General features: G+C 65.0%; 52 protein-coding genes and 2 tRNA genes (1 of these 54 running past the window's edge). 37 read left to right on the forward strand and 17 right to left on the reverse strand.

Translation table 11 applies throughout. The features are described from left to right. Positions 1–299: 299 nt before the first annotated feature. Complete coding sequence (locus ACN8ZM_RS06665; RefSeq protein ID WP_089450241.1) at positions 300–632, forward strand: YnfA family protein; 333 nt, start codon at positions 300–302, stop codon at positions 630–632. Positions 633–659: 27 nt separating this feature from the next. Here the strand turns inward: ACN8ZM_RS06665 and dnaQ are convergent, their stop codons facing one another. From dnaQ to ACN8ZM_RS06680, 3 genes are read right to left on the reverse strand one after another with little or no spacing between them, the layout of a single operon-like run. Beyond that, complete coding sequence (gene dnaQ / locus ACN8ZM_RS06670) at positions 660–1,394, reverse strand: DNA polymerase III subunit epsilon (protein ID WP_043182263.1); 735 nt, start codon at positions 1,392–1,394, stop codon at positions 660–662. 37 nt (positions 1,395–1,431) lie between these two features. Then, positions 1,432–1,875, reverse strand: coding sequence for a ribonuclease HI (gene rnhA, locus ACN8ZM_RS06675; protein ID WP_039347704.1), 444 nt, complete (start codon positions 1,873–1,875; stop codon positions 1,432–1,434). Next, a complete protein-coding gene (locus tag ACN8ZM_RS06680; RefSeq protein ID WP_043182267.1) occupies positions 1,872–2,684 on the reverse strand; it encodes a class I SAM-dependent methyltransferase in 813 nt (270 codons plus the stop codon). The genes rnhA and ACN8ZM_RS06680 overlap by 4 nt, the downstream gene beginning before the upstream one ends. 18 nt (positions 2,685–2,702) lie before the next feature. On the opposite strand from ACN8ZM_RS06680, the gene gloB reads away from it, so the two are divergent. The 8 genes from gloB (at position 2,703) to ACN8ZM_RS06720 (ending at position 13,175) form a co-directional block, all read left to right on the forward strand. Further along, positions 2,703–3,509: a hydroxyacylglutathione hydrolase gene (gene gloB / locus ACN8ZM_RS06685; protein ID WP_205822306.1), complete on the forward strand. Its 807-nt coding sequence runs from the start codon at positions 2,703–2,705 to the stop codon at positions 3,507–3,509. A 151-nt stretch (positions 3,510–3,660) separates the two neighbouring features. After that, a complete protein-coding gene (locus ACN8ZM_RS06690; RefSeq protein WP_043182269.1) occupies positions 3,661–5,220 on the forward strand; it encodes a transglycosylase SLT domain-containing protein in 1,560 nt (519 codons plus the stop codon). Between the two features lie 157 nt (positions 5,221–5,377). Further along, positions 5,378–6,595, forward strand: coding sequence for an MFS transporter (locus tag ACN8ZM_RS06695; RefSeq protein WP_205822305.1), 1,218 nt, complete (start codon positions 5,378–5,380; stop codon positions 6,593–6,595). 365 nt (positions 6,596–6,960) lie between these two features. Further along, entirely contained in the window at positions 6,961–8,106 is a 1,146-nt protein-coding gene (carA, locus tag ACN8ZM_RS06700; RefSeq protein ID WP_043182271.1) for a glutamine-hydrolyzing carbamoyl-phosphate synthase small subunit, read from the forward strand. 37 nt (positions 8,107–8,143) lie between these two features. Further along, positions 8,144–8,803 (forward strand): leucine efflux protein LeuE, encoded by a 660-nt coding sequence (gene leuE / locus ACN8ZM_RS06705; RefSeq protein WP_089450244.1) that lies wholly within the window; start codon positions 8,144–8,146, stop codon positions 8,801–8,803. Positions 8,804–8,852: 49 nt separating this feature from the next. Next, a complete protein-coding gene (gene carB / locus ACN8ZM_RS06710; RefSeq protein WP_043182275.1) occupies positions 8,853–12,107 on the forward strand; it encodes a carbamoyl-phosphate synthase large subunit in 3,255 nt (1,084 codons plus the stop codon). Between the two features lie 118 nt (positions 12,108–12,225). Continuing rightward, positions 12,226–12,702: a transcription elongation factor GreA gene (greA, locus tag ACN8ZM_RS06715; RefSeq protein ID WP_043182276.1), complete on the forward strand. Its 477-nt coding sequence runs from the start codon at positions 12,226–12,228 to the stop codon at positions 12,700–12,702. Between the two features lie 14 nt (positions 12,703–12,716). Beyond that, positions 12,717–13,175 (forward strand): DUF4149 domain-containing protein, encoded by a 459-nt coding sequence (locus tag ACN8ZM_RS06720; RefSeq protein ID WP_021163361.1) that lies wholly within the window; start codon positions 12,717–12,719, stop codon positions 13,173–13,175. Positions 13,176–13,253: 78 nt separating this feature from the next. On the opposite strand, the gene ACN8ZM_RS06725 is transcribed toward ACN8ZM_RS06720, so the two are convergent. Beyond that, complete coding sequence (locus ACN8ZM_RS06725; protein WP_420210816.1) at positions 13,254–13,781, reverse strand: YhbY family RNA-binding protein; 528 nt, start codon at positions 13,779–13,781, stop codon at positions 13,254–13,256. 193 nt (positions 13,782–13,974) lie between these two features. Between ACN8ZM_RS06725 and ACN8ZM_RS06730 the strand changes: the two genes are divergently transcribed. The 11 genes from ACN8ZM_RS06730 to phoR all read left to right on the forward strand — a co-directional run bounded on the left by ACN8ZM_RS06730 (position 13,975) and on the right by phoR (position 26,221). After that, positions 13,975–14,637, forward strand: coding sequence for an RlmE family RNA methyltransferase (locus ACN8ZM_RS06730; protein WP_043182280.1), 663 nt, complete (start codon positions 13,975–13,977; stop codon positions 14,635–14,637). Between the two features lie 166 nt (positions 14,638–14,803). Then, the gene (ftsH, locus tag ACN8ZM_RS06735; protein ID WP_043182282.1) at positions 14,804–16,702 is read left to right on the forward strand and encodes an ATP-dependent zinc metalloprotease FtsH; all 1,899 of its coding nucleotides are present in this window, start codon (positions 14,804–14,806) and stop codon (positions 16,700–16,702) included. Between the two features lie 36 nt (positions 16,703–16,738). Further along, positions 16,739–17,680 (forward strand): dihydropteroate synthase, encoded by a 942-nt coding sequence (gene folP / locus ACN8ZM_RS06740; protein ID WP_420210817.1) that lies wholly within the window; start codon positions 16,739–16,741, stop codon positions 17,678–17,680. A gap of 27 nt (positions 17,681–17,707) precedes the next feature. Then, entirely contained in the window at positions 17,708–19,063 is a 1,356-nt protein-coding gene (gene glmM / locus ACN8ZM_RS06745) for a phosphoglucosamine mutase (protein ID WP_420210818.1), read from the forward strand. 454 nt (positions 19,064–19,517) lie between these two features. After that, positions 19,518–20,552, forward strand: coding sequence for a phosphate ABC transporter substrate-binding protein PstS (gene pstS, locus ACN8ZM_RS06750; RefSeq protein WP_043182286.1), 1,035 nt, complete (start codon positions 19,518–19,520; stop codon positions 20,550–20,552). Positions 20,553–20,646: 94 nt separating this feature from the next. Next, the gene (pstC, locus tag ACN8ZM_RS06755) at positions 20,647–21,633 is read left to right on the forward strand and encodes a phosphate ABC transporter permease PstC (protein WP_205822302.1); all 987 of its coding nucleotides are present in this window, start codon (positions 20,647–20,649) and stop codon (positions 21,631–21,633) included. Beyond that, entirely contained in the window at positions 21,630–22,523 is an 894-nt protein-coding gene (gene pstA, locus ACN8ZM_RS06760) for a phosphate ABC transporter permease PstA (protein ID WP_043182290.1), read from the forward strand. Before pstC ends, pstA begins: the two co-directional genes overlap by 4 nt. A 15-nt stretch (positions 22,524–22,538) precedes the next feature. After that, positions 22,539–23,387 carry a phosphate ABC transporter ATP-binding protein PstB gene (pstB, locus tag ACN8ZM_RS06765; protein ID WP_420210819.1) on the forward strand — a complete coding sequence of 283 codons (849 nt, stop codon included), beginning with the start codon at positions 22,539–22,541 and terminating at the stop codon, positions 23,385–23,387. Positions 23,388–23,405: 18 nt separating this feature from the next. Further along, on the forward strand, positions 23,406–24,110 hold the full coding sequence (gene phoU, locus ACN8ZM_RS06770; protein WP_089450249.1) for a phosphate signaling complex protein PhoU: 705 nt from the start codon (positions 23,406–23,408) through the stop codon (positions 24,108–24,110). A 32-nt stretch (positions 24,111–24,142) separates the two neighbouring features. Continuing rightward, positions 24,143–24,844 carry a phosphate regulon transcriptional regulator PhoB gene (gene phoB, locus ACN8ZM_RS06775; protein ID WP_043182296.1) on the forward strand — a complete coding sequence of 234 codons (702 nt, stop codon included), beginning with the start codon at positions 24,143–24,145 and terminating at the stop codon, positions 24,842–24,844. Positions 24,845–24,901: 57 nt separating this feature from the next. Then, positions 24,902–26,221: a phosphate regulon sensor histidine kinase PhoR gene (gene phoR, locus ACN8ZM_RS06780; RefSeq protein WP_043182298.1), complete on the forward strand. Its 1,320-nt coding sequence runs from the start codon at positions 24,902–24,904 to the stop codon at positions 26,219–26,221. A 126-nt stretch (positions 26,222–26,347) separates the two neighbouring features. Here the strand turns inward: phoR and ppk1 are convergent, their stop codons facing one another. After that, on the reverse strand, positions 26,348–28,411 hold the full coding sequence (gene ppk1 / locus ACN8ZM_RS06785) for a polyphosphate kinase 1 (protein ID WP_175023999.1): 2,064 nt from the start codon (positions 28,409–28,411) through the stop codon (positions 26,348–26,350). Positions 28,412–28,690: 279 nt separating this feature from the next. On the opposite strand from ppk1, the gene ppx reads away from it, so the two are divergent. After that, on the forward strand, positions 28,691–30,205 hold the full coding sequence (gene ppx, locus ACN8ZM_RS06790; RefSeq protein ID WP_043182302.1) for an exopolyphosphatase: 1,515 nt from the start codon (positions 28,691–28,693) through the stop codon (positions 30,203–30,205). 86 nt (positions 30,206–30,291) lie between these two features. Here ppx and ACN8ZM_RS06795 read toward each other — a convergent pair whose 3' ends face one another. Then, entirely contained in the window at positions 30,292–30,726 is a 435-nt protein-coding gene (locus ACN8ZM_RS06795) for a hypothetical protein (RefSeq protein WP_205822299.1), read from the reverse strand. Positions 30,727–30,916: 190 nt separating this feature from the next. Here ACN8ZM_RS06795 and ACN8ZM_RS06800 point away from each other — a divergent pair, with 190 nt between their 5' ends. Next, on the forward strand, positions 30,917–31,339 hold the full coding sequence (locus ACN8ZM_RS06800) for a hypothetical protein (protein WP_420210820.1): 423 nt from the start codon (positions 30,917–30,919) through the stop codon (positions 31,337–31,339). Positions 31,340–31,494: 155 nt separating this feature from the next. On the opposite strand, the gene ACN8ZM_RS06805 is transcribed toward ACN8ZM_RS06800, so the two are convergent. After that, positions 31,495–31,571: transfer RNA gene (locus ACN8ZM_RS06805), tRNA-Pro, on the reverse strand. Positions 31,572–31,731: 160 nt separating this feature from the next. Here ACN8ZM_RS06805 and sixA point away from each other — a divergent pair. Together sixA and ACN8ZM_RS06815 are read left to right on the forward strand one after the other, a co-directional pair. Continuing rightward, positions 31,732–32,193 carry a phosphohistidine phosphatase SixA gene (gene sixA / locus ACN8ZM_RS06810; protein ID WP_043182305.1) on the forward strand — a complete coding sequence of 154 codons (462 nt, stop codon included), beginning with the start codon at positions 31,732–31,734 and terminating at the stop codon, positions 32,191–32,193. Between the two features lie 170 nt (positions 32,194–32,363). Further along, positions 32,364–33,170, forward strand: coding sequence for a GNAT family N-acetyltransferase (locus ACN8ZM_RS06815; RefSeq protein ID WP_011351620.1), 807 nt, complete (start codon positions 32,364–32,366; stop codon positions 33,168–33,170). Between the two features lie 200 nt (positions 33,171–33,370). Here ACN8ZM_RS06815 and ACN8ZM_RS06820 read toward each other — a convergent pair whose 3' ends face one another. Continuing rightward, positions 33,371–33,541 carry a hypothetical protein gene (locus ACN8ZM_RS06820; RefSeq protein ID WP_175023996.1) on the reverse strand — a complete coding sequence of 57 codons (171 nt, stop codon included), beginning with the start codon at positions 33,539–33,541 and terminating at the stop codon, positions 33,371–33,373. Positions 33,542–33,677: 136 nt separating this feature from the next. Between ACN8ZM_RS06820 and ACN8ZM_RS06825 the strand changes: the two genes are divergently transcribed. Continuing rightward, a complete protein-coding gene (locus ACN8ZM_RS06825) occupies positions 33,678–33,854 on the forward strand; it encodes a hypothetical protein (RefSeq protein ID WP_196249781.1) in 177 nt (58 codons plus the stop codon). A 19-nt stretch (positions 33,855–33,873) separates the two neighbouring features. Here ACN8ZM_RS06825 and ACN8ZM_RS06830 read toward each other — a convergent pair whose 3' ends face one another. The 3 genes from ACN8ZM_RS06830 to ACN8ZM_RS06840 all read right to left on the reverse strand — a co-directional run bounded on the left by ACN8ZM_RS06830 (position 33,874) and on the right by ACN8ZM_RS06840 (position 37,283). Continuing rightward, on the reverse strand, positions 33,874–35,244 hold the full coding sequence (locus tag ACN8ZM_RS06830) for an MATE family efflux transporter (protein ID WP_420210821.1): 1,371 nt from the start codon (positions 35,242–35,244) through the stop codon (positions 33,874–33,876). A 10-nt stretch (positions 35,245–35,254) separates the two neighbouring features. Then, positions 35,255–35,578: a DUF2288 domain-containing protein gene (locus tag ACN8ZM_RS06835; RefSeq protein ID WP_043182308.1), complete on the reverse strand. Its 324-nt coding sequence runs from the start codon at positions 35,576–35,578 to the stop codon at positions 35,255–35,257. A gap of 76 nt (positions 35,579–35,654) precedes the next feature. Then, on the reverse strand, positions 35,655–37,283 hold the full coding sequence (locus ACN8ZM_RS06840) for an acyl-CoA synthetase (RefSeq protein WP_420210822.1): 1,629 nt from the start codon (positions 37,281–37,283) through the stop codon (positions 35,655–35,657). Between the two features lie 139 nt (positions 37,284–37,422). Here ACN8ZM_RS06840 and ACN8ZM_RS06845 point away from each other — a divergent pair, with 139 nt between their 5' ends. Next, a complete protein-coding gene (locus ACN8ZM_RS06845; RefSeq protein ID WP_155291875.1) occupies positions 37,423–37,578 on the forward strand; it encodes a hypothetical protein in 156 nt (51 codons plus the stop codon). 71 nt (positions 37,579–37,649) lie between these two features. Here the strand turns inward: ACN8ZM_RS06845 and ACN8ZM_RS06850 are convergent, their stop codons facing one another. Next, positions 37,650–38,351 carry a peptidoglycan DD-metalloendopeptidase family protein gene (locus ACN8ZM_RS06850; protein WP_420210823.1) on the reverse strand — a complete coding sequence of 234 codons (702 nt, stop codon included), beginning with the start codon at positions 38,349–38,351 and terminating at the stop codon, positions 37,650–37,652. 152 nt (positions 38,352–38,503) lie between these two features. Next, complete coding sequence (locus ACN8ZM_RS06855) at positions 38,504–39,415, reverse strand: aldose epimerase (RefSeq protein WP_420210824.1); 912 nt, start codon at positions 39,413–39,415, stop codon at positions 38,504–38,506. A 480-nt stretch (positions 39,416–39,895) separates the two neighbouring features. Between ACN8ZM_RS06855 and ACN8ZM_RS06860 the strand changes: the two genes are divergently transcribed. The 3 genes from ACN8ZM_RS06860 (at position 39,896) to ACN8ZM_RS06870 (ending at position 41,976) form a co-directional block, all read left to right on the forward strand. Continuing rightward, a complete protein-coding gene (locus ACN8ZM_RS06860; protein ID WP_043182315.1) occupies positions 39,896–40,726 on the forward strand; it encodes an undecaprenyl-diphosphate phosphatase in 831 nt (276 codons plus the stop codon). A 168-nt stretch (positions 40,727–40,894) separates the two neighbouring features. After that, positions 40,895–40,971, forward strand: a tRNA-Arg gene (locus ACN8ZM_RS06865). A gap of 237 nt (positions 40,972–41,208) precedes the next feature. After that, entirely contained in the window at positions 41,209–41,976 is a 768-nt protein-coding gene (locus ACN8ZM_RS06870) for a hypothetical protein (RefSeq protein WP_420210825.1), read from the forward strand. Between the two features lie 185 nt (positions 41,977–42,161). On the opposite strand, the gene ACN8ZM_RS06875 is transcribed toward ACN8ZM_RS06870, so the two are convergent. Further along, entirely contained in the window at positions 42,162–42,878 is a 717-nt protein-coding gene (locus tag ACN8ZM_RS06875; RefSeq protein WP_420210826.1) for a DUF4145 domain-containing protein, read from the reverse strand. Positions 42,879–43,337: 459 nt separating this feature from the next. Between ACN8ZM_RS06875 and ACN8ZM_RS06880 the strand changes: the two genes are divergently transcribed. Continuing rightward, positions 43,338–43,676, forward strand: a complete 339-nt coding sequence (locus ACN8ZM_RS06880; protein ID WP_420210827.1) for a hypothetical protein — start codon at positions 43,338–43,340, stop codon at positions 43,674–43,676. A gap of 276 nt (positions 43,677–43,952) precedes the next feature. Here the strand turns inward: ACN8ZM_RS06880 and ACN8ZM_RS06885 are convergent, their stop codons facing one another. Next, positions 43,953–44,390 carry a hypothetical protein gene (locus ACN8ZM_RS06885; protein WP_420210828.1) on the reverse strand — a complete coding sequence of 146 codons (438 nt, stop codon included), beginning with the start codon at positions 44,388–44,390 and terminating at the stop codon, positions 43,953–43,955. Positions 44,391–44,394: 4 nt separating this feature from the next. Here ACN8ZM_RS06885 and ACN8ZM_RS06890 point away from each other — a divergent pair, with 4 nt between their 5' ends. The 3 genes from ACN8ZM_RS06890 to ACN8ZM_RS06900 all read left to right on the forward strand — a co-directional run bounded on the left by ACN8ZM_RS06890 (position 44,395) and on the right by ACN8ZM_RS06900 (position 46,433). Continuing rightward, the gene (locus ACN8ZM_RS06890) at positions 44,395–44,670 is read left to right on the forward strand and encodes a hypothetical protein (RefSeq protein ID WP_420210829.1); all 276 of its coding nucleotides are present in this window, start codon (positions 44,395–44,397) and stop codon (positions 44,668–44,670) included. 78 nt (positions 44,671–44,748) lie between these two features. Next, positions 44,749–45,741 (forward strand): hypothetical protein, encoded by a 993-nt coding sequence (locus ACN8ZM_RS06895; protein ID WP_420210830.1) that lies wholly within the window; start codon positions 44,749–44,751, stop codon positions 45,739–45,741. 152 nt (positions 45,742–45,893) lie between these two features. Continuing rightward, positions 45,894–46,433 carry an HNH endonuclease gene (locus ACN8ZM_RS06900; protein WP_420210831.1) on the forward strand — a complete coding sequence of 180 codons (540 nt, stop codon included), beginning with the start codon at positions 45,894–45,896 and terminating at the stop codon, positions 46,431–46,433. 187 nt (positions 46,434–46,620) lie between these two features. Here ACN8ZM_RS06900 and glmS read toward each other — a convergent pair whose 3' ends face one another. Together glmS and ACN8ZM_RS06910 are read right to left on the reverse strand one after the other, a co-directional pair. Beyond that, positions 46,621–48,438 carry a glutamine--fructose-6-phosphate transaminase (isomerizing) gene (glmS, locus tag ACN8ZM_RS06905; protein ID WP_420210832.1) on the reverse strand — a complete coding sequence of 606 codons (1,818 nt, stop codon included), beginning with the start codon at positions 48,436–48,438 and terminating at the stop codon, positions 46,621–46,623. A 49-nt stretch (positions 48,439–48,487) separates the two neighbouring features. Continuing rightward, on the reverse strand, positions 48,488–49,576 hold the full coding sequence (locus ACN8ZM_RS06910; protein WP_043182335.1) for a hypothetical protein: 1,089 nt from the start codon (positions 49,574–49,576) through the stop codon (positions 48,488–48,490). Between the two features lie 1,333 nt (positions 49,577–50,909). On the opposite strand from ACN8ZM_RS06910, the gene wecB reads away from it, so the two are divergent. From wecB to ACN8ZM_RS06930, 4 genes are all read left to right on the forward strand, one after another. Then, positions 50,910–52,127: a non-hydrolyzing UDP-N-acetylglucosamine 2-epimerase gene (wecB, locus tag ACN8ZM_RS06915; protein ID WP_043182337.1), complete on the forward strand. Its 1,218-nt coding sequence runs from the start codon at positions 50,910–50,912 to the stop codon at positions 52,125–52,127. An 841-nt stretch (positions 52,128–52,968) separates the two neighbouring features. Beyond that, the gene (locus tag ACN8ZM_RS06920) at positions 52,969–53,430 is read left to right on the forward strand and encodes a (2Fe-2S)-binding protein (RefSeq protein WP_089450262.1); all 462 of its coding nucleotides are present in this window, start codon (positions 52,969–52,971) and stop codon (positions 53,428–53,430) included. Beyond that, positions 53,427–55,751, forward strand: coding sequence for a molybdopterin cofactor-binding domain-containing protein (locus ACN8ZM_RS06925; RefSeq protein WP_420210833.1), 2,325 nt, complete (start codon positions 53,427–53,429; stop codon positions 55,749–55,751). The genes ACN8ZM_RS06920 and ACN8ZM_RS06925 overlap by 4 nt, the downstream gene beginning before the upstream one ends. Positions 55,752–55,819: 68 nt before the next feature. Further along, positions 55,820–56,394: the 5' portion of a class II aldolase/adducin family protein gene (locus ACN8ZM_RS06930; protein ID WP_420210834.1), read on the forward strand. The gene runs 193 nt beyond the window's last position; only the first 575 of its 768 coding nucleotides appear in the window; its start codon is at positions 55,820–55,822; its stop codon lies off the right edge, out of view.

A 56,394-nucleotide genomic window follows, 5' to 3' on the forward strand; every position in this document is an offset into this window, starting at 1 on the left:
AGCGCCCCGAAGGGGCAACGAAACGAGAAAAGCGGGCCTGTCGGGCGGGCTTTCCTGTGGATGCAATTTCGGTCGAAGGGCCGGCCCGCAACACGCGGACGGACTTCTCTCGAAATCGAATAGACAGAGATTGAATGTTGAAACAGGCGACATGATAGCACGATGACGGATGATCGTGCAAATTGCCGGGAAACGCCCGTCTGGCGGGGGATCCGGCTGGGGCGGCTCGGGTATGATCGGCGGCGCGCGGCGGGGCCGTGCAGCCCCTGGTGACGGGGGCCGAATTCACGAGGAACCGGATGACCGAACTGATGAGGATCGCGGCGCTGTTCGCCGCCACCGCGCTGGCCGAAATCGTCGGCTGTTACCTGCCATGGCTCGTGCTGAAGGCGGGCCGACCGGTGTGGCTGCTGGTGCCGGCCGCGCTGTCGCTCGCGCTGTTCGCGTGGCTGCTGACGCTGCACCCGAGTGCGGCGGGGCGTACCTATGCCGCGTACGGCGGCGTGTATATCGCGGTGGCGCTGGTCTGGCTGCGGGTGGTCGACGGCGTCGCGCTGACCCGCTGGGACGTGGCCGGCGCGGCGCTCGCGCTCGGCGGCATGGCGGTCATCGCGCTGCAGCCGCGCGCGTGAGCGCGGCCGCGGCGCGTGCCGTGTGGGTCAGGCCGTTTCGGCGGCGCCCGCGTCGGCGGACTTGCGCCATATGCAGGTACCCTTGACCGACTTGTCGAGTTCGTCGAGTTGTGTCTGGTGCGCGGCGAGCTCGTCGTCGCTGGCCGCCACCACCGGCAGGTCGAGCGACGCCAGCGCGACACGCTGACCGTTGCCGGCGCCGCCGTGGGCCGCTTCGTCGTCGAGCATGTCGATCACGAGGCTGTCCTGGCCGCGCGTCATCGCGAGGTACACCTCGGCGAGCAGCTCCGAGTCGAGCAGTGCGCCGTGCAGCGTACGGTGCGCATTGCTGATGCCGAAGCGGTCGCACAGCGCGTCGAGCGAGTTGCGCTTGCCAGGGAACATCTGCTTGGCCTGCACCAGCGTGTCGATCACGCCGCCGCACTGCTCGGTGAACGGCGGCAGGTCGAGCCGCGCGAATTCGGCGTCGAGAAAGCCAAGGTCGAACGGCGCGTTGTGGATGATCAGCTCGGCGTCCTTCACGAAGTCGCGGATCTGGTCGGCGACTTCCGCGAATTTCGGCTTGTCGCTGAGGAATTCGGTCGTGAGCCCGTGCACCGCCAGCGCGCCCGGATCGCTGTCGCGCTCGGGGTTCACGTAGAAGTGCAGGTTGTTGCCGGTGAGCCGCCGGTTCAGCAGCTCGACGCAGCCGATTTCGATGAGGCGGTCGCCCGTGCGGGCGTTCAGGCCGGTGGTTTCGGTATCGAGAATGATCTGGCGCATGTCGGGAAAAACGTAAAAAACAGGGGGCGGCCTGCGTTCAGGCCGTGAGCGATTCGACGCCGCGATTCGCGAGCGCATCCGCGCGCTCGTTTTCGGGATGGCCCGCGTGGCCCTTGACCCAGCGCCACTCGACCTCGTGCTGCGCGACGAGCGCGTCGAGCCGCTTCCACAGGTCGGCGTTCTTCACGGGCGTCTTCGCCGCGGTGACCCAGCCTTTCTTCTTCCAGCCGTGGATCCACTCGCTGATGCCTTTCTGCACGTATTGCGAATCGGTATGCACGATCACCTGGCATGGCCGCTTCAGCGCTTCGAGCGCGGCGATCACGCCCATCAGCTCCATGCGGTTGTTGGTCGTGTTCGGCTCGCCGCCGAACAGCTCCTTCTCCTTGTCGCCGTAGCGCATCAGTGCGCCCCAGCCGCCGGGGCCGGGGTTGCCCTTGCAGGCGCCGTCGGTATAGATGTCGATGGTATCGGTAGTCATGAATGTTCTTGATGAGTGGTCGGGGAGGCCGCCGGCGTCAGGCCCGGTGCGAGCACGGGCTTCTTCATCCGGATCTGGCCGACGAGGCGCATGCCGCGCACGCGCTTGACGGCCGTCACCATGTAGACGGCGCCGAAGATCGGCCACCAGCGGTCGCCGGCGGCTTCCATGAAGCCGTAGCGGGCCAGCCACTTGTCGGTGACGAGCGGCGGCCGGTAGCAGCCGAAGCGGCCGCGTTCGAGATCGAAGCCGAGCAGCTTGATCCAGTCCTTGAGCCGGATGAATGCGATCTGGTCGCGCGTGGCCGGCACGAACGGACGGTTCGCCATGCGCCCGAACGATTGCCGCATGCCCCACAGGCTGAGCGAATTGAACCCGGTGATCACGAGCTGGCCTTCCGGCATCAGCACGCGCTCGGCCTCGCGCAGCAGGCGGTGCGGGTCGGACGTGAATTCCAGCGTGTGCGGCATCACGATCAGGTCGACGCTCTGCGACTCGAACGGCAGGTCGAGCAGGTCGCACCAGGTCGTGCTGCGGTCGGCGGGCGCGTGCTCGGGCGCATGCGCTTCGCGCGCCCACGGATACTGGTACGGCGCGCTCGCGCCGCTCGCCGGATCGAGCACGAGGCCGCGATACGGCATGCGGTTCTCGCGCAGCGCGTCGAGCTGCGGCAGGCCGAGCTGCAGCGCGTGGAACCCGAACACGTCGGACACGATCCGGTCGAGCTGCGCCTGCTCCCAGTCCAGCACGTAGCGGCCGGGCGGTGAGTCGGTCCAGGCGGGCCAGTCTATAATTTGACGGTCAGACATAACGATGATTGCGCGCCCATGAACGAGCTGGAATACGTGCCGGTTCCGGCATTCGATGACAACTATATCTGGCTCGTCTCGGACGGCCGCGATGCGATCGCCGTCGATCCGGGTGAAGCCGCGCCGGTGCGCCGGGTTCTTGCCGAACGAGGCTGGCGGTTGACCGCTATTTTACTCACGCACCACCACGCCGACCACGTCGGCGGTGTCGCGGCGCTGCGCGATAGCCAACCGGACGATGTGCCGCTGCCCGTTTACGGCCCGGCCGCCGAGGCGATCGGCGTGGTCACGCAGCCGCTCGAAGGCGGCGCGCGCGTGACGCTCGACGCGCCCGCCGCGACGTTCGACGTGCTCGACGTGCCGGGCCATACGCGCGGCCACATCGCGTATTTTCAGGCGGCCGGGCAGGGCAACGCGGCGCCGCACGTGTTCTGCGGCGACACGCTGTTTTCCTGCGGCTGCGGCCGTCTGTTCGAAGGCACGCCCGCGCAGATGCTCGCGTCGCTCGACGCGCTCGCGGCACTGCCGGGCGACACGCACGTGCATTGCGCACACGAATACACGCTGTCGAACATCCGCTTCGCGCTCGCATGCGAACCCGGCAATGCGGCGCTCGCCGCGTGGCGCGACGACGCGCAGGCGCGGCGTGCGCGCGGCGTGCCGACCCTGCCCACTACGATCGCGCATGAGCGTGCCGTTAACCCGTTCATGCGTGCGGACAGCGATGCGATCCGCGCGACGCTCGAGACCGAACTGCACGAAACGGTGCCGGATCGTCTGACGGCGTTCACGCTGATGCGCGAGTGGAAAAACCGGTTCCGATGACGATTTTCGGAGGACTCCAAAGCTCAAGCGGTATCTGTAAAAATTGCTCCAAATGTAGGATTTCGCTGAGTTTTCGGTGTTTTTATTGACGTGAAGCACGCACTTCCGTAGTATCGCCTGCAATTTCCAGCCGTCGGAAGCAGAGATTTTCATGCGACTTATATTGAGTGCGATGGTGGTTCTGCTGCTCGCCGCTTGTGCGAGCCAGGCCCCTGTCGCCAACAACGCCGCCGATTCGCAGGCGACGTCCAACTACCTCCGTAAATCAGCCACCGCCAAAGAAACTGTCGACGTCGACAAGCAATCCGTCGGCGACCTGACCAGTGCAGACTCCGATCTCTGGGGTCGCATCCGCCGCGGTTTCCAGATGCCCGACCTGCAGACCGACCTCGTCGACATGCAGACCACGTGGTACACGCAGCGCCCGGATTACGTGCAGCGCATGACCGAGCGCTCGCAGAAGTACCTGTACCACATCGTCGAGGAGCTCGAGGCGCGTCACATGCCGACCGAGCTCGCGCTGCTGCCGTTCATCGAGTCCGCGTACAACCCGCAGGCGCTATCGGTCGCGAAGGCGGCCGGCATGTGGCAGTTCATGCCCGGCACGGGCCGTACGTACAACCTGAAGCGCAACATGTGGCAGGACGAGCGCCGCGACGTGCTCGCGTCGACGAGCGCCGCGCTCGACTACCTGTCGCGCCTGCATGACATGTTCGGCGACTGGTATCTCGCGCTGGCCGCGTACAACTGGGGCGAGGGCAACGTGCAGCGCGCGATCGCGCGCAACCAGGCGGCCGGCCTGCCGACCGACTACCTGAGCCTGCGGATGCCGAACGAGACGCGCAACTACGTGCCGAAGCTGCAGGCGGTGAAGAACATCATCGCGAATCCGCAGCAGTATGGCCTGACGCTGCCGGAGATCCCGAACCACCCGTATTTCGTGACGGTCACGACGTCGCGTGACATCGACGTGGCGGTGGCCGCGAAGCTCGCGAACCTGTCGCTCGACGAATTCCGCTCGCTGAACCCGTCGTTCTCGAAGCCGGTGATCCTCGGCGCGACCGAGCCGCAGATCCTGCTGCCGTTCGACAACGCGTCGGCGTTCGAGAAGAACCTGAAGGCCTACAACGGTCAGCTTTCGTCGTGGACCACCTATACGGTCAGCGAACGTGCGCGTCCGGCCGCGATCGCCGAGAAGATCGGTGTGGACGCCGATACGCTGATGTCGATCAACAAGATCCCGGCCGGCATGCGCCTGAAGCCGGGCTCGACGATCGTCGTGCCGCGCGGCGATGACGACGACGAAGACATCAGCGCCGACGTCGCCGAAAACGGCGCGCTCGCGATGGAGCCCGACGTACCCGATACGCGCAAGATGCTGATCCGCGTGCGCCGCAAGCAGTCGATGGCAGCGATCGCCGGCCGCTACGGCGTGTCGGTCGGTCAGCTCAAGGCGTGGAACCGCACGCACCGCGATCTCGTGATGCCGGGCCAGGCGCTCGTGCTGCACGTGCCGGTCGGCCGTTCGGTGCCGGCGGAACCCGGCCCGGAGCGGATCGCGACGTCGGCCGCCGGTGCGCACATCGAGCGCGCGAGCCTGGCGGTAGGCGGCAAGTCGCACGGCGCGAAGCGCGGCGCGGCGAAGCCGGCGGCCAAATCGGCGAAGGCGGCCCCGGCCAAGGCCGCTGCGCACAAGGGCAAGAAGAAGTAACGCAGCCTCGAACGCATCGTGCGGCCGGCCCGGTTCGCGCGATTGCGCTATCATCCGACGAAATGCGACGAAACGCCGTCACCGAGGTGACGGCGTTTTTGTTTGTGCGCGGCGCGGGGGCGCTGCTTCGAATGTCTTCATATAACGAGGGGAAGCGATGTCGTCGGTGCAGGTGAGGGTGCTCGCGCTGTTTTCGGTCGGGTATTTCGTGTCGTATGTGTTTCGCGGCGTCAATCTGGGCTTCGCGCCGTTCGTGACGCACGAGCTCGGGTTGTCGGCCGCCGATCTCGGGCTGCTCACCAGTCTCTATTTTCTCGGCTTCGCAGGCGCGCAGATCCCGGCCGGCGTGATGCTCGACCACTTCGGCTCGCGCCGCGTGACGGCCGGCATGCTGTTGTTCGCGGCCGCTGGCGCGGCCGTGTTCGGCGCCGCGCACAACCTCGGCACGATGATGGCCGGCCGGCTGCTGATCGGCGTCGGCGTATCGGTGTGTCTCGGCGCGGCATTCAAGGCGCTCGCGCAGCATTTCCCGGTCGGCCGGCTGCCGCTCGTCAACGGCCTCGTGATGGCCGTTGGCGGCCTCGGCGGCGTGATGGTCGGCTCGCCGCTGACCTGGCTGCTCGGCTGGACGAGCTGGCGCGCGATCTGTTTCGGTCTCGCGGTGCTGACGGTGATCGTCGCAGCATCGATCGGCCTGGGCGCGCCGGAAGCGAAGCAGGTGCGCCATCAGGGCGGGCTCGTGAGCCAGTTCAAGGGCACGTGGCATATCCTGAGCAGCCGCGCGTTCTGGAAGATCTCGTCGTTCTCCGTCGTCACGCAGGGCGTGTTCTACGCGATGCAGTCGCTGTGGGTCGGGCCGTACCTGCGCGATGTCGCGGGGTTCGATGCGCCGCATGCCGCGCGCCTCGTGTCGGTGCTCGGCTTCGCGATGATGGCCGGCTGCGTCGGCTTCGGCGCCGCGGCGCGGGTGCTCGAGCGGCGCGGCGTGTCCGTGTACGCGTTCTGCGGCGTCGGCATGGCGCTGTTCGTCGCGACGCAGGCCGCGATCGTCGCGGGCGTGCCGTTGCCGCCGGCCGTGCTGTGGGCGGCATACGGAATGTTCGGCGGTGTCGGCATCCTGACCTACGCGGTGATGGCCGGGCATTTCCCCGCTCATCTGATCGGCCGCGCGAACACGACGCTCACGCTCGTGATCTTCCTGCTGATCTTTGCGTTCCAGATCGGCGTCGGCGCGGTGCTGTCGCACTGGCCTGCGGTGGACGGCCGCTATCCGGCCGCCGCGCACTTCACCGCGTGGGGCGTGCTGCTCGCGCTGCAGCTCGCGAGCGCGGTCTGGTACGTCTGGCCCGCGCGCGGCGCTGGCCAAGCACACTGATCCGGCGGTACGCTGACGGGTAGGGCGGCCGCGGAAACGGGGCCGCAGCGCGTTGCGCCGCGCCGCCGGGCATGGCGGGCGCACGATCGGACGGCCAAATCGATTGAAGATAGGGCCATTTTCAGGCTATAATTTGAAAGTTTGTGCTGATCAACCTCGCACCCTAGCGCCTACCTCATTCATCCCGTTCATCCGCCGCACGCCGCCAGCCGGGCGATGCCGCGAAGCCTCGTGCGCCATGCGCCGGGTTCGCGTCTCGACAAAGCAGGCCGCGTCCAGCAAGCGACCGCGCGCGCCCACGCAGCGCGGCGCTCGCGCGGCAGGGTAAACAGGTCGGCAGCAGGGTGTTCCCCAAGGAGCCTCCCGTGTTGCCGTCTTTTACTCCCGCCTTGCTTGCACTCGCCGACGGCACGGTCTTTCGTGGTTATTCGATCGGGGCCGAAGGCCACACGATCGGCGAAGTCGTGTTCAATACCGCGATCACCGGCTATCAGGAAATCCTGACTGATCCGAGCTACTCGCGCCAGATCGTCACGCTCACCTACCCGCATATCGGCAACGTCGGCGTCAACGCCGAAGACGTCGAAGCCACGAAAGTCCATGCCGCCGGCCTGATCATCCGTGATCTGCCCGCGCTCGCATCGAACTTCCGCATGGACCGCACGCTCGGCGACTACCTGCGCGACGAAGGCGTCGTCGCGATCGCCGGCATCGATACCCGCAAGCTGACCCGCATCCTGCGCGACAAGGGCGCGCAGAACGGCTGCATCCTGACGGGCTCGGACGACGAAGCGAAGGCGATCGAGCTCGCGCGTTCGTTCCCGGGTCTCGCAGGCATGGATCTCGCGAAGGTCGTGTCGACCACCAAGCCGTTCGAGTGGAAGCAGACCGAGTGGAAGCTCGGCAGCGGCTACGGGATGCAGGAAGCGCCGAAGTACCGCGTCGTCGCGTACGATTTCGGCGTCAAGTACAACATCCTGCGCATGCTCGCGGAACGCGGCTGCCACGTGACGGTGCTGCCGGCACAGGCGAGCGCGGAAGATGCGCTCGCGCTGAATCCGGACGGCATCTTCCTGTCGAACGGCCCTGGCGATCCGGAGCCGTGCGACTACGCGATCGCGGCCACGAAGCAGTTCATCGAGCGTGGCGTGCCGACCTTCGGCATCTGCCTCGGTCACCAGATCATGGGCCTCGCGGTCGGCGCGAAGACGCTGAAGATGAAGACGGGCCACCACGGCGCGAACCACCCGGTGAAGGATCTCGGCGACGGTCGCGTGGTGATCACGTCGCAGAACCACGGCTTCGCGGTCGATGCGGATTCGCTGCCGGCCAACGCGCGTGTGACGCACGTGTCGCTGTTCGACGGCACGCTGCAGGGCTTCGAGCTGACCGACAAGCCGGCATTCTGCTTCCAGGGCCACCCGGAAGCGTCGCCCGGCCCGCACGACATCGGCTACCTGTTCGACCGTTTCACCGCGCTGATGGACGCGGCGAAGCAGCGCAACGCTTAACGTCACCGACGCAACTGAAGGACGGGAGATTCACATCATGTTCGGCCACGCACTCGGCATCACGGATATCTGGACCTACGTGTTCGGCGTGATCTTCATCATCCTGCTGCCGGGGCCGAACTCGATGTACGTGCTGTCGCTCGCGGCGCAGCGCGGCGTGAAGGCCGGCTATCGCGCGGCGTGCGGCGTGTTCGTCGGCGACACGGTGCTGATGGTGCTGTCCGCCGCCGGCGTCGCGTCGCTGCTGAAGGCGAACCCGCTGCTGTTCTCCGTCGTCAAGTACGGCGGCGCCGCGTATCTGCTCTACATCGGCACCGGCATGCTGCGCAGCGCGTGGCGGAAGCTGCGCGCGCCGGCGAATGCGCCGGCCGATGCACCGCCCGCGGTGGACGGCGAGCGGCCGTTCCGCAAGGCGCTGATCGTGAGCCTGCTGAATCCGAAGGCGATCCTGTTCTTCATCTCGTTCTTCATCCAGTTCGTCGACCCGGCATTCCCGCATCCTGCGCTGTCGTTCGTCGTGCTCGGGGCGATCGCGCAATGCGCGAGCTTCCTGTACCTGAGCACGCTGATCTTCGCGGGTGCGCGGCTCGCCGAGCACTTCCGCCGCCGCCGCAAGCTTGCAGCAGGCGCGGCGAGCAGCGTGGGCGGCCTGTTCATCGGTTTCTCGGTGAAGCTTGCGCTGGCCACGATGAGCTGAGCGCAGCCGGCCGACCCACGACAACGATTACTTATTGAATTCACCAGCCATGCCAAAACGCACAGACATCAAGAGCATCCTCATCATCGGCGCCGGCCCGATCATCATCGGCCAGGCGTGCGAGTTCGACTATTCGGGCGCGCAGGCTTGCAAGGCGTTGCGTGAGGAGGGCTACAAGGTCGTTCTCGTCAACAGCAACCCGGCGACGATCATGACCGACCCGAACACGGCCGACGTGACCTACATCGAGCCGATCACGTGGGAAGTCGTCGCGCGCATCATCGAGAAGGAGCGCCCGGACGCGATCCTGCCGACGATGGGCGGCCAGACCGCGCTGAACTGCGCGCTCGACCTGCACCACCACGGCGTGCTCGAGAAGTTCGGCGTCGAACTGATCGGTGCGTCGCCGGAAGCGATCGACAAGGCGGAAGACCGCCAGAAGTTCAAGGACGCGATGACCAAGATCGGTCTCGGTTCCGCGAAGTCGGGCGTCGCGCACTCGATGGAAGAGGCGACCCAGGTGCACGCCGAGATCATGGCGCTCACCGGCGGCAGCGGCTACCCGGTCGTGATCCGTCCGTCGTTCACGCTCGGCGGCTCGGGTGGCGGCATTGCATACAACCGCGAAGAGTTCGAAGAGATCTGCAGGCGCGGCCTGGATCTGTCGCCCACGCGCGAGCTGCTGATCGAAGAGTCGCTGCTCGGCTGGAAGGAATACGAGATGGAAGTCGTGCGCGACCGCGCCGACAACTGCATCATCGTCTGCTCGATCGAGAACCTCGACCCGATGGGCGTGCACACCGGCGACTCGATCACGGTCGCGCCGGCGCAGACGCTCACCGACAAGGAATACCAGATCCTGCGTAACGCATCGCTCGCGGTGCTGCGCGAGATCGGCGTCGACACGGGCGGTTCGAACGTGCAGTTCTCGATCAACCCGAAGGACGGCCGCATGGTCGTCATCGAAATGAACCCGCGCGTGTCGCGTTCGTCGGCGCTCGCATCGAAGGCCACCGGCTTCCCGATCGCGAAGGTCGCGGCGAAGCTGGCCGTCGGCTACACGCTCGACGAGCTGAAGAACGAAATCACCGGCGGCCAGACGCCGGCATCGTTCGAGCCGACGATCGACTACGTCGTCACGAAGATCCCGCGCTTCGCGTTCGAGAAATTCCGCGAAGCCGATTCGCGCCTGACCACGCAGATGAAGTCGGTCGGCGAAGTGATGGCGATCGGCCGCACGTTCCAGGAATCGTTCCAGAAGGCGCTGCGCGGCCTCGAAGTCGGTGTCGACGGTCTCGACGAGAAGTCGACCAACCGCGACGAGATCGCGATCGAGATCCACGAGCCGGGCCCGGACCGTATCTGGTACGTCGGCGATGCGTTCCGTATCGGCATGACGGCCGAGGAAATCTTCGCGGAAACCGCGATCGATCCGTGGTTCCTCGAGCAGATCGAGCAGATCGTCCTGAAGGAAAAGGCGCTCGGCGGCCGCACGCTCGCGTCGCTGACGTTCGACGAGCTGCGCTACCTGAAGCAGAGCGGCTTCTCCGACCGCCGTCTCGCGAAGCTGCTCGGCGCGACGCCGGAAGACGTCCGCAAGCGCCGCGTCGAACTGAACGTGCGCCCGGTCTACAAGCGCGTCGACACCTGCGCGGCCGAGTTCGCGACGAAAACCGCGTACATGTACTCGACCTACGAGGACGAGTGCGAGGCGCAGCCGACCACCAACAAGAAGATCATGGTGCTGGGCGGCGGCCCGAACCGGATCGGCCAGGGCATCGAGTTCGACTACTGCTGCGTGCACGCGGCGCTCGCGATGCGCGAGGACGGTTACGAAACGATCATGGTCAACTGCAACCCGGAAACGGTGTCGACCGACTATGACACGTCCGACCGCCTGTACTTCGAGCCGCTGACGCTGGAAGACGTGCTCGAGATCGTCGACAAGGAAAAGCCGGTCGGCGTGATCGTCCAGTACGGCGGCCAGACGCCGCTGAAGCTCGCACTCGACCTCGAGGCGCACGGTGTGCCGATCGTCGGCACGTCGCCGGACATGATCGACGCGGCCGAAGACCGCGAACGCTTCCAGAAGCTGCTGCAGGACCTCGGCCTGCGCCAGCCGCCGAACCGCACCGCACGCGCCGAAGACGAAGCGCTCGCGCTCGCGGAAGAGATCGGCTATCCGCTGGTCGTGCGCCCGTCGTACGTGCTGGGTGGCCGCGCGATGGAAATCGTCCACGAGCCGCGCGACCTCGAGCGCTACATGCGCGAGGCCGTGAAGGTGTCGAACGATTCGCCGGTGCTGCTCGACCGCTTCCTGAACGACGCGATCGAGTGCGACGTCGACTGCATCTGCGACGGCGAAGCCGTGTTCATCGGCGGCGTGATGGAGCACATCGAGCAGGCGGGCGTCCACTCGGGCGACTCGGCATGCTCGCTGCCGCCGTACTCGCTGTCGAAGGAAACCGTGGCCGAGCTGAAGCGCCAGACGGGCGCGATGGCGAAGGCGCTGAACGTGGTCGGCCTGATGAACGTGCAGTTCGCGATCCAGCAGGTGCCGCAGGCAGACGGTTCGAAGCAGGACATCATCTACGTGCTGGAAGTGAACCCGCGCGCATCGCGCACGGTGCCGTACGTGTCGAAGGCAACCAGCCTGCCGCTCGCGAAGATCGCGGCGCGCGCGATGGTCGGCCAGAAGCTCGCGCAGCAGGGCGTGACGAAGGAAGTCGAGCCGCCGTACTTCAGCGTGAAGGAAGCGGTGTTCCCGTTCGTGAAGTTCCCGACCGTCGATCCGGTCCTCGGGCCTGAAATGCGTTCGACCGGCGAAGTGATGGGTGTCGGCCAGACGTTCGGCGAAGCGCTGTTCAAGTCGCAGCTCGCGGCCGGTTCGCGCCTGCCGGAGTCGGGCACGGTGCTGTTGACCGTCATGGACGCCGACAAGCCGAAGGCGGTCGAAGTCGCGCGCATGCTGCACGACCTCGGCTACCCGATCGTCGCAACCAAGGGCACGGCTGCCGCGATCGAAGCGGCCGGCGTGCCGGTGAAGGTCGTGAACAAGGTGAAGGACGGCCGTCCGCACATCGTCGACATGATCAAGAACGGCGAGATCGCACTCGTGTTCACGACGGTCGATGAAACGCGCCAGGCGATTGCCGATTCGCGTTCGATCCGCATGAGCGCGCAGGCGCACAAGGTCACGTACTACACGACGATGTCGGGCGCGCGCGCGGCGGTTGAAGGCTTGCGCTACCTGAAGGATCTGGAAGTCTATGATTTACAAGGTCTTCACGCTCGCCTAAACTAAGCAGTCAGTTACCTGTCGAAGCAACACGTGCCGCGATTAGGCGGTGTTTCCAGTGCATCGGAAACGCGCTTAATCGCGGTGATTTTTTTTATAGCCGTTTTTAGCGATTGAGCCGTTTATGAGCACCATTCCGTTGACAAAGCGTGGCGCAGTGCAACTGCGCGATGAATTGCAGCGCCTCAAGTCGGTCGAGCGGCCGGCCGTGATCAACGCGATCGCGGAGGCCCGCGCACAGGGCGACCTGTCCGAAAACGCCGAATACGATGCCGCGAAGGAAAAGCAGGGCTTCATCGAGGGTCGTATCGCGGAACTCGAATCGAAGCTGTCGGCCGCACAGGTCATCGATCCCGCCGGGCTCGACGCCGACGGTCGAGTGGTCTTTGCCGCAACGGTCGAACTCGAGGATCTCGAGTCGGGCGACACCGTCAAGTACCAGATCGTCGGCGACGACGAAGCCGATATCGATCACGGCCTGATCTCGGTCAGCTCGCCGATCGCACGCGCGCTGATCGGCAAGTCCGAAGGCGACGTCGCGGCCGTGCAGGCACCGAGCGGCGTGCGCGAGTACGAAATCATCTCGGTCAGCTACATCTGAAGCGGGGCGACGTGATGCCGCATCGCGTGTTCCGTTTGCTGTCGGCCGTGTGGGTCGGCAGTCTGCTGACGATCGGGTATGCGGTCGCGCCCGTGCTGTTCAAGACGCTGGAGCGGATGACGGCCGGTTCGGTCGCCGCCCAGCTGTTCCGTATCGAGGCGATCCTCGGTGTCGTGTGCGGCGTGCTGCTGCTCGCCTTGTCGAACCAGCAGGTGCGACGCGGCAGCAGCGAATATCGCCGCGTGCGCTGGGTCGTCGCCGCGATGGTCGTATGTGTGCTGGTCGGGTATTTTGCGCTGCAGCCGTTCATGAACGCGCTGCGGGTGGCCGCGATGGATGCGGGCACCGATATCGCGAACTCGCCGTATGCGAGCCGTTTCGGGATGCTGCACGGCGTCTCGAGCGTGTTCTATCTCGTCGAGAGCGTGCTGGGGCTGATGCTGATCTGGCGTCTGCCGGCGCGCGACGCCTGACGCGAGTGCCGCGCAGGCCCGGTCGATGCCGGGCCCGCGGGCAGGGCGGTGGCACGGGTAGCCGTGCCGCCTCGATGCTTACTTGTCCTGGAACGGACGCTTCGTGCTGGCCTGGCGCTTCTTGGCGCGCTTCACGTTACCGCCTGCCGTCACGCGCTCGTTGCCGCGCACGACGACCTTCGTCGGCTTCGGGCGACGCACGGGGCTTGCGTTCGGCGACACCTTGACGACCTTGACGGTGCGCGGTGCACGGCCTTTCTTGTCGTCGACGGCTTCGGCCGCGCTCGGCAGCGTGCCGGCACGACGGCCACGGGCCGGGGCCGCTACGGCGGCTTCGGGCTTCCAGATCACCAGCAGCTTGCCGATGTGCTGGATCGGCGCCGCGCTCAGGCGATCACAGATCTCGTCGTAGATCGCGATACGCTCGTCGCGCTCGTCGCCGAACACGCGGATCTTGATCAGCTGGTGCGCGTCGAGGTGCACCTTGATTTCTTTCAGCACGGCGTCGGTCAGCCCTTCGGCGCCGATCAGCACGACGGGCTTGAGCGCATGGGCCTGGGAGCGCAGCGCGGAGCGCTCGGCGGGAGAAAGCGAAAGGGCGGGCATGGAAATGTCGAAATCTAAATAAGGGCGCGCTGACTGAATAGCGATCGCGGGAAGTTACCGCGTCAGCCGTGCGCCGAAACCACGTAAAATCGCGGCATGGGCCCGAAAAGGGGCCGCAGCCGCGCGAAGAAGACGCGTATTATCCGCTAAAAGCGCGGCTTCACGAAGCAATTGGCAGCAATCTCTCTCTCGAATGGCAAAAAACCGCTTCAACCAGCACTGGCTGCACGACCACATCAACGACCCCTACGTCAAAATGGCGCAGCGGGAGGGCTATCGCGCGCGCGCCGCGTACAAGCTGAAGGAAATCGACGAGCAGGACAAGCTGATCCGTCCGGGCCAGGTGATCGTCGACCTCGGCGCGACGCCGGGCAGCTGGAGCCAGTATGCCCGCAACAAGCTCGCGCAGGGCAAGAAGCGTGACGCGGAACGCGAAGGCGGCATCGACGGCACGATCGTGGCGCTCGACATCCTGCCGATGGAGCCGATCGCCGACGTCCACTTCCTGCAGGGCGACTTCCGCGAGGACGAAGTCCTTCACCAGCTCGAGGAAGTGCTCGAAGGGCGCGACGTAGACCTTGTTATTTCCGACATGGCCCCCAACCTCTCTGGCGTGGCCTCGGCGGACGCGGCGCGCATCGAGCATCTGTGCGATCTGGCGCTCGAATTCGCGCAGAATCATCTGAAGCCGGACGGTGCGCTGCTCGTGAAATGCTTTCACGGCAGCGGCTACAGCCAGATCGTCGAGAAATTCAAACAGCAGTTTAAGACCGTCGCGCCGCGCAAGCCGAAGGCGTCCCGCGACAAATCGTCCGAAACGTTCATTTTGGGTCGGCATCTGAAACGTCCGCGCTGATGCGCAGCGGGGTGCCGCAAACGGGCTCCGGCCCTTGCCAGACAAGCGAAGCGCTATCGCGGCGGTTGTCAATGCTTATGGCGAGGGTGGTCGGACTGGATTAGAATGACCGAGGGGCGCCGCAAGGAAAATGTAGGCGCTCGTCTACGAGTGAAGGAGTGGTGCTTTGAACAACAATATGTTTTCGAAGGCAGCGGTGTGGCTGGTGATCGCACTGGTGCTGTTTACGGTGTTCAAGCAGTTCGACAAGCCCCGCGTCCAGGAAGGCGTGTCCTATTCGCAGTTCATGGACGACGCCAAGAACGGCAAGGTCAAGAACGTCATCGTTCAGGGGCGCAACCTCACCGTCACTCCGGCTGATGGCCAGAAATACCAGATCGTGTCGCCCGGCGACATCTGGATGGTTGGCGATCTGATGAAGTACGGCGTGCAGGTCAGCGGCAAGGCCGATGACGAGCCGAACGCGCTGATGTCCGCGCTGTACTACCTCGGGCCGACGATCCTGATCATCGTGTTCTGGTTCTACATGATGCGGCAGATGCAGGGAGGCGGCAAAGGCGGCGCATTCTCGTTCGGCAAGTCGCGAGCGCGGCTGATCGACGAGAACAACAACGCGGTGAACTTCTCCGACGTCGCGGGCTGCGACGAAGCGAAGGAAGAAGTGTCCGAGCTCGTCGACTTCCTGCGCGATCCGCAGAAATTCCAGAAGCTGGGCGGTCGCATTCCGCGCGGCGTGCTGCTCGTCGGCCCTCCGGGTACCGGCAAGACGCTGCTGGCCCGCGCGATCGCGGGTGAAGCGAAGGTGCCGTTCTTCAGCATCTCCGGTTCGGACTTCGTCGAAATGTTCGTCGGTGTCGGCGCGGCTCGTGTGCGCGACATGTTCGAACAGGCGAAGAAGCATGCACCGTGCATCGTGTTCATCGATGAAATCGACGCGGTTGGTCGCCATCGCGGCGCCGGCATGGGCGGCGGTAACGACGAACGCGAACAGACGCTGAACCAGATGCTCGTCGAGATGGACGGCTTCGAGGCGAACTCGGGCGTGATCGTGATCGCCGCAACCAACCGTTCCGACGTGCTCGACAAGGCGCTGCTGCGTCCGGGCCGTTTCGACCGTCAGGTCTACGTCGGTCTGCCGGACATCCGTGGCCGCGAACAGATCATGCGCGTGCACCTGCGCAAGGTACCGATCGCGAACGACGTCGATGCGGCAGTCATCGCGCGCGGCACGCCGGGCTTCTCGGGCGCCGATCTCGCGAACCTCGTGAACGAGGCCGCACTGTTCGCCGCACGCCGTGGCAAGCGCATCGTCGAGATGCAGGATTTCGAAGACGCGAAGGACAAGATCTTCATGGGTCCGGAGCGCAAGTCGGCCGTGATTCGCGAGGAAGCGAAGCGTGCGACCGCTTATCACGAGTCGGGCCACGCGGTGATCGCGAAGCTGCTGCCGAAGGCCGACCCGGTGCACAAGGTCACGATCATCCCGCGCGGTCGCGCGCTGGGTGTCACGTGGCAGCTGCCGGAGCATGACAACGAAACGTACTCGAAGGACTACCTGATGGACCGCCTCGCGATCCTGTTCGGTGGCCGGGTGGCGGAAGAGTTGTTCATGAACCTCGTCAGCACCGGCGCATCGGACGACTTCAACAAGGCAACGCAGACGGCACGCGCGATGGTGGCCCGTTTCGGCATGACCGACGCCCTCGGGCCGATGGTCTACGTCGACGACGAGAACGATGCATCGCCGTTCGGCCGTGGCTTCACGCGCACGATCTCGGAAGCGACGCAGCAGAAGGTCGATTCGGAAATCCGTCGCGTGCTCGACGAGCAGTACGGCCTTGCGCGCCGCCTGCTGGATGAGAACCGCGACAAGGTCGAAGCGATGACCGCTGCGCTGATGGAGTGGGAGACGATCGATGCCGATCAGATCAACGACATCATGGAGGGCCGTCCGCCGCGCTCCCCGAAGAGCTCGCCGGCTGTCGGCGGCGATTCGTCGGGCGGTGGCAGCAGCGCCGAGGTGAAGCCCGGCAACGCGCCGGCACCTGCTTCGCCGGCGGCATAATCTCCGCTTTAGCGCTTTAGCGCCGTTCACGGGCTGGTGTGGCTTCACACCGGCCCGTTTTGCATTCAATCACGCCAGTTGCTCGTGTCCGATTCCGCTGTTTCCCCGCTCGCTCCCGCGCCACTCCAGTGCGGCCGCTTCGAACTGACGTTCGAACGCCCGCTCGTGATGGGCATCCTCAACGCCACGCCCGATTCGTTCTCCGACGGCGGCCGCTTCCTCGCGCGCGACGATGCGCTGCGCCAGGCCGAGCGGATGATTGCCGAAGGCGTCGACCTCCTCGATATCGGCGGCGAATCGACGCGCCCCGGCGCGCCGCCCGTGCCGCTCGACGAGGAACTCGCGCGCGTGATCCCGCTCGTCGAAGCGCTGCGGCCGCTGAACGTGCCGCTGTCGATCGATACCTACAAGCCGGCCGTGATGCGCGCGGCGCTCGCCGCCGGCGCCGACCTGATCAACGACATCTGGGGGTTCCGCCAGCCGGGTGCGATCGACGCGGTGCGCGAGGGCAACTGCGGGTTGTGTGCGATGCATATGCTGGGCGAGCCACAGACGATGCAGGTCGGTGAACCCGATTACGGCGACGTCGTGACCGACGTGCGCGATTTTCTCGCCGCGCGCGCGCAGGCGCTGCGCGACGCGGGGATTGCGCCGGAGCGGATCTGCGTCGATCCCGGGTTCGGGTTCGGCAAGGCGGTCGTCGACGACAACTATGCGCTGCTGGCCGCGTTGCCGGACACGGCGCCCGCGCGGCCCGACGGGCGCGCGTATCCGATCCTAGCGGGCATGTCGCGCAAGTCGATGCTCGGCGCGGTGATCGGCGGCAAGCCGCCGATGGAGCGCGTCGCGGCGAGCGTGGCGGCTGCATTGTGCGCGGTCGAGCGCGGGGCGGCGATCGTGCGCGTGCACGACGTCGCGGCGACGGTCGATGCGCTGAAAATCTGGAATACCGTGCGCGAAGCCGCACGGCAACGATAAGTCAGAAAACGAAGGAGGAAGGACCCCATGGGACGTCGATATTTCGGCACGGACGGCATTCGCGGCACGGTGGGCGACGCACCCATCACACCGGATTTCGTGTTGCGTCTCGGCTACGCGGCCGGCAAGGTACTGGCCAGCTCGGCCGAGGTCGCGGCAGGCTCGCGCCCGACCGTGCTGATCGGCAAGGACACGCGCGTGTCGGGCTACATGCTCGAAGCCGCGCTCGAGGCCGGGTTCTCGGCGGCGGGCGTCGACGTGATGCTGGCCGGCCCGATGCCGACGCCGGGCGTCGCGTACCTGACGCGCGCGCTGCGCTTGTCCGCGGGCGTCGTGATCAGCGCATCGCACAACCCGTATCACGACAACGGGATCAAGTTTTTCTCCGCCGACGGCAACAAGCTGCCGGACGACACCGAAGCCGCGATCGAAGCGTGGCTCGACAAGCCGCTCGAATGCGCGTCGTCCGACGGTCTCGGCAAGGCGCGTCGCCTTGACGATGCGGCCGGCCGCTACATCGAGTTCTGCAAGAGCACGTTCCCGGCCGCGTTCAACCTGCGCGGGCTGAAGCTCGTGATCGACTGCGCGCACGGTGCCGCGTACCAGATCGCGCCGCACGTGTTCCACGAACTCGGCGCGGACGTGATCCCGATCGGCGTCGCGCCGAACGGCTTCAACATCAACGACGGTGTCGGTGCGACCGCGCCGGACGCGCTGGTGCGCGCGGTGCGTGCGAACCACGCCGATCTCGGCATTGCGCTCGACGGCGATGCGGATCGCCTGCAGGTCGTCGACGCGACCGGCCGCCTGTACAACGGCGACGAGCTGCTCTACGTGCTGGTGAAGGACCGGATCGCGACCGACGGCAAGGTCGAAGGTGCGGTCGGCACGCTGATGACGAACCTCGCCGTCGAAGTCGCGCTGCAGCGCGAGGGCGTGAAGTTCGTCCGTGCGGCGGTCGGCGATCGCTACGTGCTCGAACAGTTGCGCGAGCATGGCTGGCAACTCGGTGCGGAAGGTTCGGGCCACATCCTGTCGCTCGACCGGCACTCGACCGGCGACGGCATCGTGTCGGCGCTGCTCGTGCTGGCCGCGCTCAAGCGCAGCGGCGAGACGCTCGCGCAGATGCTCGACGGCGTCACGCTGTTCCCGCAGAAGCTGATCAACGTGCGGATGAAGCCGGGCGCTGACTGGAAGGGCAGCGCGTCGATTCGCACCGCGATCGATGCAGCCGAAGCGGCGCTGGCCGGCAGCGGCCGCGTGCTGATCCGTGCATCGGGCACGGAGCCCGTGCTGCGCGTGATGGTCGAAGCGCAGCAGGCGGCCGATGCGGTTCGTCATGCGGAGGCGATTGCCGACGCGGTGCGCGCTGCGACAACCTGACGCACCGGCCCGGCGCGGGGGCGGTCAAGCGCCCGCGCGCCGGCAGACCGCGAACCAGTATGCGGCGCCTTCGGGGCGCCGCGATTTCTTCAGACGCAAAGGTTTGCGATACCTATAAGAAGGGGGCGTCGACCATCGCATGCCGCGGTCGAAAGATCGTCGGACCCCTGGTATCGGGCGAGCCATGGGCGGAGGCTTTCCGTCCCGCCGATGCTGCGCTACCATCCGCTCGCACCCATGCGAAACGGGTTGTCATCCCGTCCCTTCCAGGCCGGCAATTCTTGCCGCCAGCGCCGCTCCGGCGCCGTCCGGGCGCCGCGCGCGCCGCACCTGCTACTCCCTTTCAACCAGTCATGTTACTGTCACGCCAGTTTCATCGATTGTCACATTACCGTCATGAGGAGCCCCTAACCTTCGCGGTGCCGTAGTCATCCGCTCACACACTGGAGGTCTCATGAAATTGATGCAAACCGCGATTGCCGGCCTGGCTGGCGCGCTTTTCGCCGTCGCCGCTCACGCTGCCGACATCACGGGCGCAGGCAGCACGTTCGCGATGCCGATCTATACGAAATGGGCTGCTGACTACCAGCAGACCGGCGGCGCGAAGGTCAACTACCAAGGTATCGGTTCGTCGGGTGGCCTGAAGCAGATCGTCGCGAAGACGGTCGATTTTGCCGGTTCGGACGCTCCGCTGAAGGATGACGAGCTCGCGAAGGAAGGCCTGTTCCAGTTCCCGACGGTGGTCGGCGGCGTGGTGCCGGTCGTCAACGTGCCGGGCGTGAAGGCCGGTGAACTGACGCTGTCGGGCCCGGTGCTCGGCGACATCTACCTCGGCAAGATCAAGAAGTGGAACGACCCGGCGATCGCCGCACTGAACCCGAAGGTCAAGCTGCCGGACACGGACATCGCCGTGGTTCGCCGTGCTGACGGTTCGGGCACCAGCTTCATCTGGACGAACTACCTGTCGAAGGTCAACGACGAGTGGAAGTCGAAGGTCGGCGAAGGCACGACGGTCAACTGGCCGACGGGCACGGGCGGCAAGGGCAACGACGGCGTCGCAGCTTTCGTGCAACGTCTGCCGGGCGCAGTCGGCTACGTCGAATGGGCGTACGCGAAGAAGAACAACATGGTCTACACGGCCCTGAAGAACTCGACGGGCGCAGTGGTCGAGCCGAAGACGGAAACGTTCAAGGCCGCTGCTGCAGGCGCGAACTGGTCGAAGTCGTTCTACCAGATCCTGACGAACCAGCCGGGCAAGGAAGCATGGCCGGTCGTCGGCGCGACGTTCGTGCTGCTGCACGCAAAGCAGGACAAGCCGGAGCAGGGCGCGGAAACGCTGAAGTTCTTCAGCTGGGCGTTCAAGAACGGCGAGAAGGCTGCTGACAGCCTCGACTACATCTCGCTGCCGCCGGCGGTCGAGACGGAAATCCGCAAGCAGTGGAAGGCCAAGGTGACGGACGCTTCGGGCAAGTCGGTCGCCGCCGAGTAAGCATTGCAGCGGTTCGCTGCCCGGCCGTGCCGGTCGGGCAGTGTGTGCGGTAAAGCCGGGCGTTACGGCGTCCGGCAATCAAAAGCAGGCACCCATGTCTGATATTTCCTATACGTCCTCACGGTCCGCCGACGTTGGCCAGCAACGCGCGCCGAGCCGCCTCGGGGATGTCGTATTCGGCGGTCTTGCACGGCTGGCCGCCATCGTGACCCTGCTGCTGCTCGGCGGGATCATCGTTTCCCTGATTATTGCGTCGATGCCGACCATCCAGAAGTTCGGCCTCGGCTTCCTGTGGCAATCCGAGTGGGATCCCAACTCGGACATCTACGGCGCGCTCGTGCCGATCTACGGCACGATCGTGACGTCGATCATCGCGCTCGTCATCGCGGTGCCGGTCAGCTTCGGCATCGCACTGTTCCTCACCGAGCTGTCGCCCGTGTGGCTGCGCCGCCCGCTCGGCATCGCGATCGAGCTGCTCGCCGCGATTCCGTCGATCGTCTACGGCATGTGGGGCCTGCTCGTGTTCGCGCCGATCTTCGCGGAATATTTCCAGAAGCCGATCGGCCGCCTGTTCAAGGACGTGTGGATTCTCGGCCCGCTGACCGCCGGCCCGCCGATCGGTATCGGCATCCTCGCCGCGGGCGTGATCCTCGCGATCATGATCATCCCGTACATCGCGTCGGTGATGCGTGACGTGTTCGAAGTCACGCCCGTGCTGCTGAAGGAATCGGCGTACGGCATCGGCTGCACGACCTGGGAAGTGATGTGGAAGGTCGTGCTGCCCTATACGAAGACCGGCGTGATCGGCGGCGTGATGCTCGGCCTCGGCCGCGCGCTCGGCGAGACGATGGCCGTGACCTTCGTGATCGGCAACACGAACCTGCTCGACAGCGTGTCGCTGTTCGCGCCGGGCAACAGCATCACGTCGGCGCTCGCGAACGAATTCGCGGAAGCGCAGCCGGGCCTGCATACGTCCGCGCTGATGGAACTGGGCCTGATCCTGTTCGTGATCACGTTCATCGTGCTGACCATCTCCAAACTGCTGCTGCTTCGTCTCGAGAAGGGAGAGGGCAAGAAATGAGCGAGCCCATCATGAATTTCCCGGGGCCGGACGGCGCCGTGCTCGACGCGATGCGCAACCGCCTGCAGCGCAAGCGCAAGGCCGTCAACGCGATCGCGCTGACCGCGTCGCTCGGCGCGATGGCCTTCGGCCTGCTGTGGCTGGTGTGGATTCTCTACACGACGGTGCATCTCGGCATCGGTGGCCTGTCGTTGCAGCTGTTCACGGAATCGACGCCGGCCCCGAACACGGAAGGCGGCGGTCTCGCGAACGCAATCGTCGGCAGCTTGCTGCTGTGCGGCTTCGGCACGCTGGTCGGCACGCCGATCGGTATCCTCGCGGGTGTCTATCTCGCTGAATACGGCCAGAAGAACCTGCTGGCGAGCACGATCCGCTTCATCAACGACATCCTGCTGTCCGCGCCGTCGATCGTCATCGGCCTGTTCGTGTACGCGATCGTCGTCGCGAAGTCGGGGCGCTTCTCGGGCTGGGCCGGCGTGGTCGCGCTCGCGCTGCTGCAGATTCCGATCGTGATCCGCACGACCGAGAACATGCTGAAGCTCGTGCCGAACGCGCTGCGCGAAGCGGCCTTCGCGCTCGGTACGCCGAAGTGGCGCATGGTGCTGAAGATCACGCTGCGCGCGTCGGTCGGCGGGATCATCACGGGCGTGCTGCTCGCAATCGCGCGGATCGCCGGCGAAACGGCGCCGCTGCTGTTCACCGCGCTGTCGAACCAGTTCTTCTCGTGGGACATGAGCCAGCCGATGGCGAACCTGCCCGTCACGATCTACAAGTTCGCGATGAGCCCGTTCGCCGAATGGCAGTCGCTCGCATGGGCGGGCGTGTTCCTGATTACGCTCGGGGTGCTCGGACTCAACGTCCTGGCGCGTTCGATCTTCTCGAAAAAGTAACGGCGGAGCAATCCGATGAATATGGCAGAAAGCCACCTGAATCCCGTCGAGCGCGCCGCTGCGCCCGCCGGCACGCACGACGCGACGCACGGCCGTCCGCTCGAGCCGCTGAACGCGAAGATCGAGGTCAACAACCTCAACTTCTTCTACAACAAGTTCCATGCGCTGAAGAACATCAACCTGAGCATTCCCGAAGGGAAGGTGACGGCGTTCATCGGCCCGTCGGGCTGCGGCAAGTCGACGCTGCTGCGCACGTTCAACAAGATGTTCGCGCTCTATCCGGAGCAGCGCGCCGAAGGCGAAATCCTGATGGACGGCGAGAACCTGCTGACGACGAAGCGCGACATCTCGCTGCTGCGCGCGCGGATCGGCATGGTGTTCCAGAAGCCGACCCCGTTCCCGATGTCGATCTACGACAACATCGCGTTCGGCGTGAAGATGTTCGAAAAACTCACGCGCTCGGAAATGGACGACCGCGTCGAGTGGGCGCTCACGAAGGCCGCGCTGTGGAACGAAGTGAAGGACAAGCTGAACCAGAGCGGCTACGGCCTCTCGGGCGGCCAGCAGCAGCGTCTGTGCATCGCGCGCGGCATCGCGATCCGTCCGGAAGTGCTGCTGCTCGACGAACCGTGCTCGGCGCTCGACCCGATCTCGACCGGCCGCATCGAGGAGCTGATCGCGGAGCTGAAGAGCGACTACACGGTCGTGATCGTCACGCACAACATGCAGCAGGCCGCACGCTGCTCGGATTTCACGGCCTACATGTACCTGGGCGAGCTGATCGAATTCGGCGAGACCGAAAAGATCTTCATCAAGCCGGTGCGCAAGGAAACGGAAGACTACATCACCGGCCGCTTCGGCTGATGACGGAGAACAACAGCCATGTCGGATAAACATCTGTCGAGCCAGTTCGACGCGGACCTGAATGCCGTGTCGTCGAAGGTGCTGGAAATGGGCGGGCTCGTCGAGTCGCAGATCGTCGGCGCGATGCACGCGCTGAACGAATTCGATCGCGATGCGGCCGAGAAGGTGATCACGAACGAAGAAGTCCTGAACACGATGGAAGTCGACATCGACCAGGAATGCGGCAACATCATCGCGCTGAGGCAGCCTGCCGCGCGTGACCTGCGTCTTTTGATGTCGATTTCGAAAACGATTACGAACCTCGAGCGCGCAGGCGACGAGGCCGAGAAGATCGCGAAGCGTGTGCGCCGCCTGGTCGACGAGCCGGCTGCTCGCACGGTCAACATCGCCGAGATCAAGGTGTCGGGCGAAATGGCCGTGACGATCCTGCGCCGCGCGCTCGACGCGTTTGCACGTCTCGATACGGTGGCCGCCGCGCAGATCGTCAAGGACGACAAGGAGATCGACCAGGAATTCCGTGCGTTCGTGCGCAAGCTCGTGTCGTACATGCAGGAAGATCCGCGCACGATCTCGGTCGGCCTGGAATACCTGTTTATCGCGAAGGCGATCGAGCGGATCGGCGACCACGCGAAGAACATCGCCGAGTTCATCATCTACATCGTGAAGGGCACGGACGTGCGGCACCAGCCGCGCGACACGCTCGATCGCGAAGCCAACAGTTAATCGACTCCGTACAGGGAAAAAAAGAGGTGCCGATGCCCAGCAACATTCTCGTCGTTGAAGATGAGCCCGCGATTTCCGAACTGATCTCGGTGAATCTCCAGCACGCCGGTCACTGCCCGATTCGGGCGTACAACGCCGAACAGGCGCAGAACCTGATCAGCGACGTGCTGCCCGATCTCGTGCTGCTCGACTGGATGCTGCCGGGCAAGTCCGGTATCGCGTTTGCGCGTGACCTGCGCAACAACGAACGGACCAAGCACATCCCGATCATCATGCTGACTGCACGCGGCGACGAGCAGGACAAGGTGCTCGGCCTCGAGATCGGCGCGGACGACTACGTGACGAAGCCGTTCTCGCCGAAGGAGCTGATGGCGCGGATCAAGGCCGTGCTGCGCCGCCGCGCGCCGCAGCTGACCGAGGACGTCGTGTCGATCAACGGCCTGCGCCTCGACCCGGCCACGCATCGCGTCGCCGCGCACGGGGAAGGCAACGAGATCAAGCTCGATCTCGGCCCGACCGAGTTCCGCCTGCTGCATTTCTTCATGACGCACCCGGAGCGCGTGCACAGCCGCACGCAATTGCTCGACCAGGTGTGGGGCGACCACGTGTTCGTCGAGGAGCGCACCGTCGACGTGCACATCAAACGATTGCGCGCGGCCTTGAAACCGGCCGGCTGCGATGCGATGATCGAGACCGTGCGCGGCAGCGGCTACCGGCTCGCCAAGCACGCGTAACGTATCCACGCATGCCGTGTGCCACGGCATGCCGTTCATTCTTTCGGGCGCTGAATCATGAACATCATCTGGGCGCGCTTTCTGGTGTCGCTCGTGCTGCTCGTGCTGATCGGCGTATTGGTCGGCGTTTTCGCCGGCCCGACCGCGGGCCTCGTGTTCGTCGTCGTGATGCTGGTCGCGCAGGGCTTTTTCAGCACCTTTCATACGCAGCGTCTGTGGCGCCTGCTCGACGCGCCGGTCTATGGCGAGGTGCCGAGTGCGCCGGGCATCTGGGGCGAGATCTACTATCGTCTGCACAAGCTCGCGAAGCAGTGGCATGCGCAGGTACGGCAGGTCGAGCAGCAGCATTCGCGCTTCATCCAGGCGATCCAGGCGTCGCCGAACGGGGTCGCGATGCTCGACGACCACGACCAGATCGAGTGGTGCAACGCGATCGCCGAGGTTCATTTCGGCCTCGACGCGAAGCGCGACCTGCGCCAGCACATCACCAACCTGGTACGCCATCCTGATTTCGTCCGCTATCTGAACGCGCAGCATTACGACGAGACACTCGTGATGCACGGCATGGGTGACGCGCGGCAGAACGTGCTCGCCGTGCAGGTGTTTCCGTACGGCGAGAATCGCAAGCTGCTGCTCACGCAGGACATCACGGAGCTCGAGCGTACCGATGCGATGCGGCGCGACTTCGTCGCGAACGTGTCGCACGAGTTGAAGACGCCGCTCACCGTGCTGTCGGGTTTCCTCGAGACGATGCGCGAGCTGCCGCTGAACGAGGAAGACCGTGCGCGCTATCTCGAGATGATGGAGCAGCAGGCATCGCGGATGCGGCACATCGTCACCGACCTGCTGGTGCTCGCGAAGCTGGAGGGCGAGAGCAAGCCGCCGCTCGATCGCGCGATCGACATGCGCGCCGTGTTCGACCATCTGAAGGAGGACGCGCAGACGCTGTCGAACGGGCATCACGACATCGCGTTCTCGATCGACGAGACGCTCGGTGTCACCGGTGCGCAGACGGAACTGTTCAGCGCGTTCGCGAATCTCGTCACCAACGCGATCCGCTATACGCCGGACGGCGGCAAGATCGTCGTGACGTGGCGGCGCGAAGGCGCGCAGGGCGTGTTTTCCGTCACGGACAGCGGCTTCGGCATCCCGGCCGCCGACCTGCCGCGGCTTACCGAACGTTTCTACCGCGTCGACCGCAGCCGTTCGCGCGATACCGGCGGCACGGGGCTCGGGCTTGCGATCGTCAAGCACGTGCTGCAGCGGCACGACGCGCACCTGTACGTGCAGAGCGAGGAAGGGCGCGGCAGTACGTTCACCGCACGGTTCCCTGGCTCGCGCATCATCGCGATCCGGCCGGCCGCGTACGAGGCATGAGCACGTAGCGGCATCCGTCGCTCGTTCGGCGAGCGGCGGCCTGTCGGCTCCACCATAAAAAAACGCAGCCTGCGGGCTGCGTTTTTTTATGGTGACGCGGCGCGCGACTCGCGTCGCGCCGCCGGTTCAGGAGCAGAACTTCCCGAGCAACCCGAGTTGCGCGTTGCGGATCGTCTTGCCGGCGCGGCGCCGGCGGTAGTGGCCGTCGCTGTGCATCAGCCACGCCGACTGGTTGTCGCCGAGGCATACCGACAGGCCTTCGGCGATCACGCGGCGCTTGAGCTTCCGATCGCGAATCGGGAACGCGACTTCGACGCGGCGGAACAGGTTGCGGTCCATCCAGTCGGCGCTCGACAGATAGACGTCCTCGGCGCCGTTCGCGTGGAAATAGTAGATCCGGTGGTGCTCGAGGAAGCGGCCGACGATCGAGCGCACGGTGATGTTTTCCGACAGTCCCGGTACGCCGGGCTTCAGCGCGCAGACACCGCGTACGATCAGGTCGACCTTGACGCCGGCCTGCGACGCTTCGTACAGCGCGGCGATCACCGTCGGCTCCAGCAGCGCGTTCATCTTCGCGACGACGCGCGCGCGTTTGCCAGCGCGTGCATTGTCGATCTCCGCGCGGATCGCGTCGATGATGCGCGGATGCAGCGTGAACGGCGACTGCCACAGCTCGTGCAGCGTGAGTTCGCCGCCGATGCCGGTCAGTTGCTGGAACACGTGATGGACGTCCTCGCAGATCTTCTGGTCGGCCGTCATCAGCCCGAAGTCGGTGTAGAGGCGTGCCGTGCGCGGGTGGTAGTTGCCGGTGCCGAGGTGCACGTAGCGGCGCAGCGACGCCTTGCCGGCCTGCACGACGCGCCGCACGATCAGCATCATCTTCGCGTGGCACTTGTGGCCGACCACGCCGTACACGACATGCGCGCCGACGGCTTCGAGCTGCGACGCCCAGTTGATGTTGGTTTCCTCGTCGAAGCGCGCGAGCAACTCGACGACGACGGTCACTTCCTTGCCGTTGCGCGCGGCTTCCATCAGCGCGTCCATCAGCGGCGAATCGGTGCCGGTGCGGTAGATCGTCTGCTTGATCGCGACGACGCTCGGATCCTTCGCGGCCTGCTGCAGCAGTTCGAGCACCGGCTGGAAGCTCTCGTACGGGTGGTGCAGCAGGATGTCGCCGTTGTCGATCGCGTCGAACATCGTCGGCGCGTTCGTGATCGCAGACGGGGTCGACGCGGTGAACGGCGTGAACTTCAGGTCGGGGCGGTCGACGAGATCGGGAATCTGCATCAGTCGCACGAGGTTCACCGATCCCGCCACGCGATAGCAGTCCTTCTCGCCGAGTTCGCTTTCCACGAGCAGGCGTCGCACGATGTGCGGCGGCGTGTCGGCCGACACCTCGAGGCGCACGGCGTTGCCGAGGTGGCGCGCGGGCAGTTCGCCCTGCAGCGCGACGCGCAGGTTCGTGATTTCGTCTTCGTCGACGAACAGCTCGCTGTTGCGCGTGATGCGGAACTGGTTGCAGCTCTTCACGACGAGTTGCGGGAAGAGTTCGCCGACGAAGCGCTGCATGAACGAGCTGAGCAGCACGAAGCCGTGCTCGAAGCCCGACAGCGCGTGCGGCATGCGCACGACGCGCGGCAGCGCGCGCGGCGCTTGCACGATGCCCATCACGGCCTGGCGGCCGAATGCGTCGCGGCCTTCGAGCTCGACGACGAAGTTCAGGCTCTTGTTCAGCACGCGCGGGAACGGGTGAGCGGGATCGAGGCCGATCGGCGTCAGCACGGGCAGCAGCTCGTCGAGGAAGTAGCGCCGCGCCCATTCGAGCTGCTCGTCGTTCCACGTGTCGCTCGCATGGAAGTAGATGCCTTCCTGTTCGAGCGCGGGCAGCACGGTTTCGTGCAGCATCGTGTACTGTCGATGGACGAGCCGCTGCGCGCGTTCGACGACGAGATCGTAAGCATGTTGTAACGACATGCCGTCGGGCGTCAGCGCGCCGGGGTTGTCGCGGATCTGCTCCTGCAGGCCGGCCATCCGGACTTCGAAGAATTCGTCGAGGTTGCTGCTGGTGATGCAGATGAAGCGGAGGCGCTCGAGCAGCGGGACTTGAGGATCGGCTGCCTGGGCCAGCACGCGCTCGTTGAAACCGAGGATGCCGAGTTCACGATTGAGAAGCGGATAACGGACGGACATCGGCAGAGTAGGGGGTGATTCGGGCGATGATTCGAAAGGACGCTCGGAAACTCTCACGGTACGATGACGTGCTGATGACAAGGGTGTATTTATATCGGGAAATTCTACGCTGTAACCGTTTCGTCTCATAAATGTTTCGACGATATGCAATCGAGCAGTGTGCATGCCCGTGAAGCGTGGCAATGGCAAGCGTTCCACGCTTAAAATGTCGCCTTTGATTGATCGCCCCTGGCTGTCGCACCGGCCGCCGCGGGCGAACGCGCACGGAGCCCCATTCTGATGGTTACAACCCCCCACTTGCTGGCTGCCGTGGATCTCGGCTCGAACAGCTTCCGGCTGATCGTCGGTCGCGTCGAGGAAACGTCGGCGGGCAGCCAGATCTATCCCGTCGACGCGCTGCGCGAGCCCGTCCGGCTGGCCGCCGGCCTGTCGAGCGACAAGATGCTCGATCGGGCGTCGCAGGAGCGTGGCTGGGAGGCGCTCAAGCGGTTCGGCGAGCGCCTGCGCGATTTCCATCCCGACCATGTGCGCGCGGTGGCGACCAACACGCTGCGTGTCGCGAAGAACGCGGGCGAATTTCTCGGCGAGGCCGAAGCGGCGCTCGGTTTCCCGATCGAAGTGATTGCAGGCCGCGAAGAAGCGCGCCTGATCTATGCGGGCGCCGCGCACTCGGTGCCGGCGAGCGCCGGCAAGCGGCTCGTCGTCGACATCGGCGGCGGCTCGACCGAATTCATCATCGGCTCGCACTACACGCCGATCGTGATGGAGAGTCTCTATATCGGCTGCGTGAGCCACAGCCGCACCTTCTTCCCGGCCGGCAACGTCGACGAATACACGATGCGGCAGGCCGAACTCGCGGCCAAGCGCGAGATCCAGATCATCTCGAGCGAGTACAAGAAGGCCGGATGGGATCAGGCGATCGGTTCGTCCGGCACCGCGCGCGCGCTCGCGGAGCTGGTCGAGGCAAACGGCTTCAACGATCCGGGCATTACGCACGGCATTTCGCGCGGCGGTCTCGAGCGCCTCAAGCGTGCGCTGATCAAGTCGGAGAACGTCAACCGGCTGAAGCTGATCGCGCTGAAACCCGACCGCGTGCCGGTGCTCGCGGGCGGCCTCGCGATCATGCTCGCGGTGTTCGAGGAACTCGGTGTCGATTACGTCGATACGACCGACGGCGCACTGCGCCTCGGTGTGCTGTACGACCTGCTCGGCCGGACGCAGCACGAGGACATGCGTGCCGTGACCGTCGAGGGCTTTACGCGCCGCTACGGTGTCGATCGCGCGCAGGCCGAGCGGATCGGTGCGCTGGCGGTGCGTTTCTACGACGAGCTCGAGGAAGCCGACGACGAAGCACGCGAGGAAGGGCGGATGTTCCTCGGCTGGTCGGCCGCGTTGCACGAGATCGGCCTGTCGATCTCGCACAGCGCGTATCACAAGCATTCGTCCTATATCGCGAGCAACGCGGACATGCCGGGTTTTTCGCGCACCGACCAGGCGCGCCTCGCCGCGCTCGTGCTCGGTCATGCAGGCAAGCTCGGCAAGCTGTCGCAGGCGCGCGAGGTCGAGTGGCCGCTGCTGTTCTGCCTGCGGCTCGCGGCGCTGCTGTGCCGGCGCCGAACCGATGCAGGGCTGCCGGACATTTCCGTTTCGCAGATGAAGAAGGGCGGCTATGAAGTGCGCCTGCCGAGCGCGTGGGTCGAGCAGAACCCGCTGACCGACTACAGCCTCAGCCAGGAGGCGGCCGAGTGGGAGAAGGTCGGTATCCCGTATCGCGTGGTGTATACCGGCGCGTAAAAGGTCGAGAGCGGGGCCGGGAGGGGCCGGGCAGCGGGATGGCTTGCTGCCCCTCGGGATAGCCGCTTGATCGTCCTGACGGCCGCTCAGTCCGACGAGCAGACGATCGCGGTCAGGAACGGAAACGCCTGCCTGACGGTCGCGTCGCTGCCTGCCTTGCGCACCGCATCCTCCACCGCGCTCTTCGTGCCGCGCACCACGACACCGTAGGCCCAGTCGCCGATCGGCGTGCCGTCGCCCGTGCGGAAGATCGGGTCGTTCGCCTGGTAACCGAGTACGACATACACGCCGAAGCCGTACGCGGTCAGCGAGTGGCTCGTGCGGAACGCATTGACCGAGTTCGATTCGACGTGCATCGGCTCCGACTGGATGTCGCCGGCGGCGAGCAGCGGCGCGACGAACTTGTGGCCGGTCGAATGGCAGTCGAGCGCGTCGTCGAGTGCCTTGGCCGACGCGGAGCCGCAGGTTGCCAGTGCGAGCAGCGATGCGCAGAGGGCGGTCTTGAGAATGTTGTTTTTCATGCGCGGATGCAGGTTGTCCACGCGCATTATCGCGTGTTCCGGTGAGCGCCGTGTGCGAGCTGCGGGTGGCTCGTTGGCCGTATGCCGTCGGCAAACCGACGGGCCGACCAGGCGGGCGCTCGATGCTTTCCAATCTGTCTTTCCACGAACCTGACCGACGATGAAGTTATCCCGACTTGCCGCATGCGCATTGATCCTGGCCGTGACCTCGGTGACTGCGGCGCATGCGCGAGATCTCGACAAGCGTGACCCCGACCGCGCGCAGATCCTGGCAGCCGTCCATCGGCTGAACGACCGCGATCCGAACCTGAAGGACTATCGCTATGTCGTCGTCGATCTGCTGAAAGACCGTGACGCCGCGTTCTTGTGTGTTGCACTGGCGGAAAAAGACGGCGGCTTGATATTGACGGACGACCAGGCCGGGATCATGACGTTCGCGCTGGAAAACCGTCACCCGCAATGGGTGGCGATCAGTCTCGGCGGTGTCGGATTTGCTGCCGGCGCGAGGCCCGTGCAATCGGATTGCGTGGTGGACGGCCGTACCGTGAATACGTGGGCCGATATCAATGCCGCATTGAAAGCGAAAGGCCGCAAGCCGTTTGCTTCGCGCTGACCGTCGAAAAGTGTCCGCCGGAGGGGGCGTTGTAGCATCGACGCCCCAATGGATCCCTACAATGGATTGAGGCGAGGCGGGAATCCCGATCGGCGTTTCAAGGGCCCGGAAATGGAAAAGGGGCTACGGTGTTAACCGTAACCCCTTGATTCCTTTGGTCGGAGCGATAGGATTCGAACCTACGACCCTCTGATCCCAAATCAGATGCGCTACCAGGCTGCGCTACGCTCCGACGAGCCAAAGAGTATAGCGTTGAATGAATGATCAGGTCAATCGCGATATGCGGGTAAATGCCGCGGCGGCGAACCGGCCGAGTTTGCGACAATTCGCACGGTAATCGGCCGGCCCGGACGCATGGGCGCGGGGCCGCTCGCCGAAGCAAGGAGAACATCATGATGAACCTGATCCTGTGGCGCCACGCCGAAGCCGAAGACTACGCGACGAGCGATCTCGCGCGCCAGTTGACCGTTCGTGGCCGCAAGGACGCGCAAGCGATGGCCAAATGGCTGCGTGGCCGGCTCGAGACGAATACCGTGATCCTCGCGAGCCCGGCGGCCCGCACCGTACAGACCGTCGAGGCACTGACCGACCAGTACCGGACGGTCGACGCGCTCGCGCCGGGCGGCAGTGTCGACGACGTGCTGGCGGCGGCCGGCTGGCCGGAAGGGATCGCGCCGACGGTCGTGATCGTCGGGCATCAGCCGACGCTCGGCAGCGTCGCCGCTCAGCTGATCGCCGGCGACGACGACAGCTGGAGCGTCAAGAAGGGCGGAATCGTGTGGCTCGCGAGCCGCACGCGCGACGGCAGCCGGCAGGCCGTGCTGCGGGCGGTATTGACGCCCGACCTGGTGTGAGGCCCGCCTGAAGCGCTTTGTAGGGATTCATCATACGGTTTCGCAAGCTTTCTGCTAAAGTCAATTCGGCGACACGTCATTGAAAGGACATGGTCGTGCCACATAACGGTCACGGCCGATTACTACATTGGCGGGCATGTCGTCCTATTCCTTACGACCAGGAAAGCCTAATGCGAGAACTGCCGACGCCTACGCTCCCTTTTGCCTCGCTGCCCCTCGACACGTCGCGGCGCCACCTGCCGCGCGCTGCTGAAACCGTCACATCGGAGTATCGCCTGCGCGCCGCGTGGGCGCGTACGGAAGACGAATTGCGCGAAGCCCAGCGCCTGCGTTACAGCGTGTTCGCCGAAGAGATGGGCGCGCAGGTCAGCGGCCCCTCCGGTCTCGACGTCGATCCGTTCGATGCGTACTGCGACCACCTGCTGGTTCGCGATCTCGACACGTTGAAAGTCGTCGGCACGTACCGCGTACTGCCGCCGCACCAGGCCGCGCGGGTCGGCCGCCTGTACGCCGAAGGCGAATTCGACCTGTCGCGCCTCACGCACCTGCGCGGCAAGATGGTCGAGGTCGGCCGCTCGTGCGTGCACAGCGACTACCGCAGCGGCGCCGTCATCATGGCGCTGTGGGGTGGCCTCGGCGCATACATGATGCAGAACGGCTACGAGACGATGCTCGGTTGCGCGAGCGTGTCGATGGCCGACGGTGGCCACTATGCGGCGAACCTGTACCAGTCGCTGTCGGCAGGCTCGCTGACGGCGCCCGAGTATCGCGCGTTCCCGCACACGGCCCTGCCGGTCGACGAACTGCAGACGGGCACCGTCGTGGCGCCGCCGCCGCTGATCAAGGGTTACCTGCGTCTCGGCGCGAAGATCTGCGGTGCACCGGCCTGGGATCCCGATTTCAACTGCGCGGATTTCCTGACGCTGTTCCGACTCTCCGACATCAACGCGCGCTACGCCCGCCACTTCCTGGGCTGAGCCGTCTGAACCGCATCGCGCCCGTCCGGGCGCGCGCAAGCGAACGCCGTCGCGTGGCACGAGCCGCGCGGCGGCGTTCGTCCATCTGATCGATGTGTGTGAGTCGGACCCTGTTAATTTCGGCGATACGCGATCACCGGCGTGCCGCGAAAGGCACGTTCGCGAACGGCCCGGAGTAGGGCCGGACGGCAGCGGCGCGCTTAGTGCTTGCGCCGCCAGTCGAGCAGGTGGTGTTCGGCCATCCAGTGGTGGATCATCCCTTCGCCGTCATGGCTGCGCTTGTATTCGCGCGACTCGAAGAACGACAGGGCGACGAGCACCATCAGACCGACGAACAGGCCGATCAGGCCGGCAATTTCTTCAGACGACATGGCAGCCTCCTTTCCACGGCACAGCGCCATGCGTACATAGTAGGACATGCGCGGCACGACTCTGAAGCAGGATTTCCGCTAGACTCGGCGCGGTCCCGGCGTGCGATGGGCGCGCCGATTTCCGGAGCCATACCCGATGACCCGTTTCATGCTGGCCGTGCTGGCCGCATCTTTCCTCGCCGCCTGCACCAGCGATCCGCATCAGGCCCGTCGCGGCCATCCGCCGCAAGATCCGGCCGACTATCACGGTGTGCCGACCGACATGACGCCGCCGTCGATGCTCGACGCGCCGCCGCCGAAACCCGCGCAGTAACGGCCGGTTCGGTCCGCTATCAGGCGCGGGCCGCGGGCGCGTCGGTGCCGATGTGCCGCAACAGCCCCGGCAGGTAGCGCGCCAGCGTCGCACCGCGTGCGGCCATGAACAGCAGCAGCGCGAACCAGAGGCCGTGATTGCCGAACGTGCCGACGGCCGCGAGTGTGGCCACGACGAAGATCGAGAATGACGCGACCATGGCGCGCATCAGCGATTGCGTTTGCGTGGCGCCGATGAAGACGCCGTCGAGCAGGAAGCCCCAGACCGACACGATCGGCGAAATCGCGGCCCACGGCAGGTAGCGCAGCGCAACGTCGCGGATCTCGGCCTGGTCGGTCAGGCGCGCGATGATCCAGCCGCCGGCGGCCCAGTACACGAGCGCGAACAGCAGCGCGCCGAGCGCCGACCAGAACAGCGTGACGCGCACCGCCTGCCGGAAGGCGCGGCGGTCGCGCGCGCCGGCCGCCGCACCGACGAGCGCCTCGGCCGCATGCGCGAAGCCGTCGAGGCCGTACGCCATGAACGTCTGGAAATTCAGTAGCAGCGCGTTTGCCGCGAGCGTCGCATCGCCCTGTTTTGCACCGAGGTGCGCGAACCAGCCGAATGCGCCGAGCAGGCACAGCGTGCGCAGGAAGATGTCGCGATTGAGCGCGATCAGCCGCTTGAGCGCGACACGGTCGGCGAGCGCACGCGCGACGATCGGGGCGAGGCCGCGCGGCCGCAACCGCCACAGGATCCATGCGCCGAGCGCGAAGCCGCATGCGTCCGCGGTGGCGGTCGCCGCGCCGATGCCGGCGATGCCCCAGCCGAAGCCGTAGACGTAGAGCAGCACGGCGCCGATGTTCACTGCATTGATGAACACCTGAGCGACGAGCGCGAGCCGCACGCGCTGCATGCCGAGCAGGTAGCCGAGCACGACGTAGTTCGCGAGCGCGAACGGCGCGCTCCAGATCCGCGCGTGACTGTAGGCAAGCGCCGTCGCGCGGACGGCATCGCTGCCGCCGAGCGCGGACAGCGCAAATGACAGCAGCGGCACCTGCAGCGCCAGCACCGCGGCGCCGAGCGCGAACGCGACGATCAACGCGCGCAGCAGGTTCAGGCGGATCCCGGCGGCATCGCCGGCACCGTGCGCCTGCGCGACGAGGCCGGTCGTCCCCATCCGCAGGAAACCGAACCCCCAGAACACGAAATTGAAAAACAGCCCGCCGAGCGCGACGCCGCCGAGATACTGCGCGCCGTCGAGGTGGCCGGCGACGGCCGTGTCGACGGCACCGAGAATCGGCTGGGTCAGGTTCGCAAGGACGATCGGGAACGCGAGTGCAAGGACGCGCCGGTGCGTGACGGTGGCCGAGCCTGTGCCGGCGCCGTGCGGTAACGCGGATTCGGACATGGCGGACGCGTCAGGCGCGTTCCTGCACGCAGACCCACGGCGAGACGACGACCGCCCACAGCTCCGGGTTGCGCGCCGCATAGTCGGCAGCGGTTTCGGCCGGCATGCGCGCGACGAGGCCCGACGACAGCCAGCGCGTGACCTGTTCGGCATCGTCGTCGGCAACCGCTTCCGCGACGCTGACGAGATCGAGGTCGCGTGCAACGGACAACAGCTTGCCCTGCGCGAAGAAGCGTTCGAGATCGCACCAGTCGATCTTGGCGGTTTCGCCGAGGAGTTTGGCGTAGAGCGGGCTGTGCGACGCGCCCGCGTCGGAGTGGTGATCAGAGGACATCGATTTTTTGGAAAGACTGCGTGGTGGCGCCACTATAAACCATCCGGACGGGCGAACGGCGCGGGTGGCGGCCGGCTTACGCGTCGCGCAGCGCGCGGCGCACGATCTTGCCGGTTGCGGTCATCGGCAGGCTGTCGACGAACGCGATCGCGCGCGGATACTCGTGCGCGGCGAGGCGCGTGCGCACGTGCGCCTGCAGTGCCTGAACGAGCGCCTCGTCGCCGGTGTGGCCGGGATTCAGCACGACGAATGCCTTGACGATCTCGGTACGCGTCGCGTCGGGGACGCCGACGACGGCCGCCATCCGCACCGCCGGATGCGTGAGCAGGCAGTCCTCGATCGGGCCCGGGCCGATCCGGTAGCCGGCGCTCGTGATCACGTCGTCGTCGCGGCCGACGAAGCGTACGAAACCGTCGGCGTCGATCATGCCCGTATCGCCGGTGAGCAGGTAGTCGCCCGCGAACTTGTCGCGCGTCGCGTCGGCGTTGCGCCAGTATTCGAGGAACATCACCGGGTCGGGGCGGCGCACCGCGATGCGCCCTTCGACGCCGGGCGGCAGCGGCGTGCCGTCCGCGTCGACGATCGCGACCGCATGGCCGGGCACGGCCTTGCCGATTGCGCCGGGCTGCGCATCGAACAGCGCCGCGCACGACGACAGCACCATGTTGCACTCGGTTTGCCCGTAGAACTCGTTGATCGTCACGCCGAGCGCGTCGCGCCCCCAAGCCGTCAGCTCGGTGCCGAGCGACTCGCCGCCGCTCGCGACCGATTTCAGCGACAGCGCGTAGCGTTCGCGCGGTGCCTCGACGGTGCGCATCAGCTTCAGCGCAGTGGGCGGCAGGAACGCGTGGGTGACGCCGTGCCGTGCCATCAGCGCGAAGGCCGCGTCGCCGTCGAATTTCTCGAAGCGGCGGGCGAGCACGGGCACGCCGTGATGCCATGACGGCAGCAGCACGTCGAGCAGGCCGCCGATCCATGCCCAGTCGGCGGGTGTCCAGAACAGGCGCGCATCGCGCGGGAAGCACTGCTGCGACATCTCCACGCCCGGCAGGTGGCCCAGCAGCACGCGATGCGCGTGCAGCGCGCCTTTCGGTTTGCCCGTCGTGCCGGACGTATAGATGATGACCGCCGGATCGTCGGCAGCCGTATCGGCCGGCACGAAGTCGGGCGTTTCGGCGGCGAGCGCCGTGTCGTAACGCAGCACGCCCGGCGGTTCGGGCGTATCGGGCGCATCGTCGCCAATGCAGTAGACGGTATGCAATGCCGGCAGCTGTGCGCGCAGCGGCGCGATTTTCGCGTAGCCGGCCGCGTCGGTGACGAGCGCAGCCGCCTCGCTGTTCGCGAGCCGGTATTCGAGCGCATCGACGCCGAACAACGTGAAGAGTGGCACCGCGATCGCGCCGAGCTTGTAGGCGGCGAGGTGCGCGATCGCCGTTTCGGGCCCCTGCGCGAGAAAGATACCGATGCGGTCGCCGCGCCGCAGGCCGGCGCGCACGAAGCTGTTCGCGAGCCGGTTAGAAGCATTCCTCAGGTCGTCGAACGTGAGGCGGGAAACGTCGCCTTGCGCCGTTTCGTGGATCAGCGCGAGGCGTCCGCTGCCGTCGGCCCATTTGTCGCAGACGTCCACGCCGATGTTGTAACGCGCCGGAACGTCCCACGCGAAGCGGGAGAGCAGGTCGTCGTAGCGGTCGGTGGCGGGCAGCATCGCGTTGTCTCCTGGGGCGAGCGTGGTGTCGGGCGGACAGCTTACATCAGGGTTTCACGCAGGCGAATCCACAATGACGTCTGAGGGCAGGGAATCCTCGTACTCGTCCGAAAGCCTCGGCTCAGTGCACGATTCCACAATGACGCATAAGATCACGAAAAAACAGTGTGTGACCATGGATTTGCTTCTGATAGCTGCGGGGTTCAGCCTGATCGGGATCGGCCTGCTGGTAGCGTTTGCACGTCACGTCGATCCGTTGTCCGGCCGTTTCACCGGACGTCTGCGCAAGCGCTGACACCATCTTTCCCGATGTTTGCCGCGACGGCACGCGATGCGCGCCGGCATCGCGTGTCGCCTGTCGGGCGCTCAGCGCGCCGGCAGGTAGCGTGACGGGTCGATCGATCGGCCGCCGTAGCGCACCTCGAAATGCAGCGCGACGCGATCGCTGTCGCTGTTGCCCATCTCGGCGATCGACTGCCCCTGCGTGACCGACTGGCCTTCCTTCACCAGCAGCGCGCGGTTGTGCGCGTAGGCGGTCAGGTAATCGGCGTTGTGCTTGAGGATGATCAGGTTGCCGTAGCCGCGCAGCCCGTTACCCGCATAGACCACCACGCCCGGCGCCGCCGCGACCACCGGCGTGCCCGGCGAGTTCGCGATGTCGATACCCTTCGATTTCGAGCCGTCGAACCTGCGAACCACGTTGCCGGCTGCCGGCCAGATCAGCGCGATGCTCGTGGCCGGCTTGACGGCCGACTCAACCGGCGCGGAAGGCGCGGGGCGGGCCCGACCGGCGCTGCCGGTACCGGTGGTCGACGGCGTCGATGCGGTGGTCGTGCCGGGCGGCGGCGCGACGCGCAGCATCTGGCCGACTTCGATCGCATCGGGGTTCGTCATCTGGTTCCAGCGCACGATGTTCGATACCGACGTGCGGTTGTCGCGCGCGATCTTGTAGAGCGTGTCGCCGCGCTCGACGCGATAGAACCCGGGGCCGACAGGCGCGGAGCCGCACGCGACGAGCAGGGCGGCGCAGGCGGCTGCGAAGAGTCGCTTCGTTGTTGTTCCGAACATTGAACCTCGCAAAACCCTGCCGCTCGTGACGCGGCAGGCAACACAAAACGTCCGATTTTAACGGGTTCGACCCGCGCACCGCAGTTTGGGCCGTTGCCGGGGCCGTCGCGCGCCGGTTCGGCGCGCTGCGTATTGACGTCTCGGCGGGCGTATCAGCCGGCGAGCGGGAGGACGCGAATCCTCAGCGTGGCCGTTTCGGTCGCGCCCGGCGCGAGCATGCGCAGCCCGAGGCCGTTGTGGATCGCATCCGGCAGCCCGAGCCACGGTTCGACACAGTAGAAGTCCGAATCCGGCTTTTCGGTCCAGGTCGTGACCGCGTACCACGGGATCGAGCCCGGCACGTCGAGCGCGATCTCGATCGTGCGGCGGCGGCCCGGCATCACGATGCGCACCGGCGTGGCCGGCGCGCCGCCGAGGCAGTGGAAGCGGTCGAGAATGTCCGGGTTGTCGAGGCGATAGCGGGCTTCGCCCGGTTCGGCCGTACTGATCGAGCCATCCGGGAGCTGCGCGCAACGATGCGTCGGCGGCAGTTCGAGCGTGGTTTCGGTGCGCTCGCCGTGCGGCAGCGCGAAATAGAAATGATGGCCGGCGTAGTAGGGCAGCGGCGTGTCGCCGCGATTGGTCGTCGTCAGGGCGACTTCGAGCGTGTGCGAGTCGGCCAGCCGGTAGGTCGTTTCGAACCGGAAGTCGAACGGGTAACTCGCCCGCAGCGTGTCGGTCGCATCGAGCGTCATCGACAACGCGGCGCCATCGGCCGACGGTTGCGCGGCGAACGGCAGGTCGCGCGCAAAGCCGTGCATCGGCAGGTCGCGCACCACGCCGGCGGCGTCGCGCCAGCGGCCGAGTTCGCCGTCGACGCGGTGACGGCCGAGGAACGGGAACAGCAGCGGGTTGCCGCCGCGCACGCGTGCAAGGTTGCTCCAGTCGGCCGTTTCCGGCCAGAAGATCACCGGTTCGCCGTCGACATGCCAGGACAGCAGGCGGCCGCCGAATTGCGGAGCGACCCGGACGAGCGACGGGCCGGCGTGAAGTTCGTGAATCTCGTGTTGCTGGAAGGTCGGCATGGCGAATCGGGGTGGGCGGGTGGACGGGAACGGCGCGCTCCATTATCGGGCCGTGACGGCTCGGGGAAAACCCTTCTCGGGAAATCGCGAGTTTTTAAGACTGTCAACGGTCGGGATAATGCCTCTAAACCGGTGAGGTTGCCGGGTCATGACACTTCGTGGAGGGGGCCATGGATCTGGCAATGGCAATGGGTATCGCACTGTTCGGCATGTTCACCGGCAGCACGGTATTATTTTTCTATCAGCTCGGCCGCTGACGGCAATTCCTGCCGAAGTCGAAAGGCCCGCCATGCAAATGGCGGGCTTTTTGCTTTCTGTGTGCTTACAAATTGCAAGCGTTTGTGTGCATGGCCGCAATAACCTGCCAAATGCCTTGGCGCAGTAATCCTGGCTCGGCATAATCGGGGCGCGTTTTTTTTCGGACGCGCATCGCGTCGTCCGTCTTTCTTCCCGCTTAATCTCGACTAAAAGGACCGACGCGTGAGTCTCTGGTTTCTGGTATTCCTGAGCGTCCTGCAGGGCGTCACCGAACTCTTTCCCGTCAGCAGCCTTGGCCATACGCTGCTCGTGCCGGCACTGTTCGGCATGCATATCGACAAGCACGCGCCGCAACTGCTGCCGTTCCTCGTTGCGCTGCACCTCGGTACCGCGCTGGCGCTGCTGTGGTATTTCCGCGCGCGCTGGATCGCGCTGATCAGCGGCTTCTTCGCGCAGCTCGGCGGCCGCAAGAACGACGACGGGCACCTGATGTGGGCGCTCATCATCGGTACGATCCCGACCGGCATCGTCGGGCTGCTCCTCGAGAAGCGCATCGAACGCGTGTTCCACGACCTGCGGATCGTCGCGATCGCGCTGATCGTGAACGGCGTGCTGCTGTGGCTCGGCGATCGCATCCAGCGCAGCCGCGCGCATCAGGCGCCCGAGAAGATGACGTTCAAGCAGGCGTTCTTCGTGGGTCTCGCGCAGATCGGCGCGCTGATTCCGGGTTTCTCGCGCAGCGGGCTGACGATGATCGCCGGCAATGCCGCGGGGCTGACGGCGGAGAAGGCCGCGGAATTCTCGTTCCTGCTCGGTACGCCGATCATTTTCGCGGCGGGGGTGCTCGAGCTGCCGAAGCTGTTCCATGCGCGCGACCAGCTCGCCGATGCGCTGCTCGGCGGCGTGCTGACGGCGATCGCCGCGTACCTGAGCGTGCGGTTCCTGATGCGTTATTTCGAAGGGCGCGGCCGGCTGGCTTCGTTCGGCGTGTATTGCGTGATCGCCGGCGTGTTCTGCCTCGGCTGGTTCATGATGCATCCGCAGCCGGTTTGATGTCGCGGTGGCTCATCTCGCGTGATGTGACGCGATGATCGGGTATAATTTCGGGCTCGGCTTCATGCCGGGCCCGTTTTGTTTCTCGGCTTTGGTTTTGACGGTTCTGCCGTCGCTCGAAGCCCTGCGTCAAATGCGGTCCGCGCCGGCCGTGTCTTTTCTCCCCGACCGCCCTTAGCTCAGTTGGATAGAGCAACGGCCTTCTAAGCCGTAGGTCACACGTTCGAATCGTGTAGGGCGGGCCAGAAATTCCTTCCGAAACAAGCGCTTACAATCTCGCCTTAACCGCTTGGTTAGGATCGGATACAGGTCTGCTGCACTCTCGTTGTGGCGAGAGTGTGGCGAATTCTACCTTCCTGTTCGCACACCGCTCAAACTGCCGGGCCGAAATTTGATGGATATCGTTGCTCGGGCCTAGCCGCAAACCACCCGCGAGGTATTATTCACGGCAGCATCGGTCAGTTCTCGCAGAAAGGATAGCCGTGAGCGATCAACACTTCTACAGCGACATCAGATTTTGGCAATTCGCGGTGGCGTTCATCGCCTTATTGCTTACGCAATTGCCCCCAGTTCGGCTTTGGTTCAAGCGAGCAAAACTCGATGTTGAGTGCTTTGACAGAATTGTTCTGGACGAGGAAGTTGGTTCGCCGCACGCGCAGTGGCATCTATCGATCACGAACACTGGTGGAAGAGAGGTCCGAATTCAGAAGATCACTCTCGCAGTAGCGCGCGGGCAAGAGCGAAGAGAACTTGTGGCACGCGGGTATTTCGAGAAATTGTCCGACCAGAAGCCCACGCTGTTCACGCCATTTCGCCTCCAGCCGCGCGAGGAATGGGGGCATGGCGTGAATTTCGTTCGAATCGCGACGCGAGAAGCAAAGCAGACGTTCAGTAGGGCCGCTAAGGCGATGAAAGACAACATCTTGACTAAGCGGGGCGGCCTCCCGAAAGACCACCCAGACGTAGAGGCGGACCCGCCGCTGGTACAACCACTGCTTACGCTGTTCGATGCTGACTTCTTCTGGATGGCGGGTGAGTATGAAGTCACTCTCCGCATTGGGACGAACGTCCCTCAGGCTGATTTAAACCGGTCGTTCAGGTTTACTCTTTTTGAGTCGGACAGCGACCAACTGCGGGCACACCGCGATCAATTCAAGTTCGGCAATGGAGTGTATTACCGCCTCCCGCCGATCGAGCCACATTTCGCAGAGGTTCACCCAGTCATGTTGGACCAAGCAAATCAATATTGATTGAGGTTTCCGCGAGGAGTTACGACCCGAAGGCTCACTGAGGTCTGCGGCGCCGAAATAACCGAACCCAAATTTGATGCGCTTATCTGCGCGGACTTACGCCGCTTGCATGCACGCGTGCCCCCCGTGCGTGGGTGTGCGCGTTTCTCTAGTGAGGATCGGTCGCGGGTGGATGGTTGCGCGGTTCATTCCGTGGCCGGTGGTCGATCTTCGTCCGCCACTCTGCCCTTGGCCCGTAGCAGTTTCAACACGGACTCGCGATCATCGTAGAAGTCTTCGAGGATGCGTTGTGCGTATTGTCGAGCGGCGGCTACGTCGTCTGCACGGACAGGCTCCCACGCCTCATGCAAAACATCGTTGCCAAGCACGCGAATCTCATCGTGTGCGCGTCGTTGGCGAGCTGCAGTAATTACGCCGTCGGCAGCCGCTGTATCAATTTGCTGCTCAAGATTCGTGCCGCGCTTTTCCTTGTATCCGTTTGCACGCAGAGTCTTATCGAGTACCGAGCGGAACATTGCCGCAGCCGCCCGGAAACAGCCAGCTTCGCGACACCTTTCACCCTCGCGAAACTCCTTTGCAATGCCGTCCGGTACGCCAGAAGGGAGGGAGAGCCTGTCTTGGGCTTCAGGATAGAAATCGAGCAACCCTACTTGCCCGTGGCGACGGAAAGATTGCAGTGTCAGTAACGCGCCAGACCCGCATCCTGTGCAGCGAACGAGTTGATAGACCTGCGCTGTCTGCTCGGAGACCTGTCGAGTTATTTGCCCGAATCCTTGCCCGATCCGTGGATCGCCAGCCAAGAACACTGTGAGCGCGCCATTGCATTCGATGCAGTGCGCAATGACTTGCCCATTTTCGTTAAGCGTCGCCATCGATCTTTGGAACGGAGTTGGATTGTTCAAGCATTGTCCGCTATTTGCCCCGCTCGCGGATGTACCCATTTCTGGTCCGAAATGGTGTACATCACCGATCTAAGGGGCGGCGGCACTCTGAGTTGGATCGAAAGCGCGCTCCCGTCAGGTCAGCCACCGAAGGTAGGCGAGTAGCGCCAGCAACGGCAATCAACCGCAAGTCCGCCGTCTGGCACATCATGGCCGCAGTCGGTTTGCGAGGGATTCAATTTCATGACCCTCAGCAGACAATACACGCGATATCTCATCGCGTCACTTTCCGAGCAGGCATCGCCTGCTGCAATCAGAGGCCCGCCGACGTGCGGGCTTCGTCACATTTGGAGGATGAGTATGAGCAAGTCCCCCTCAACATCCGCTTGAGCACAGCGGCACGGCGCAATCCTATTTCGAACGCCTTGAGGCCCGAGCATCGAAAGGGGCCATAGCTGTATGGCGGGAAGCGGCGGAAGCATGTACCGGTGGTCTGCCGAGTTGGGTTGCGCGGAAGTACAGGGCGCGGGTGAAGGCATGAGCGGTTGGCCGGAACGTATGGAGCAGGAGCGTCTTGCACGTTTGGCCGCGTTGGGTGTGCCTTTGGTACAGCCGGAGCAGCTAGCGACGGACATTATCGAACAGGCGGTGCGGCTTCGGGGCATGAATCGCGCTACGTTTGTGCGCTTGAGCGAGGGGCGTGGTTTCAGCCTCGAAGATTACGCACGCGAGGTCATCCTAAAGGCGGCGAAGCCAGAGACACTGATCGACCGGTGGTACATCGAGCGAGCGCGGCAGGGCTATCGCAGATGGCATTGATCGTCGTGGCAGCTTGTGCGCGGGCGGCTATCTGTCCTCCTTTTCGTAGGACTTCACGGGGCGCGGCTTACCTCGTGCCATTCTCGAACCTGAACGCACCGCGCATATCCATGCGGGACATGTGTAGATTGGTGTAGCCAACTTGTCGTGTTTCACCAATCAACAATAGTCGTGCGTTTGTCGCGGTAACAACTAAGGAATACACATGAAAATTATTGTTCGAATGGCGCATCCGGCGCGGTCGGTTTCCCAAATTCATAGCGCGGGCGGGGCAATTTAATGTGCCAGTTGTTTCAGATGATCGCAGGCGCTGGCGTGGGCATGATGCAGGCCCGCCTGCAAAACGCGCAGAACGACGCGCAGTACACGGTCGATTCCGCCAAGACACAAGCCGCGAACTTGCTGTCTCAGTCGGACGCAGATAACAACAAGATTCGTGAGGCGAACAACGAGTTCCTCGCGGCGCAGCCATCGCTGTCGAACGCGCAGCGCTCCATCAGAAATCAGAACCGGGCAATCGCCATCGGCGCGCAGACCGTAACTATGGTGCGGGCGACGGAGGCTATGGTGCGCGGTAGCGTAGAGCAGCAGATCGCGGCGGCTCGGCAGCTCGGCGCAATGCGGGTGGACGCCGCAGCGCGTGGTGTGGGCGGAACGTCCGCCGACATCCTGCGGCACGGCCCGCCTCGCGTCCATGCAGGCGAACAAGAGCAAGCAAATGTCATTCGATCAGGTGATGGCAGCGGCGGGTATGCGCTCGAATCTCATCACGTCGCAGGACTATGGGCAGGCCGTGGCGGCGATGAACTACCAGAAGGACATTCCACAAACGTTCATTGCGCCTGTCAAGGCCCGCGATATCACGTCGCTTCAAGGCGCAATGATGGGCATCGTCGGCGGGAGCGGATTTCAACAGTTCCGCAATAGAGGTGGTGGCAGTGTCGGCGGCTCAAGCAGTGGTGGTGTTGGCAACATGGCGAGCCGCCAAACATGATGCCAGTGCGCGAGTGGTAGGATGAGCCGAAGAGGATGACACAAACGTCAAACAAGCATAGGCGGGGCACTGCGAAGAATGGATGAGAAGATTTCACGAACGATCCAAAATCTCGGAAGTTGGGATGAACTTAGGTTGTTCTCAGAGAACGCGAAGCACGATGAGCGTTTGACGCCCGAGGTGAAACATGCCCTGGATCGACGGGCAGTTGAACTGGCCCGTGTTCTTGTGGCTCAGAGGACTGGACTCAACCTCTTAAACCTGAGTCCCGCCGAAGAAAAGATTGTGCAAGCGGTGAGCCGGTACGTCGCGATCAAGACCACTCAGGGTAGCCAAGCCCCCCGGACCTTTAACCAACTACGTAACCGTGGTCTTATCGGTGCTGCCGAGGACGCGGTTTGTCGAAACCGCCCCACCGAGGGATTTAAGACTCTCGAAGAGGCAAATGAAAAGGGCGTGACGTACGAGCACATCGTTGTATCCCATCCGGAAGAGTTCAGTGCAAGAGCACTCTGGTACTCGCAGCGCACGCTCGGCCAGCCAAATAAATGGTCAAAGCCACCAGCAGAAGAGAGTAGCGTTACACAGGTGCGTACAAAGGCCCTACTGCAATGGCTTAGGACAATCGCCAGTGACAATCAAGGTGTCATCCTGCCGTTCTCTAATAGCGACGCTGCCGCAGTCTTAGGCATGAATTCGCGAACCGACGGAGTGGCGCAAGGAAACATCCAATCTCGGATTGACTACGCATGTTTTGTATTTGGTCTACCGCCACTCGGACTCATCGCAGCCGAGCCGTATGAGACATGGGCGGAGTTGAGTGGAGAGTCAGCAACTCGCGGAGCTGCAATACTGCGGGCGGCGCGGGGGCGCATCTGGTCCGACGCTGACTTTGACGACTTGCTGCACGAAATTGAACAGATGCCCGCGCAAGCTCCGTGGAGGGAGAGTGCGCAAGTCGAACCGGACAAGATCAAGGCCTGGGTTCGGAGCTTTGAAACCGACGACGGCACGTCAACGGAGGGGGGGGAGGCGGTCGGCGCAACGTTCGTTGGTCCCGTGATGAGCTGATTCTTGCTTTGGATTTGTACATGCGGCACAGAGTATCGCTGCCTAGCAATAGTGCACCCGAAATTGCGGAGTTATCGAATGTGCTCAATGCGTTTGGAGTCGTCCTAGGGCAGCGGAGCGGCGATACCTACCGCAATGAGAACGGTGTGTACATGAAGTTGATGAACTTCCGAAGCTTGGATCCGGAGTACACGGCCCAGGGAAAGACAGGGCTTACACGAGGAAACAAGGACGAGGCTCTGGTCTGGAATGAATTCTCAGGTGACATGCAGCGACTCGCGGAGGTGGCCCAGTTCATCAGAGATGGGATCGCAGAGCATACTAACGGCATAGACTTGGCGGGGCCGGACGAGCTTGGCATTGAAGAGGCCGAGGAAGGGCGAGTTGCGACGCGGATGCATCGCTTCCGCGAGCGAGATCGGCGGCTGGTGAGTGCGGCCAAGAAGCAAGCGCGGGAGCAGCATGGCCGGCTGTTCTGCGTCGCGTGCGGGTTTGACTTTTCGAAGCAGTACGGGGACTTGGGTGACGGGGTTATTGACGTTCACCACACGAAACCAGTTCATACCATGCGACCGGGCGAGAAAACGAACGTCAGCGACCTGATCCTCCTTTGCTCTAACTGCCACCGCATTGTGCATTCGAAACGGAAGTGGCTCACACTGGAGCAGTTGAAAGCGGCACTAGGCCGCTAATGCGATCGCGCATGGCGGACACGGGGAGGCGTGCAGACTGAACGGGCACTATCGCAAGGCGGGCGGCATGCGAGCGCACACGAGCAACGGCCTTCCAAACCGTAGATCACACGTTCGAATCGTACTCGGCGGACCAGTCCGATCCCTTGAAGACCTTCACTGGTCCGCCCCCGCTTCCCCAACTCCCTCACTCAACCGTCACCGATTTCGCCAGATTCCTCGGCTTGTCGATATCCGCGCCGCGCAAACACGCCGCGTGATACGCGAGCAGCTGCAACGGCACGACATGCAGGATGGGCGACAACAGCCCGTAGTAATCCGGCATCCGCAACACCGATACACCTTCGCTGTTGTCGATCCGCGTATCTGCGTCGGCGAACACGTAAAGCTGCCCGCCGCGCGCGCGCACTTCCTGCATGTTCGATTTCAGCTTCTCGAGCAGCGCGTCGTTCGGCGCGATCGTCGCAACGGGCATCGTGTGGGTCACGAGCGCCAGCGGCCCATGCTTCAGTTCGCCCGCGGGATACGCCTCCGCGTGGATATACGAAATCTCCTTCAGCTTCAGCGCACCTTCGAGCGCGATCGGGTAGTGCAGCCCGCGCCCGAGAAACAGCGCGTTCTCGTGCTGCGAGAATTCCGCCGCCCAGCGCTCGATCTGCGGCTCGAGCCCGAGCACATCCTCAAGTGCGCCGGGCAGCCGCCGCAGTTGCGTCGTATAGCGCGCAAGCTGCGCATCGTCGACGTAGCCGCGCAGCCGCCCGAGCGTGACCGCGAGTATGAACAGCGCGACGAGCTGCGTCGTAAACGCCTTGGTCGACGCGACGCCGATTTCCGGGCCGGCCCGCGTCAGGAAGCGCAGGCCGGTCTGCCGCATCATCGCGCTGGTCGGCACGTTGCAGATCGCCAGCGTGTCGATATGGCCGAGCGCCTGCGCGTACTTGAGCGCGGCGAGCGTGTCGGCGGTCTCGCCGGATTGCGACACGCTCACCACCAGCGTATTCGGCATCGCGAGCGCGTCGCTGTAACGGTATTCGCTCGCGATCTCGACTTGCGCGGGCACGCGCGCGATCGTTTCGAGCCAGCGGCGCGCGGTCAGGCCGGAGTAGTGACTCGTGCCGCACGCGAGAATCAGCACGTTGTCGATCTGCTCGAACGCCCGCGCGGCGTCGGGGCCGAATACGGCCGGGTCGAACAGCCCCGCATCCGGGATGGTCGCGGCCACGGCCTGCGGTTGCTCGAAAATCTCCTTCTGCATGAAATGCCGGTACGGCCCGAGTTCGACGGCGGCCTGCGCGGAGGAAATGGTCTGTACCGCACGCTCGACCGGCGCGCCGCCGCGGTCGAGCACGCGCACGCCGCCCGGCGTCAACTCGACGATGTCGCCTTCCTCGAGGAAGATGAAGCGGTCGGTGATGCCGGCGAGCGCGAGCGCGTCGGAGGCAAGAAAGCATTCTCCGTCCTTCACGCCGACGACGAGCGGCGAGCCCACACGCGCACCGATCAGCCGTTGTGGCTCGTGCTTGCTGAATACGGCGATCGCGTAGGCGCCGTGAAGCTGCGACGTTGCCGCGCGCACGGCGGCGAGCAGGTCGCCGCGATACTGGCTGTGGATCAGGTGCGCGACGACTTCGGTGTCGGTCTGGCCATCGAATTCGTAATGCTCGTCTGAAAGTTGCTTGCGCAACGTTTCGTGGTTCTCGATGATGCCGTTGTGCACGAGTGCGATTTCATCGCGCGAGAAGATCGGATGCGCGTTGCAGGTTGCCGGCGCGCCGTGCGTTGCCCAGCGCGTGTGAGCGATGCCGGTGCTGCCGGTCAGGCCGGCGGTGCGCACGTGCGCGTCGAGGTCGGCGACGCGCGACACGCTGCGCTCGCGACGCGCCTGGCCGTCGACGACCGTCGCCACGCCGCATGAGTCGTAGCCGCGATATTCGAGGCGACGCAAACCTTCAATCAGAATCGGGACGATGTCCCGTTGCGCGACCGCGCCGACGATGCCACACATGACACGTCTCCTTCCTTTGTAGCCATCATGGACCGCGCGCACCGTTGCGTCAGCGCGATGCGGTCGCCGTTGCCGCCGCCGTCGTGAATCCGCATCGAGCGGGGATGACGGGGGCGGCCATCCGTTTTTCGAATGCCAGATAAAGCGACTCCTCCAGTACGTTCCAGTGCGCGCCGTGCCGGTATGGCGCTGATCGCGCTTGCCAGCAGGCGACCGTGCCCCAATCGTTCATCTTGACCGCGACCAGCGCGATCAAGCCCCACGGATAATCGGTGTCGGCGAGTTGCGGCCAGCTCTTGCCGTACTTCCTCATCCACTGCGCGTAGATCGTCTCGCCGGATTGTTCGGGAACCTGAATATCTGACAGAAGCGGAAGGATCTGCGCGATCTTCGCCGGATAAAAACTCGTGTCGCTGACCTGCTGCGTGCTGGCGCGAAAGCCGGATTCCGTGCCGCGCCAGAACACCTTCAGGATCGCGGATGCCAGCCGGTCGGCGCGCTGGCTCCAAGGGCCCGCGTGCGTGTAGTCGGCGCGCCGGACGTAGTACGCCGAGAGTGCCTGGAACGCGCTGTGTACCTCGACGTTGTCCATCAGCAACGCGACGTGCAGTGACGACGAGATCTGATAGACGCCGGAGGGTTTGTCGAGCAGCGTGTCCAGATGCAGGCCGGCCCGGTTCATGCTCAGTTCCCACGCGGCAGGCAAGCCGTCAGGTGGCGCGAAACGGGCGAGCAGTTCGATCCAGGTCGCCATCATCGCGTCGTCGGTTTCCGCGTCGGCACATGCGCGGTAGCGGCTGTTCTTCACGCAGTAGCGATCGAACCCGCCATCCGGACGCTGGCGCGGCAGTAGCCATGCGATCCACGCGAGTGCAGCCTGACGGGCGTCGAGCTGCGCGTCGGACGCGGCGAGGAGCGCTTTCGCCGCGAAATACGGGTCGATGCCGACGCCGTTCTGGCGCACGGTGATCGCGCCGTCGGTCCGCTGGTACATCCCGTTGAGCCGGAGTTCGGCGGCGCTCGCGTGCAGCGCGAAGCCACACGCGGCGATACAGCAGGCGACGTGCCACAGGCGGCACAGCGCGACGGTGGCCGCTACGCGCGAGCGTAAGGTCGGGCAAAGCGCGGGCCGGTTCATGGTCTCTTGGGCGCCTGCGCGGCGGTCCTGTTCAATCGTCGCCGGGCGCGGCGTTGGCCGCGTCGCACCTGGCGAGCGCGTCGACGTTGTGGCTCGGTTCACCGTGGCGCGGGTGAACCCGAGGCGGGTACCGATAGTTGCGTTCACGGGCTGGTTCTTTACAGCGGAGCCGGAACCAGGCTCGCGGATCGCGCGTACTTCAACAGGACACGTCGGCACGTTCGGCACGCAGAAGCGCTTGTCTGTCGCTCCAGGCGGACGCGTTGCGTTTCGCCCCTGCTTCGTTGCTTGGGCGTCCCCGTTCGTCCGCTGTCGGGCGGGCGCTTCGGGGCACACCTGACTGTCATTAAGCAAGGCGTGAGCCATCGGCCGAGATGCCGCGCGCAGCAAGGGGCAGGGGTGGCGTCTGGATGCTTGGCGCGGACGGAGGCGGCGGATTTTGATTCATCGAAGAATCAGCGTGCACGGGCCGAATATCCGAGCGCGATCGGCGTTACGGCCCGTACCTGTCATGCGTCGAGCGAATTGTCTGCCGAACCTGTGAGACATCGGCCGCACGACTTTGCGCGGTGACGTGCATCGCGTCGTTCGTTGCGTGTGCATCGGCCGGAATGTCGCTGTGTTCCATGAGGGCGCATGCGTTGCACGGACCGGAATCTGATGCCGCACGCCCCGTTCCGGACCCGCGTTACACATTCGCAACATTTCCCACCCTCTTGATTCGTGCGATGTGAACGACGTTGCATGCCGGGTAAATCCCTCGTGCATGACCGCGGCCGAGGGGGCGATGGCGCCGCCCGCTGCACAGACAAAAGTGGCGGATCAAGGAAGCGCAACGCGCTTCGACAGATGCGTGAGATGCGATGCGCGATGAACGCTCGACATGGGGTCGCGATTCGTCGGACGACGTCGCCGAGGGAACCACGCGACTGCCCGGATAGGTGCCTGTATCGCGTGTATCTGGCGCTGCGACACGCGTAGCAGTTGTGAAACATTCCGTCGCGCGCCGCGTGTGCGCGGTGCACGCAGTGTGAACCGCACACGGCTGCAGGGCGGCTGGTTTGAATATTGCTGTAGTGGTGTGGAAGGGAAGTGACCAACAGACGTGACGCCAGGCTCAGCGAGGAACGACTCATGACGTGACTGATCAAGTGCAACGGGACGCCGGTAGTACGACGATTCGCGTGGCGTAGACCACGCGGACCGGGCGGCGCGCTCGCTCCGCGACATCGCAACGTGTCGATCGCGTGCGAGTACGGGAGGCGCCGCCTGAATACATGCTTCGCGCCACGGGCAGGGTCATTCAGCGCGAAATGGCTCAACGAGGATAACGATGAAGAAGATTTTGCTTGTGTTCGGGACTCGCCCGGAGGCCATCAAGATGGCACCGCTGGTGCGTGCATTGAAAGCGCAAGCGGGTGTCGACGCCAGGGTATGCGTGACCGCGCAGCACCGCGAAATGCTCGATCAGGTGCTGACGCTGTTCGACATCAAACCCGACTACGATCTCAACGTGATGCGCCAAAGTCAGACCCTGACCGACGTGACGACGGGCATTCTGCAGGCGATCGGCATCGTCTTCGACGAATTGCGTCCGGACGTCGTGCTGGTGCACGGCGATACGACGACCACGCTCGCGGTCAGTCTTGCGGCGTTCTATCGCTATCTGCCGGTCGGGCACGTGGAGGCCGGCTTGCGCAGCGGCGACATCTGGTCGCCGTGGCCCGAAGAGTTGAATCGCCGCGTGACCGATGCGGTGTCGTCGTGGCATTTCGCGCCGACCGGGCAGGCACGCGACAACCTGCTCAGCGAGGGCGTACCGGGTGGGGCGGTCGTGCTGACCGGCAATACCGTGATCGACGCGCTGCACGAGGTCAAGCGCATGCTCGATTGCACCGCGGCGCTGACGGAGCGGGTCGCGGGACAGTTTCCGTTTCTCGAACCGTCGCGGCGCGTGGTGCTGATCACCGGCCATCGTCGCGAAAGTTTCGGCGAGCCATTCCAGAATTTCTGCGATGCGCTGTGTACGCTGGCGAACCGCTATCCCGATGCGCAGTTCGTCTATCCGTTGCACATGAATCCGAACGTGCGGGAGCCGGCGCGCGCACGGCTCGGCCACGTGGCGAACATCTACCTGATCGAGCCGCAGGAATATCTGTCGTTCGTATTCCTGATGTCGCGCGCGCATTTCATCATCACCGATTCGGGCGGCATTCAGGAAGAAGGGCCGGCACTGGGCAAGCCGGTGCTGGTCACGCGCGAGACGACGGAGCGGCCGGAAGCGATCCAGGCCGGTACCGCACGGCTCGTCGGCACCAATCAGGAGCGGATCGTGTGGGAGGCCTCGCGTCTATTCGACAGCGAGAGCGCGTACGGGGACATGGCGCACGCGAGCAATCCGTACGGCGACGGTCATGCGAGCGAGCGGATCGTTCACGCGCTGATGCGTAATCCGGGGGCACCCACGAAGGCGACGAGCTTTTCGATGGGGACGTCGGAGATGCCGCTCAATCCGCTCACACTGGGGTTGCAGGCGCTGAGGTCGCGCTGAACGTGCGGTTGCATGAAGCGCCTGCGCTCGGCTTCGACACCATGTGAAGCGGACGGTGTTTCGTTCATGATTCGTCAGGCGCGGCGGCGCGAGACGGACGATGCCGGACTTAATCGACACGGTGCGTTTCGATCGCGCCTATCCGGCTTTCGCGGGCCGGAGCGCCGGTTGCGCAGAAGCTGGTAGATGACGGCGTCGTCGCGATAGTCGGCGACGTCAATTCGGGCGTGTCCATATTCGCGGGATGTCCCGCCCGGTCATGGCGTTCGCCCCCTTGGGCACGCACCACATCCGTCGTGGGCGGAGCGGCTACCTCACGCGCCCGTCGCTCGCCGGGACCGACGTGCCAGTCGGTCCCGTCCGCATGATGCACGTCATGCGTCATCGATTCCCCTTCGAACTTTCCCCGGTTCGTCACGTCAGTGCCGATACGTACCGTCTGCGCAAAACTGCCGCACATCAGTTAGAGTTGGAGCCCGGGCCATTCCGCATACGATTCCGGCTCCCCGGCGCGATGCAGACGCCGCCGGAGCTGAACATCGCACGCAGGTGCCGCGATTCGCGGCGCCGTTTCTGGCAGTCCCGACAGGGTCGCGTTGCCTGAATGACGGTTGGCATGGGGCAGAATCCGGGCGGGTGCGTGTCCGCTATCAATCCGGATCGCGTGTCCGATAGCCATCCTCGGCCAGCCGTACCGATAAAGACGCATTGACTGCCGGTTCTGCCGGCGGAGCAGCCTACACGACGGCACTGGGCCCGCGCAGCAGACGCACCCGTCGCCGTTCGAATCCCCACCGGGCACCCGTGGTGCGATGCGGGCGCCTCGACCAGGAGGTGAACGATGATCACGCTGACCGTCAACGGTAGCGAACAGCACTTCGACGGCAATCCCGACATGCCGTTGCTCTGGTATCTGCGCGATGTCCTCGGCCACACCGGCACCAAGTTCGGCTGCGGCATGGCACTGTGCGGCGCGTGCACCGTGCACCTCGACGGCGTCGCGATCCGGTCGTGCATCACCCCCGTCGCGGCCGCTGCCGGCAAGCGTGTGACGACGATCGAGGGCCTGTCGACCGATCTGACCCATCCGCTGCAGCAGGCCTGGCAGGAACTGAACGTCGCGCAGTGCGGCTACTGCCAGTCCGGGCAGATCATGCAGGCCGCGTCGCTGCTGAAGACGAATCCCCATCCGACCGACGCCGACATCGACGATGCGATGTCCGGCAATATCTGCCGCTGCGGCACCTATACGCGCATTCGCGCGGCGATCCGTCTGGCCGTGCGCCGCGGAGGTGCCGCATGAGCGCGCCCGAACTCTCCGTCCATAACGAAAGCCGCCGTGCGCTGCTGCTCGGCTTCGCGTCCGGCGGGCTGCTGCTCGCGTTCGGCGTGCCGTCGCTCGTGCGCGCGGCCGTGCCGGTGCAGCCGCCCGTCAGCGCGAATCCGCAGTACGGCGGCGCGGGGATGCCGCACGGGTTGCGCGACGATCCGCACCTGTTCGTTGCGATCGCGCCGGATGGCACGGTCACCGTGACCTGCATCCGCTCCGAGATGGGACAGGGCGTGCGCACGAGCGTCGCGCTCGTGGTGGCGGACGAGCTGGGCGCGGACTGGGCGCGCGTGAAGGTCGCGCAGGCCGTCGGCGACGAGCCGCGCTACGGCAACCAGAACACCGACGGGTCGCGCAGCCTGCGCCAGAGCTTCGCCGCGCTGCGTCGCGCGGGCGCGGCCGCGCGCACGATGCTCGAACAGGCTGCCGCTGCCGCATGGGGCGTCGATGCGCGTCAGGTCAAGGCGACGGTGCACGAGGTCGTCGACACGAAGAGCGGGCGCAAGCTCGGCTTCGGCGAACTGGCGGCGAAGGCAGCTGCGCTGCCGGCGCCGGATCCGGCAACGGTGGCGCTGAAGGCGCCGGCCGAATTCCGCTATATCGGCAAGGGCGAAACGGCGCTGATCGACGGGCGCGATATCGTCGGCGGCCGCGCGCATTACGGCATCGACACGCGGCTCGACGGCATGCTGTATGCGGTCGTCGCGCGACCGCCGGCCTACGGTGACACGGTGGCGTCGTTCGACGCATCGGCAGCGGAGAAGCTGCCGGGTGTCGTCAAGGTCGTGCAGCTTGCGCCGACGCCGCTGCCGTCCGGTTTCCAGCCGCTTGGCGGCGTGGCCGTCGTCGCGCGCGATACGTGGACATCGATCCAGGCACGCGCGCAACTGAAGATCGACTGGAAGCGCGGGCCCAACGCGACCTACGACTCGACCGCGTATCGCAAGACCCTCGAAGCGGCGGCCGCGCAACCGGGCGACGTGATCCGCAACGACGGCGACGCGGCGGCGGCGCTGGCCGGCGCCGCGAAACGCGTGCGTGCGACGTACTACATTCCGCATCTCGCGCACGCGACGATGGAGCCGCCCGCGGCTGTCGCGCGCGTGGCGGACGGCCGCTGCGAAGTGTGGACCTGCACGCAGGCGCCGCAGACCACGCGCGACGAGATCGCGAAAGCGCTCGGGTTGCCGACGGAGCGCGTGACGGTCAACGTGACGCTGCTCGGCGGCGGGTTCGGCCGCAAGTCGAAGCCCGACTACGTGGTGGAGGCGGCATTGCTGTCGAAGGCGGTCGGCGCGCCCGTCAAGCTGACGTTCACGCGCGAGGACGACATCGCGCACGACTACTTCCATGCAGTGTCGCTCGAAGCGTTCGACGGCGGGATCGATGCGTCGGGGAAAGTGGTCGCGTGGCAGCATCGCACGGTCGCGCCGTCGATTCAGTCGACGTTCAGGGCCGGCGTCGTGCACGAGCAGCCGGGCGAGCTCGCGCAGGGCATTGCGGACCTGCCGTTCGCGATTCCGAACGTTCGGATCGAGAATCCGGCCGCGGAAGCGCACACGCGGATCGGCTGGTTCCGCTCGGTCTACAACATCCCGCATGCGTTCGGCATCCAGAGCTTCGTGTCGGAGCTGGCGCACGCGGCCGGCCGCGACCCGAAGGATTTCCTGCTCGACCTGATCGGGCCCGCGCGGCGTTTCGAGCCGCACATCGCGGTGAAGAACGTGAACTACGGCGAGGATCCGGCGTTGTATCCGGTCGATACCGGGCGGCTGCGGCGCGTGGTCGAGACGGTCGCGCGCGAAGCCGGCTGGGGGCGCAAGCTGTCGAAGGGGCACGGGCTCGGGATCGCCGCGCATCGCAGCTTCGTGTCGTATACGGCGGCGGTGTGCGAGGTGCAGGTCGATGCCGACGGCAAGATCACGGTGCCGCGGGTCGACATCGCGATCGACTGCGGGCCGCAGGTCAATCCGGAGCGTGTACGCTCGCAGCTCGAGGGCGCGGTGGTGATGGGGCTCGGCATCGCGCTGCACGGCGAGATCACGTTCAAGGATGGCCATCCGGAGCAGAGCAACTTCAACGGCTTCCAGGTGCTGAGAATGAACGAAGCGCCGCGCGAAATCCGCGTGCATCTCGTCGCACCGGACGATTTTGCGACGCCGCTGGGCGGTGTGGGCGAGCCGGGCCTGCCGCCCGTCGCGCCGGCATTGACCAATGCGATTTTCGCGGCGACCGGCACGCGCATCCGCAGCCTGCCGGTTGCCGACCAGCTCGCGAAGTCCCGGGCAGGGTGACACAATCCCCAGGCCGGGCCGCATCGTGCGGCCCGGTACGCATCCATCCTTGAACAAGGAGTGTCGACGTGGCCTCATCCGATGTCAGCGTGAAGCAGGCAGTTTCTTCCACCGAATGGGACGCGCGAGTCAACCTGGCGGCGGCTTACCGCCTCACCGCGCTGTTCGGCTGGGACGATCTCGTGTTCACCCATATTTCCGCGCGCGTGCCCGGCCCGGAGCATCATTTCCTGATCAACCCGTACGGGATGATGTTCGACGAGATCACCGCATCGTCGCTGGTGAAGGTGGATCTCGACGGCCGCAAGGTGTCCGAATCACCTTACGAGATCAACCCGGCCGGCTTCACCATTCACAGTGCGGTGCATGCGGCCCGCGACGACGCGCTGTGCGTGATGCATACGCATTCGATCAACGGCGTCGCGGTGTCGGCGCAGGAAGCGGGGCTGCTGCCGCTGTCGCAGCAGTCGCTCGGCGTGCTGGCATCGCTCGGCTATCACGACTACGAGGGCATTGCGCTCAACGAGGGCGAGAAAGCGCGCCTCGTGCACGACCTCGGCACCAACACGAACCTGATGCTGCGCAACCACGGCCTGCTGACCGTCGGTGCGACGCCGGCAGACGCGTTCGTCGCGATGTATTT

The organism is Burkholderia aenigmatica (assembly GCF_048627025.1).
Lineage (GTDB): Bacteria > Pseudomonadota > Gammaproteobacteria > Burkholderiales > Burkholderiaceae > Burkholderia > Burkholderia aenigmatica.

What these genes read in the sequence shown, in the direction of transcription:
- ACN8ZM_RS06665 (WP_089450241.1), top strand. Translation starts at nt 300, where the DNA reads ATGACCGAACTGATGAGGATCGCGGCGCTGTTCGCCGCCACCGCGCTG.
- dnaQ (WP_043182263.1), bottom strand. Translation starts at nt 1,394, where the DNA reads ATGCGCCAGATCATTCTCGATACCGAAACCACCGGCCTGAACGCCCGC.
- rnhA (WP_039347704.1), bottom strand. Translation starts at nt 1,875, where the DNA reads ATGACTACCGATACCATCGACATCTATACCGACGGCGCCTGCAAGGGC.
- ACN8ZM_RS06680 (WP_043182267.1), bottom strand. Translation starts at nt 2,684, where the DNA reads ATGTCTGACCGTCAAATTATAGACTGGCCCGCCTGGACCGACTCACCG.
- gloB (WP_205822306.1), top strand. Translation starts at nt 2,703, where the DNA reads ATGAACGAGCTGGAATACGTGCCGGTTCCGGCATTCGATGACAACTAT.
- ACN8ZM_RS06690 (WP_043182269.1), top strand. Translation starts at nt 3,661, where the DNA reads ATGCGACTTATATTGAGTGCGATGGTGGTTCTGCTGCTCGCCGCTTGT.
- ACN8ZM_RS06695 (WP_205822305.1), top strand. Translation starts at nt 5,378, where the DNA reads ATGTCGTCGGTGCAGGTGAGGGTGCTCGCGCTGTTTTCGGTCGGGTAT.
- leuE (WP_089450244.1), top strand. Translation starts at nt 8,144, where the DNA reads ATGTTCGGCCACGCACTCGGCATCACGGATATCTGGACCTACGTGTTC.
- carB (WP_043182275.1), top strand. Translation starts at nt 8,853, where the DNA reads ATGCCAAAACGCACAGACATCAAGAGCATCCTCATCATCGGCGCCGGC.
- greA (WP_043182276.1), top strand. Translation starts at nt 12,226, where the DNA reads ATGAGCACCATTCCGTTGACAAAGCGTGGCGCAGTGCAACTGCGCGAT.
- ACN8ZM_RS06720 (WP_021163361.1), top strand. Translation starts at nt 12,717, where the DNA reads ATGCCGCATCGCGTGTTCCGTTTGCTGTCGGCCGTGTGGGTCGGCAGT.
- ACN8ZM_RS06725 (WP_420210816.1), bottom strand. Translation starts at nt 13,781, where the DNA reads ATGCCCGCCCTTTCGCTTTCTCCCGCCGAGCGCTCCGCGCTGCGCTCC.
- ACN8ZM_RS06730 (WP_043182280.1), top strand. Translation starts at nt 13,975, where the DNA reads ATGGCAAAAAACCGCTTCAACCAGCACTGGCTGCACGACCACATCAAC.
- glmM (WP_420210818.1), top strand. Translation starts at nt 17,708, where the DNA reads ATGGGACGTCGATATTTCGGCACGGACGGCATTCGCGGCACGGTGGGC.
- pstS (WP_043182286.1), top strand. Translation starts at nt 19,518, where the DNA reads ATGAAATTGATGCAAACCGCGATTGCCGGCCTGGCTGGCGCGCTTTTC.
- pstC (WP_205822302.1), top strand. Translation starts at nt 20,647, where the DNA reads ATGTCTGATATTTCCTATACGTCCTCACGGTCCGCCGACGTTGGCCAG.
- pstA (WP_043182290.1), top strand. Translation starts at nt 21,630, where the DNA reads ATGAGCGAGCCCATCATGAATTTCCCGGGGCCGGACGGCGCCGTGCTC.
- pstB (WP_420210819.1), top strand. Translation starts at nt 22,539, where the DNA reads ATGAATATGGCAGAAAGCCACCTGAATCCCGTCGAGCGCGCCGCTGCG.
- phoU (WP_089450249.1), top strand. Translation starts at nt 23,406, where the DNA reads ATGTCGGATAAACATCTGTCGAGCCAGTTCGACGCGGACCTGAATGCC.
- phoB (WP_043182296.1), top strand. Translation starts at nt 24,143, where the DNA reads ATGCCCAGCAACATTCTCGTCGTTGAAGATGAGCCCGCGATTTCCGAA.
- phoR (WP_043182298.1), top strand. Translation starts at nt 24,902, where the DNA reads ATGAACATCATCTGGGCGCGCTTTCTGGTGTCGCTCGTGCTGCTCGTG.
- ppk1 (WP_175023999.1), bottom strand. Translation starts at nt 28,411, where the DNA reads ATGTCCGTCCGTTATCCGCTTCTCAATCGTGAACTCGGCATCCTCGGT.
- ppx (WP_043182302.1), top strand. Translation starts at nt 28,691, where the DNA reads ATGGTTACAACCCCCCACTTGCTGGCTGCCGTGGATCTCGGCTCGAAC.
- ACN8ZM_RS06795 (WP_205822299.1), bottom strand. Translation starts at nt 30,726, where the DNA reads ATGAAAAACAACATTCTCAAGACCGCCCTCTGCGCATCGCTGCTCGCA.
- sixA (WP_043182305.1), top strand. Translation starts at nt 31,732, where the DNA reads ATGATGAACCTGATCCTGTGGCGCCACGCCGAAGCCGAAGACTACGCG.
- ACN8ZM_RS06815 (WP_011351620.1), top strand. Translation starts at nt 32,364, where the DNA reads ATGCGAGAACTGCCGACGCCTACGCTCCCTTTTGCCTCGCTGCCCCTC.
- ACN8ZM_RS06820 (WP_175023996.1), bottom strand. Translation starts at nt 33,541, where the DNA reads ATGTCGTCTGAAGAAATTGCCGGCCTGATCGGCCTGTTCGTCGGTCTG.
- ACN8ZM_RS06825 (WP_196249781.1), top strand. Translation starts at nt 33,678, where the DNA reads ATGACCCGTTTCATGCTGGCCGTGCTGGCCGCATCTTTCCTCGCCGCC.
- ACN8ZM_RS06830 (WP_420210821.1), bottom strand. Translation starts at nt 35,244, where the DNA reads ATGTCCGAATCCGCGTTACCGCACGGCGCCGGCACAGGCTCGGCCACC.
- ACN8ZM_RS06835 (WP_043182308.1), bottom strand. Translation starts at nt 35,578, where the DNA reads ATGTCCTCTGATCACCACTCCGACGCGGGCGCGTCGCACAGCCCGCTC.
- ACN8ZM_RS06840 (WP_420210822.1), bottom strand. Translation starts at nt 37,283, where the DNA reads ATGCTGCCCGCCACCGACCGCTACGACGACCTGCTCTCCCGCTTCGCG.
- ACN8ZM_RS06845 (WP_155291875.1), top strand. Translation starts at nt 37,423, where the DNA reads ATGACGCATAAGATCACGAAAAAACAGTGTGTGACCATGGATTTGCTT.
- ACN8ZM_RS06850 (WP_420210823.1), bottom strand. Translation starts at nt 38,351, where the DNA reads ATGTTCGGAACAACAACGAAGCGACTCTTCGCAGCCGCCTGCGCCGCC.
- ACN8ZM_RS06855 (WP_420210824.1), bottom strand. Translation starts at nt 39,415, where the DNA reads ATGCCGACCTTCCAGCAACACGAGATTCACGAACTTCACGCCGGCCCG.
- ACN8ZM_RS06880 (WP_420210827.1), top strand. Translation starts at nt 43,338, where the DNA reads ATGTACCGGTGGTCTGCCGAGTTGGGTTGCGCGGAAGTACAGGGCGCG.
- ACN8ZM_RS06890 (WP_420210829.1), top strand. Translation starts at nt 44,395, where the DNA reads ATGTCATTCGATCAGGTGATGGCAGCGGCGGGTATGCGCTCGAATCTC.
- ACN8ZM_RS06895 (WP_420210830.1), top strand. Translation starts at nt 44,749, where the DNA reads ATGGATGAGAAGATTTCACGAACGATCCAAAATCTCGGAAGTTGGGAT.
- ACN8ZM_RS06900 (WP_420210831.1), top strand. Translation starts at nt 45,894, where the DNA reads ATGAAGTTGATGAACTTCCGAAGCTTGGATCCGGAGTACACGGCCCAG.
- glmS (WP_420210832.1), bottom strand. Translation starts at nt 48,438, where the DNA reads ATGTGTGGCATCGTCGGCGCGGTCGCGCAACGGGACATCGTCCCGATT.
- ACN8ZM_RS06910 (WP_043182335.1), bottom strand. Translation starts at nt 49,576, where the DNA reads ATGAACCGGCCCGCGCTTTGCCCGACCTTACGCTCGCGCGTAGCGGCC.
- wecB (WP_043182337.1), top strand. Translation starts at nt 50,910, where the DNA reads ATGAAGAAGATTTTGCTTGTGTTCGGGACTCGCCCGGAGGCCATCAAG.
- ACN8ZM_RS06920 (WP_089450262.1), top strand. Translation starts at nt 52,969, where the DNA reads ATGATCACGCTGACCGTCAACGGTAGCGAACAGCACTTCGACGGCAAT.
- ACN8ZM_RS06925 (WP_420210833.1), top strand. Translation starts at nt 53,427, where the DNA reads ATGAGCGCGCCCGAACTCTCCGTCCATAACGAAAGCCGCCGTGCGCTG.